This window comes from Aquimarina sp. AWH4_224 (genome assembly GCF_056160245.1).
In genome coordinates this window covers 1-57,671 of record NZ_JBSWWU010000005.1, presented here as the reverse complement: position 1 = coordinate 57,671, position 57,671 = coordinate 1, and the positions used below count along the sequence as shown (strand labels likewise).

Here is a 57,671-nt window from a genome sequence, read left to right as displayed (position 1 = left end):
CCTGAATACGAAATTGTATATCTACCCTCGGGAAGAGGCAAACGTTTTATAGGTACAAGGATCAGTAGATTCGAAGATGGAGATCTGATTTTATTAGGGCCAAATATTCCTCATAATTGCTTTAATGTAGGGTTTGAATCCGAGGAGTATGAAGAGTACGTCATCCAATTCAATGGAGCAGACATCAAAGAAATGAGCAAGTACTTTAAAGAGTTTGGAGATATAGAGCACTTGTTGATTCAGGCAAATACCGGATTGACGGTTAATTCTGATAAAAAGCATGAAATAGGTGGTTTGATCAAAGAAATGATTGATCTTTCTCCCATAGAAAAATTATTACGATTATTTCGTGTATTACATCAATTCGCTCAAGTAACTCATCAAAGTTTGGATGCAAGACAATACTTGGCGCTATCTGTTACTACTACCGAAAGAGTAAAGGATATCTACAAAATTATTCAGGAACAATATCAAACTAATATATCAACGAGGCAAGTTGCCAATGAAATAGGAATGACAGAGAGTTCTTTTTGTAGATTTTTTCTCAAAAATACAGGTAAAACTTTTAAGCAAGCCCTAACCGAAGTCAGAGTTCAGAATGCATGTAACTTGTTGGTTAATACAGATAATACCATATCTAATATTGCTTTTGATTGTGGTTTTAATAGTCTTTCCCTCTTTAATAGATTGTTTAAAAGAGTTGTTGATGATACACCAAATAGTTATCGTCAAAAGTATGTCAATCACCTTCAAGTTTCCATTCCCAAAATAGCATAGCTTCGTTTATAGATTCCTTTACTTTATTATTTTTTGTAATTTTGTACTGTATATGAAGAGTTTTATTCAAAAAATATCAGCTGTTACTTTGGCATTAGTAGTGCTGTGCTCTACAATGTCATTTACGGTGAATATGCATTATTGCGGTAAAACTCTGGTTGATGTATCCTTGTACAAAGAAGCCAAAACTTGTGAGATGGATATGATGGATTCATCAGGTCACGATACAGGTTTTATGAAGAAAATGGGATGCTGTACTGACAAAAAACTGCAAGTAGAAGGTCAGGATGAGCTCAAAACTTCTTTTGATACACTTACATTGGATCAGCAATTATTTATTATTGCTTATTTCGAATCTTACCTGGATCTTTTTGAAGGTTTAGAAGAGCATATCATTCCGTTTAAAGAATATCCGCCACCATTTCTGGTCAGGGATCTTCAGTTATTAAACGAAACTTTCCTTATTTGATGATTAAATAAATGTTCATGATGCTCTACAGTAAAAACTGTTAGAGCTTAAAGTGCTTTGCACCAATGTTCAATTTGTTTAATCTTTAATTCATGCTAAATAAAAGCATCAAATTTTTTATAGAAAACAAGCTCTTTGCAGTATTGCTAGTGCTCATCTGTTTGGGAGCAGGGCTAATATATGCTCCATTTGATTGGAAAATAAATGGGATTCCACATGATCCGGTAGCTGTAGATGCTATTCCTGATCTCGGCGAAAATCAGCAACTTGTTTTTACCCAATGGGATGGTCGTTCTCCTCAAGATATTGAGGATCAGATTACCTATCCCTTAACCACGGCTCTACTAGGTGTGCCTGGGGTGAAAACCATTCGTAGTTCCTCTATGTTTGGGTTCTCTACTATTTATATCATTTTCGAAGAAGATGTAGAATTCTATTGGTCACGAAGTCGTGTTCTGGAAAAACTTAATACGCTTCCTTCTGGACTATTGCCAAGTGGGGTAAATCCATCTCTTGGACCGGATGCCACGGGTCTCGGCCAGATTTTTTGGTATACGTTAGAAGGAAGAGATCCAGAAGGCAAGGTGACCGGTGGTTGGGATCTACATGAACTGCGAAGTATTCAGGATTATTATATCAAAAATGCCTTGTCTTCGGCTGGAGGAGTTGCAGAAGTTGCTTCAATAGGAGGATATGTTCAGGAATATCAAATCGATATCAATCCTGAACTAATGAGGCAATACAACATCAGTTTGCACCATATCGTAAAAGCGGTCAAACAATCCAATCGAGATATTGGAGCACAAACTTTAGAGATTAATCAGGCAGAATATTTAGTTCGGGGCTTGGGGTATGTAAAATCCATTGCGGATATCGAGAATGCTGTGGTTGATGCAGCAAACTATACTTCGATACGAGTGAAAGATGTAGCCAAAGTACACTTGGGACCTGCTACCCGTCGTGGTATTCTTGATAAAGAAGGTGCAGAAGTTGTTGGGGGAGTGGTAGTAGCCAGGTACGGAGCTAATCCGTTGGAGGTCATCAATAATGTAAAAGACCAAATAGCAGAACTCTCTTCGGGTTTGCCAACAAAAGTACTAGCAGACGGAAGAACATCACAACTTACTATAGTTCCATTTTACGATCGAACCGAATTGATTCATGAAACATTGGATACTTTGCATGATGCCTTAACCATGGAGATCCTCATTACCATATTGGTAATAGTGATGATGGTTTTTAATCTACGTGCATCTATTTTGATTTCTGGATTATTACCCATATCGGTTTTGCTGGTATTCGTAGCAATGAAACTATTTGAGGTTGATGCCAATATCGTTGCTCTTTCAGGTATTGCTATAGCGATAGGAACTATGGTTGATGTAGGAGTGATTCTCTCAGAAAATATTATCCGACATCTGGATGAAAACCAGCAAAAAGCCCCCGATAAAAAACAAACGATCAATACTGTAGTCTATACTGCTACAGCAGAGGTGTCGGGAGCTATCCTTACGGCAGTTTTGACTACAATCATTAGCTTTATTCCTGTATTTACGATGATTGGCGCAGAAGGCAAATTGTTCCGTCCACTGGCATTCACAAAAACAATGGCCCTAACGTTTTCGATCATCGTAGCCCTGTTTTTCATTCCTCCTTTTGCGGCGTATATATTCAAAAAACGAAATCTAAAAGTATGGTATAAATACTTGATTAATGCAATTTGCATTGTATTAGGAATGGCAGCAATAATGTATGGGTATTTGTTAGGACTAGTGGTAGTAGGGTTTGGTGTTTTATCCATAGTATTGCTGAAAGGTGTACTTTCCAAAAAGCAATATAACTTTGGTACGATATGTATATCAGCAATCACCATTGTCTTTTTATTAGCAACTTACTGGAGGCCTTTGGGATATACTCACAACCTATTTGTCAACTTAATTTTTGTGGTAGTAATTAGTTCAGGTGTTCTGGGAGCGTTTTGGTTATTTAGAAAATACTATGTGCTGATGCTTAGATGGACTTTAGAGCACAAGTTTTTGTTTCTATTGATTCCTGCGATAATCGTAGGTTACGGATTTTTTATCATGAAAAATTCGGGGAAAGAATTTATGCCTTCTCTGAATGAAGGTTCATTCTTGTTGATGCCTACTTCCTTACCGCACGCTGGTATAGCCGAGAACAAACGGGTATTGCAACAATTAGATATGGCGGTAGCCAGTATCCCTGAAATTGAAACTGTGGTTGGTAAAGCAGGCCGCACCACTTCTGCATTGGATCCTGCTCCCTTGTCGATGTATGAAAATTTAATACGATATCGATCAGAGTTTGAACAGGATAAAAACGGAAATCCACAGCGCTTTAAAATTGATGAAAACGGCCATTTTGAATTGAAAAATGGAAAGGTAGCTGTAAACCCTAATTCGGTAAAGGAGTCCAATCAAATCTCGAATGCGGTTTCCAACCCATTAGAGATTGACAGAAATCAATTGATAATAGATGAAGACGGAGCATACTTTCGTAATTGGCTCCCCCATATAAAATCCTCAGATGATATTTGGAATGAAATTGTAAGAGTGACCCAATTACCAGGAGTGACATCAGCACCAAAATTACAGCCCATAGAGACCCGATTGATCATGTTGCAAACGGGCATGCGAGCACCCATGGGAATCAAAATTAAAGGTCAAAATTTGCAAGAAATAGAAGCTTTTGGATTGCAATTAGAAAACATTCTCAAAACGGTTGAAGGGGTTAAAAAAGAAGCAGTTTTTGCAGAACGGATTGTAGGTAAACCTTATCTGTTATTGGATATTGATCGTGAGAAATTAGCACGATATGGAGTTACTGTCGATGATGTACAAAACGTCATTTCAATCGCCATTGGCGGAAAGGCGCTAACACAAACGGTGGAAGGAAGAGAACGGTACGGGATTCGGGTTCGATATCCCAGAGAGTTGCGAAAAAATCCAGAGGATGTAAAAAACATTTATGTGCCGGTATCTAATGGAAGTCCTGTACCCTTAAGTGAACTGGTCACCATTCGTTATGAACAAGGTCCGCAAGGAATAAAAAGTGAAGATACTTTCTTGGTAGGATATGTGTTATTTGACAAGTTAAATAGTTTTGCGGAAGTGGATGTGATAGAAAGTGCTCAAAAGATGATCCAGACCAAGGTAGGTAGTGGGGAACTTGTGATTCCTAATGGTATAAGTTATGCGTTTACCGGAACCTATGAAAATCAATTACGCGCGGAAAAAACACTATCATTTATAGTACCGCTAACACTTGTCATTATCTTTCTGATTCTGTACTTTCAATTTAAAAGTGTGTCTACCACGTTAATGGTTTTTACAGCTATTGCCGTTGCTTTTGCGGGTGGATTTATCATGATTTGGCTGTATGGTCAGGATTGGTTTTTCAATTTTAGTTTGTTTGGAGAAAATTGGCGTGATCTTTTTCAGATCCATCAGGTGAATCTGAGTGTTGCTGTATGGGTAGGTTTTATTGCACTTTTTGGAATAGCTACAGATGATGGAGTCGTTATGGCTACCTATCTCACTCAAACTTTTGATAGAAATAAACCAGAAACTCTTAGTGAAATCCGTGATGCTGTGGTCGAGGCAGGAGAGAAGCGCATTCGACCATGTCTAATGACTACTGCAACGACGTTATTGGCATTGCTTCCTATTTTAACATCCAAAGGACGTGGAAGCGATATCATGATTCCAATGGCGATACCAGCTTTTGGAGGAATGTTGGTAGCGTTGATATCACTTTTTGTAGTTCCAGTGTTGTTTGGATGGAAAAGAGAAATTAAACTTAAAAAAGAGCTGAAATGAGAAATTGGTTATGGTGTATAGGGTTTATTTTTACTTGTTGTTCTGTACAAGCACAACAGTTACAGGATTTCATACAAGAAGCAGAAGCAAATCACCCAGAAATAGCCGCCTATCAATTGCGATATGAAATCGCACAAGAAAAGGTCGAAGGCTCAAAATGGTTGCCTAATACCCAGTTTAGCGCTGGATATTTTGTGAGCGAACCAGAAACCAGAACGGGGCCACAACGTGCTAGATTTTCGGTACGACAAATGTTACCCTGGTTTGGGACGATATCAGCCAGAGAAACATACCAAAATGCCCTGGCCGATACAGAATTTGTAAATATTGCTATTATTAAAAGGAAACTAGGTTTGTCTGTTGCGCATTCGTATTATGAACTTTATAGTATTGTCTCTAGAAAAGGTGCCTTTGAAGAAAATATAGAACTATTAAAAGTTTATGAGCAATTGGCCTTGTCCTCTTTAGAGGTAGGTAATGCTTCAGCAGTGGATGTATTGCGTTTGCAAATGAGAATTAATGAATTGAATGAGAAGTATGAAGTCTTGAATGAGATGCTGATTTCAGAAAAAAAGGCATTTGTAAAACTACTAAATAGAACATCTGATAATGATGCAATAGAGGTGATACCACTTCAAATTCCAGAACAGGATGTGGTGTTTGAAGACTTAGATTTTGATCTACATCCCGAATTGGTAAAATACGATAAACTGTACACTTCAATTGTACAGTCAGAGGAGCTCAATCAAAAAGAAAGTGCTCCACAATGGGGTATAGGAGTGGATTATATTCCCGTTTCAGAAAGAACAGATCTTAGTTTTAGTGATAACGGAAAGGATGTGTTTATACCTTCTATTTCTTTATCCATCCCTGTTTTTACCAAAAAACACAAATCCAAAACCAGAGAAAACGAATTGAAGCAGCAAGAAATAGAGAAACATAAAGAAGATCGGATTAATGTTTTGGAAACAAGTTATATACGAGCTGTTTCAAAACGCAGGCAAGCCAGAATACGATATAAAACGATGAATAAGAATTTAGAACAAACCCAAAATGCAAAAGATATTTTGATAAAAAGTTATGAGACGGGAACCATTGATTTTGTCGATATTTTGGACGTTCAGGAATTGGAATTGAAATTTAAGATACAACAAATACAAGCGGTCAAGGACTATTTTAAACAGTCTGCGAACATCAATTATTTAAGTAATTCATATAATAAGCCACAACAATAAAATAAAAAGATGAAATCTATATATAACATATCAGGAATGACCTGCAACGGGTGCAGAAGCGGGGTTGAAGAGAAATTAAGTCAGTTAGACGAGGTCACCGAAGTGGTTGTTGATTTAGAAAAAGCAGAAGCAGTTATTACTTCAGACATATCAATCCCTTTGGTGAAGTTACAAGAAGCATTACCTTCCAAATATCAGATCAATACCAAAAAAACCGAAGATTCATTTGTGTTGACTCCTCAGCCTTCAAAACTAAAGCAGTTACAACCTCTTTTGATCATCTTTGGATACATCACTATGGCCAGCGTACTGCTTAACTATAAAGAGTGGCAAACAAGTGAAGCAATGTTAGACTTTATGGGATTGTTTTATATCGTATTTAGCTTCTTCAAAATCTTGGATTTAAAAGGTTTTCCTAAGTCTTTTGCAATGTATGACCCTCTGGCCAAAAGCATACCCGCGTATGGTTGGATATATCCTTTTATAGAAGCAGGTTTGGGGTTGTTGTTTTTGATGCGGTTGTATATTCCTGTAGCATTGGTGATCACTTTGGTTATTCTCCCATTGACCACATTTGGAGTGCTTAAAGTATTGTTGGATAAGAAGTCTATACAATGCGCTTGTCTAGGGACCGCTATCAAATTACCTATGACCGAGGCTACTTTGATTGAAAATGTAATCATGATTGTCATGGCAATCCTAATGTTAATCCAAATAGTGTAATCATGAAGAAAACTAGTATTTATATTATCATATCAGTAGTCATTGGATTGTTACTAGGGTATTTAATTTTTGGTAAAGAATCCTCCTCTCATCAGCATAATCACGTTACAACTTCGGAAGAAGTCTGGACCTGTTCGATGCATCCTCAAATAAGACAATCAGAACCTGGCGAATGCCCAATCTGTGGAATGGATTTAATTCCTGCAGGATCCATATCCGATGGATTGTCTCCCGAACAGTTCAAAATGACAGCAAATGCACTAGCTCTGGCGAATGTACAAACAACGATTGTCAATGGTGAAACTGAAAGTGATGACGATGTGATTTCATTATCTGGTAAGATCACTTCAAATGAAGAAGGAATCGCTGTGCAGATTAGTTATTTTGAAGGAAGAGTTGAACGATTACATATCAGCTATGATGGGCAACAGGTTCAAAAAGGACAATTATTGGCTACAATCTATGCTCCCGAATTGGTAGCTGCGCAACAGGAACTTTTGACTGCAATCAACTTAAAAGAATCACAACCAAAATTATATCAGGCAGTTCGTAACAAGTTAAAATTGTGGAAACTGTCAGACAAACAAATTAATAGTATTGAAAATTCTGGTAAGGTAAGAGAAAACTTCCCGATATATGCTACGGTTTCAGGAACAGTTTTAGAATTGATGAGTGCCGAGGGTGATTATTTGAAAGAGGGACAACCCATTGCAAAAGTGAGCAGTCTAAAAACCGTTTGGGCAGAATTTGACGTGTATGAAAGTCAATTGTCACAATTCAAAAAAGGACAGTCTATTGATATTGCTACGAATGCTTATCCCGATAAAATCTTTAAAAGCCAAATTGTTTTTATTGATCCTATTTTAAATGAGACTACTCGAACGGTCAACATAAGAGCAACACTGGACAATAAAAGCAAGTTGTTTAAACCAGGAATGTTTGTTTCTGGAAAGGTAACATCATTAGATGATTCGAATATAGCATCAAAACTATTGGTGCCGTCTTCTGCAGTGATGTGGACCGGAGAACGCTCTTTAGTTTATGTAAAGGTTAATGCAGAAGAACCCGTATTCGAAATGCGCGAGGTGAATTTGGGCAAAAGAGTAGGAACACAAATTGAAATTCGTTCGGGACTTGATTCTGGAGAAGAAATTGTAACCCATGGAACATTTACCGTAGATGCAGCGGCGCAGTTACAAGGCAAAAAAAGTATGATGAATCGAATAAGTACGATAAAAACAGAGACTGATTCCGACAAAAAATACTTGCCTGTAGCTTTTCAAAAAACATTTTTAGAAGGGTTAGCGACATACTTTGAAATGAAAGATGCTTTGGTGAACTCAAATCATGAACGAGTAATTTACTTTACCAATCAGCTACTAGAATCGTTTGATAAGGCGGATGCTTCCTTGTTAAATGATGAACAAAACCAACTTTTTACAGATAGTAGAACGATGATTGAGCAGATCGGAAGTAGCAGCACTATAGACATGCAAAGAAAGTACTTTATAGCGCTCAACAATTCGATGGTAGATTTGACTCTACAATTACAAAAAGTAGCGCAACCTATTTATGTTCAAAAATGTCCTATGGCTAATGAAAATAACGGAGCAATTTGGTTGAGTCTTCAGCAAGAAGTTAAAAATCCATATTATGGGAGTATGATGCTAAAGTGTGGATCAGTAATCGATGTTATTGAGTAATTTGTTGGGAGTATAAAAGACTATGCAACAGCTTCTTTTGATTTGGTAAGACTCTTGGCCCAGGCAATTGCTTCACCAAGATCTTTAAAATTTTTGAGTTTATTTCGCATAAAGAGCTTTTCGAGCATGGTATTTAATATTCCCTTTTGGTTATAGCTTACAATAGCATATCCTTTAAGCATATATTGAAATTTGTAGAAGTTTAGCCAATCACTGGGTACTACTGAGTATGGATTAATTCTATTGGTGATATATACCAAATCCTTTCCGTTTTGATCATACAAATTGGTAAGTTCTTCAACTACAATTTTACCATGATTCTCCCAAGTATACACAACATCTTTATGGACTTCTCCTACAACAAAAGTTTCAAATAGAAAGTAATCTCCAAATGGAAAATTAATTTCCTGAATGGCATTATGATAAAAAGGAGTGTCTTTTATACTTTTCATACTACAAAAGTGAACAATTAATAATTCATTAAGCTATAGAATCGCCTGAAATTAAGTTCAAAATCGATTAATAGAATTAATGATCGACTAATGGTGGGGGATTTGTCTGAAAAGAAGATTTGAAATATAAATATACAGATATTATTCTTAATATTTGATAAGGAAAGAAGTAGAATCTCGACATATGTAGTGAAGAATATGATCTACAAAGAACAATTTAACCTTTTTTATGATTAAAAAAGTTTATCAAATGCCGAATAGCATTATCTTTATAGCCCCTAAAAAAGTAAGCTGTGATTAAGGAATTTATTATCGCCATGTTATGGAGTATATCTCCATTTGGAGAGGCCAAGGTTGGAATACCTTATGGCCTTATCAATGGTTTAAACATATACTGGGTATTTGTTCTATGTTTCTTAGCCAATGTTTTGGTATTTCCTATCATGATCTTTTTTCTGGAGAAAATAAACAGCTACTTATTACGCTGGAATTTTTACAAAAAAGCAGCCATTTTTGTCGCCAGAAGAGCAAAAACAGGCTCTGGGGATAAAATAGAAAAATACGGTTTTTGGGGATTGTTATTTTTTGTAATGCTACCGATCCCTGGCACAGGAGTATATGCAGGAAGTATCGCTACTTATTTGTTTAAAATTAAAAAACGTAAGGCGTTTGTAGCGAATAGTGTAGGGATATTCTTGTCTTCAGTTATTGTATGGTCTACTACCTTATTGACTATGCAAGGAGTATCATAACTCTTAATTTAGTAATCTATATTTTGCTGGACTTGTACCGGTATATTTCTTAAAGAGTTTGCTGAAATGTTGAGGGTATTCAAAACCTAAGGTATAGGCAATTTCACTTACCGATGTACTTGTAGCTAATAATTCGTTTTTTGCTTTGTTGATGACAAAAGAAAGAATATGATCCTTTGCATTTCTTCCGGTTTCTTTTTTCAAAAGATCACTCAGATAATTGGGAGACATATGAAGTTGCTCTCCACAATACTTTACTGAAGGGATTCCCAATTCAGAGGGCTTGTCTGAAGAAAAATAGTGTTTCAGGAAATGCTCAAATTCTGAAACTCGGTCTTGACTTAAGTTTGTTCTTACATAAAATTGTCGGTCATAGTATCGAGTAGAATAATTCAATAAAAGTTCAATATTAGAAATAATTAATTTTTGACTGTGCTTATCGATGTTCTGTTGATATTCTTTTTCGATTTTCAGAATAAGATCCAAAACAGTTTGTTTTTCGTCATCAGAAAGATGCAAGGCTTCATGCAGTTCATAGTCAAAAAAAGTAAACGTATCAATGGACTTTCCTAACTCGGATTTCCGGATGAGGTCTGGATGAAACAAAAGCATCCATCCTTTGGAGTCCGAAGATATTTCTTTATGTTCTGGTATGATTACCTGGTTAGGTTTGGTAAAAATCATCATACCGTCAGTAAAATCATAAGAGTTTCTTCCATAACCCATAGAACCTTCGATACCATCTTTTAAAGCAATCATGTATAGCCCAGTGACAAACTTTTGATCTATGTATTCGTAGAACTTAGTGAGATCTTTGGCCCAAATAATAGACACCATAGGGTGTTTAGGAGGTGCAATTCCAAGCATTTGATGCACGGTTACTATACTATCTATGGTAATAAGTTCTGACATGGTATTGTACTAGTTGTATTATAAATTTAGAAAATTATCACTAACTCAAAAATCTGCTATCTCTAGGGGGGTGAGATAGCAGATATCACTATTCATCTACGAACAAAAGGAATAGCTATGCTTTTTTTGCCATATTGTTTACCATACGAAGTACGGTTTTGTCAAACAACCGATCACTAAACCACTGTCTGAAAAACAAAGTTTGCGAGGCCAGTTTACCTGCCGCGTATCTTGTTTTTGGTCGTTTTGCGTGTACAGCTTTTGATACTACTTTGGCAATAACAGATGGAGGGGAACTGTTTTCTGGTTTGTAGGTGTCTTGAGTTGCCAGTGTTATAGCGTTCGCCAAAGAGGCGTAGGGTCCATTTTGTGATCGAGAAAAATTATCATTAAGAACATCTCCAAATTCTGTTCTGATCGCACCAGGTTCTACGATCACTACGTTGATGCCAAATTGTTGAAGTTCTAAACGCAAACAATCGCTCCATCCTTCTAATGCATGTTTGGTAGCATGATACCAGGCTCCCAAAGGACTATAGATTTTACCACCTATTGATGAAACATTGATAATGGTTCCGCTTTTTTGAGTCCTCATGTTAGGTAGAACGGCTTTGGTCATTTCTGCAAGTCCAAAAATGTTCACTTCGAACTGTCTTTTCGCATCTTCGTAAGAAGTATCTTCTACGGCACCCCATATAGCAAATCCTGCGTTGTTGACTAATACGTCGATTCGCTGCTGTTCGTCAAGAACTTGTTGTACCACTTCGGTTACTTGTTGGTGATTGGTGATATCCATTTCAAGAGCATGACCTCCTGCTTCCTTCAAATCTTGCATTTTGTCTAGGCGTCGAGCTACACCATAAACGATATGTCCTTCTTGAATCAATTGAAGTGCAATCGATTTTCCTATACCAGAAGAAGCTCCGGTTACTAAGATTACTTTTTTCATATATTTAATTTTTTATCCTTATTGCTTTTGATAGGACAAAGGTATTTTGGATAAAGTGTAAAAAAGTATACTTTTTACAGGATGACGTATACATTTTACTGATTTGGGGCTAAAACATTGATTTTTAGTACTTAGTAGTGTTTTTTGTGGGGTGTTTTAAGTTGGTATGGTTTTTGGAAAACTATGAAAGGAGTATCAAAATGTTAATAAATGAAGATACAACACTTTGAAAACCGATCGTGAAATTATAACTTTGAATTATGAATAGTTACCCCCTTCTACAAATGACAACAAAAATTAAAAAATTAGTATTTATTTTAGCTGCGTTCTGTTTCTTTTCGCAGGCCCATGCTCAAAATGAACATATCGCATTAGAACGTATTAATGCTGAAGAGTTTCGTGTGCGAAGCACTAATGGTATTCCTTTTACCGTAGTTTTGGAAAACAGCAATAATAATGGTCAATATCAGTTGGCTAGTAACACCGAACTAACGTTTAAGTTTGATGATGTTACCAGGCAAAGTATGATCAAAATTGTTTTTGATCGTGCGGCATATCAGACTATGGAGGATAAAATCATTCTTCAGTATAGATCCGATGTGGAGTGGATTAAGTCGCAATTAGATATTACAGATGATCAATCAAAATTATTCCCTACACGTCCTATTTTTGACGATAAGTCTCTAGAAACGTTAAAATCAAAAGTATTTCAGTATACCACCACGTCTACCAAGGAGAATGCATTTAATAAATGGATAGAAAGAGTCAATTATTCCTATGGAGCGGTATTGTTCCTTAGAGAGTTATATGCAGCTTCTAATGGAGAAAATAATCCACAAAGTCGTAACTTCGAATCCATTAATGTGTACGAAGCGCTACGCATGTAGAAAAGAATAATAAAGATTAACAGATCTTATTTGTAAGAGTAATCATGATCCGTTGATTACTCTTTTTTTTTATCCTTTTTTCTAAAAGGCTTATTATTTCTTTTACGAATAGATATACCCTTCTTCTTTTATTCATTCGGGTTTGACGTTTTTAGACAACCAAGGTTTACAATTTAGTAGTATCTTTAAAGGACAATTCACACAATCCTCTGAATATGAATAGAAAAGTCCTTTATTCTTTGACTTTTGTTTTTTTGGTTGCAGGTATTCTTTTTGCTTCACACTTCGATGCAAATCCTGCTTCGTATGTTCTTATTAAACCTGAAGAGCCGATTTCCAATACAAACAAAGAAAATTTTGATAAAATGATGTCAGTTTTAATGCACCAGAGGTGCGTAAATTGTCATCCCAATGATAATATTCCTAAACAAGGTGATGATCGACATCCGCATTATTTTGGAATGTCTCGAGGAGCATCGAATCATGGATATGAGGCTACCAAATGTGCTACCTGCCATCAAGATGAAAACAACAATTACTCGGGAGTCCCTGGTGCCCCTGAATGGAGTTTAGCTCCAGAAAAAATGAAATGGGAAGGACTCACCAGCGTTGAGATAGCAGAATCAATGCTCGACCCAGAAAGAAACGGTGGAAGAAATCACGAAGAAGTAATGCATCATCTTACGGAACATGAATTGGTGTTGTGGGCCTGGGATCCAGGTGTTGATGCCAATGGTGTACCTAGAGAAAAACCTCCAGTGGCATTGGATGAATATATAAAAGTCGTCAAAGAGTGGTTTGAAGATGGAGCGGTCATTCCTTCAGAATAATCCAAAACACTTTCAATGTATCCCTTTTAACTTAAAAAACATTACCTAATGATTATATCTTTCACTGTTAATAATCAACCCCAAAAAGTAGAAATTGAGGATCCTAACACCCCTTTATTATGGGTAGTTAGAGATATTTTGGATTTAAAAGGCACTAAGTTTGGTTGCGGAAAAGCAGCTTGCGGTGCATGTACGTTGCTGGTAGATGGACAGGCCATTAGGTCTTGTTCTTATGCTGTAAAGTTTGCAGAAGGAAAGCAAGTGACCACAATTGAAGGATTAGGAACTCCAGAAAATCCTCATCCAGTACAGCAAGCATGGATAGAAGAAGTTGTACCTCAATGCGGATATTGTCAACCTGGTTTTATGATGGCTACTGCTGCTCTGTTAAACGAAACCCCTAAACCCACAGATGAGGATATAGATCAAAACATCATTAATATATGCCGTTGTGGTACGTATTATCGAATGCGTAAAGCCATTCATCGGGCAGCCGAACTAACAGGAGATACTAACGACTCAACACCTAAACTATAATTATCATGGCAAAAAAGATATCACGTCGTAAGTTTATAGTAAGAGGAGGTTTGGGTACTGTTGGTGTGTTGGCAATTGGAACCTATGTGTTTAGAAATCCGTTACGAAGAGCAATGTTAGGGATGGCAGAATCATTAGTCCCTCCGTATTCAGGAACGGGTACAGAACCTAACTTATGGTTCGAGATTACCAAAGAAAATAGGGTAAGAGTACATTCTCCAAAGGTAGAAATGGGGCAGGGTACCTTTACAAGTATTGCACAAATGGTTGCGGATGAATTTGAAGTACGTATGGATCAAGTTGAAGTAGTAGGAGCAGCTACAGAAACAGGAATTATCGACGGGATGAGTACTGGTGGAAGTTTATCTGTTGCTCAACTTTGGCAACCTTTGCGGGAAATGGCTGCAACAATGAGAGAGATGCTAAAAATTGAAGCTGCCAAAAAATTGAATGCCGACTTGTCAAACCTTACGATGAAAGAAGGGGTAATCAGTGGTAATGGTCAATCACTCAACCTATCAGAAGTCGTAAAAGCTGTGTCCAAATGGGAAGTACCAGATACTCCGGATTTAAAACCACTTAAAGACTATAAGTATATTGGGAAACCGATTTCACGGGTAGACCTCGATGCAAAAGTATACGGAGACCCAATTTTTGGAATGGATGCCACTATGCCGGATATGTTACATGCTGTAATAGTGAGGCCAGAACATGTTGGTGCTGTTTTTAAAAGTGCTAACATCGGAGATACCGAAAAAAAGCCTGGTGTGGTAAAAGTGGTGCAAAAAGACAATTGGATTGGTATTGTTGCCAATTCGTATCCTGAGGCCTTGGCCGCCAAGTTTGAATTAAAGGTAGATTGGGACATACCAAAAAAGTGGACAGAAGAAGAAATAAGAGAGATCATAACTGTGGGTAATGGTAATGAAATGATGGTGCAAAAAGAAGGGAGCGCATTGTCCGATGACGATAATGAGGTAGTTGTTCTTGAGTTTAAAAGCCCCATAGGAGCACATGCGCAAATAGAACCAAACGGAGCAGTGGCATATGTTGCAGATGGAAAAGCTACCGTAATTCTATCCACACAGGTAGTAGGGGTTACTCAAAAACAGGTTGCAGAAGCCTTAGGTTTTGAGTTAGAGAATGTCAATATAATCCCGACCTATTTGGGTGGTGGATTTGGACGTAGATTAAATACCAGTCATGCTGTAGAAGCAGCACTTTTATCACAAGAAGTAGGTAAACCTGTCAAGTACTTTTTTACCCGTAAAGAAGAATTTCAGCATGATATGTTTAGACCTCCTACACATCATATCATGAAAGGGAAACTTGGAGGAAATGGATTGCTAGAAGGAGTAGAGCATCATTTTGCCAGTGGTAATGTGGCCATTGGATCGGTGATTATGCCAGATATGATTCATGGGGTACTCAATGCAGATATAGGTGCTATACGAGGAGGAAGTATTCAGTATCGTAAGGTGCCTAATTTTAGAGCTGTACAATGGCATAACCCTTTACCATTTGCGACCAGTTGGTGGCGAAGTCTTGGTTTGTTGGCAAATACCTTTGCTATCGAAAGTTTTATAGATGAGATGGCCATTAAAGCAAAAAAGAACCCTGTTCAATTTAGATTAGATCAGATAGAAGATGATGAAGCAGGTCAACGATTAAAAGCTGTAATTAAAAAAGCAGCAGATATGTCTTCTTATGCAGATCAGGTAACAAATGGTCGTGCCATGGGGTTTGCAGCGTCTACAGATGCTGGGGCGCCTTGTGCGCATGTGGCAGAAGTGAGTATTGAAAATAATGAAATCAAAATTCACAAAGTGACTTGTGTATTAGACTGCGGAATCCCAGTAAACCCAGATCAGGTCAAGGCCCAGTGCGAAGGATCTATTATTATGGGAATAAGTGCATCCTTACATGAAAAAATGACACTGAAAGACGGACAACTATATCCTACGATTTATGGGCCCTATAATATGGCGCTTATGAAACATACTCCTAGAGAAATTGAAGTACATTTAATACAAGGGGCAGATGTTCCGTTACCAGTAGGAGAACCACCGTTGGGGCCTATAGGAGCTGCAATTGCAAACGCTGTAAAAAGACTTACAAACAAACGATTAACAGAACTGCCATTACGACTTAGCTGAATGTTTTATGAATGGAGAGTAGTAACTCAATCTATTTCAAAGTATATTTAGGACTCTTGAAAGCAGTTCTTATAGAATACTGAAGGTGGTATATCAAATTTTTTCTTAAACGTCCTGCTGAAATGAGATAAGTCTTCAAAACCACATTGAAGAAATACTTCTGAAGGCTTTACATGATCATGCTCCATCAGATATTTTGCATGCTCCAGGCGTTTGTTTAGGATCCATTTATGAGGAGTTTCATTAAAAATCACTTTGAAATCTCGGTTAAAAGTCGATAAGCTTCTTCCAGATTGTTCTGCCAGAACCTTTAAGGGTAGATTATAGAGGTAATTGTTAAGAATAAGTTCTTCTAGGTTTGCTTTCTCATTTTGGGAAAACTCTTTAAAAATAATACCAATATCCTTATTAGCAAGGATAAGCGCTTGTAACGCCTTTTGAGTTTGCTGTTCTACATAAGAAGTGTTTAAATTTTCACCATTATCAATATGCTGGATTAAAGAATCCATTATTTCCTGCAATTGATCAGTGTTGGGAACCTCTAGAAAACATAGGTTAGAATTAGAAATATGCTTGGGGAACTCGATATGATCAATGACTTTTTTGATAAAATCATTGGTAAGAACAAAACCATAGGTTTTTGCAAATTGCTCTTCAGTACTCCATGTTTTCCGTAATTCAACAGTGTGATGTTTTCGGATTAACCCAAAGTTATTTTTAGGGATAAGAAACTCATCGTTACCTATTTTCAGATGAAGTGTTCCCAGTTGTGTAAAAAACAATATGGTACTTGGTAGATATCTACTCATTACATCCCCAACACGATCTTCGCAAGACGCAGCTATTTGTAGTTCATTACAGTAAATAAATTTGATATAATGATTTCCCATAGCTTAAAACTATGACTTTTTTGTAATAAATACTTGTCTAAAAATGTCATTTTATATTGTAGCAAGATGGAGTAACATAGATAAGAGTGCGATCATTCATATTAGCATTGCTCTAAAAATCATCCATTGTTATGATCAATACTGCTTATTTTGAAGAACGCTTTTTTAGTAAGGTAAGAAGTGAAAAAAGTAAGAGTAAGAACGCGATTCCAAATCCAAGTAAACCGATATTAATACCTAAAAGTGTTTTTTCACTTCCGTCTAAGTATTTCATTGATCCGCCATAAGTGTCTTTGATGAAGAATGCAATTAGAAATCCTCCGGTAATAAGCATACTTAAAATGATAGGAAGTAAGACTTCATTCTTCTTCCATACCAACCATAAGCACAAAATCCCAATCCCTGAATTAGTAAGTAGTTGCCAAACTTCATGAATTCTGACATGTGGAGTCCAATCCGGATTAAAAACATGGGTGTCGTTTATTTCAAGATAGGGGACAGCAAAAGCATATAAGATAACACTAAAGGTAATGGCGAGTTTTTGCATGAGCTTCGTTTTGTTTAAGATAACTAAAAATTTAATTATCAGTGTTTTCAGTATTTCCGGAGGTATACTATTGACATACTTTTTACTGTATTCTTAAGATCGGTTTTTAACTTATTAGTATGATATCGATAGAAAAAATCACAAAAAATAATGGCGATTTTATCTTATTGAAAATTTCTAAAATGTAGAAAAACCAATAAATGAAACTATGTGCTTTAATTAAGTTCTAAAACACTATGTATTTAATATTGATGTAACTGTAAAATCAACTTATGATAACAAAGAAAATACTCCCTTAGCGGCTAAATGTTTTACTTTCACATCCAGTAACTAGATCACTAATCAACAACCAAAATACCCAATACGTGCTTACTCTAAAAAGTAAACCCTTGCTTTTTTTGCTGTTTTGTATGTCATTTTTTGTAGCAAAAAGTCATACCAAACTCAATCACACAGATTCCTTATTAGTAAAAAGTAATCGGCAAAAAGAACACCAAAAAGATAACGGTTTTAATAGTTATTTAGATCAAACCTCCAAAGAACTTCTTGAAAATTCTAATACCGAAAGCGCAAAGGTAGAAGCCAGATCAGTATTTGAAAAAATTGAAGATTCTGAAAATTGGATTTCTACATTTTCAGGAGCTAATGAAGAAATTCTTCTTCCTGCTGGAATCAAAGAAGTAGTGGACGAAGTAGAGTATCAAATTGCATTTGCCGAGGCACAATTTGGTGTACAAACTTTTTTTAAGGTGTTTGTAAAAGTTGTTCTTCCACAAACCGATGTAAACGGATTGCCGATCGAATTATTTTTCGGAGCAGATAATGTGCAGTTATCCAAACAAGGTGGTCTTATTGGTAATGGAGGAACTGCAGGGAATGCTAATTTGGTGTTGTTAGGAAATACACAAATTCCTTTTCATTCTTCAAATTGGTTATTATCCATAAATGGGACTACAAATTATAGCAATGCTCCCACTCAAAACACTTCGTATGTATCTATTGATTGTAATGGAGTTACAGGGATGAGTATTGATGGAGAAATCTCTATCTCCAGAAGCTTATTGGTTCCTATACAATCCAACGGAGAACCTACACAGAATAGTACTGATCGTGTCACCGGGACATTTACTACAACCGCTGCTTCCTGGAATGATTTGATGGTAGATGTGCAATTATCTCCGTTTGCACTCACCAATCAGGAAAACAAGTTTACGTTTACCAGCAGCCAGGCGATATTTGATTTTAGTGATAGTAGAAATCCAGATACTATTGTATTCCCTCAACAGTATCATGAGCAGGGGGTTTTATTACCAAACGAGAATACCTGGAGAGGAATTTATATTTCATCGGTTCAAATAGGCTTACCCAAGGTATTTAAAACCAAAGAAAGCATAGCCGCAGATGATCGAGTATATATTGAAGGTGCAGACTTGATTATAGATCAAAATGGTCTTTCGGGAAGGGTGTATAAAGAAGATGTGATTTCGATACAAGATGGGGTCACTTCGGCACCCATAGGTTGGCCTATGTCTGTATCATCCATCAGTCTGGAGTTACTCAATAATAGCATCCTTGAATCAAAATTCTCTGGAGGTATGCGCCTTCCTATTTTTGAGGATATAAAAAATGGTACGGATGGGGTGGTCACTTCTTCGTATAACGATACTAACGGCATTTTACCCGATGATACAGATACGTCTCTTTTGGAGTTCGAAGGAGTAATTTCAGATGAGGAATATAGCACCAAAGTCACAACACTCAATGAGATCGATGTGCCCATGTTTCTGGCTTCCATAAAGCTACGAGCAGGTTCGTATATAAAAATGCCTGTAGAGAATGACAACTTTAGACCAGAGACCAATCTTAATGGAATAATGACGACGATCATTTCGTCAAAAAAACAACGAGAAGCCGCAGAGAACGCTACACAATCCTATACTACTGATCAAGGGATTACTGAAGACGAAACTGATATGGTACGTTTCAAAGGCCTCACTTTTGAAGGTTTAAAAATGAAGACCGAAGGGGCTACTTTGGATATTGATTATTTGGGCTACACCGAGGGCTTATCTATGGGTAATGGTAGTAATACCAAAGAAAGACATGCGACTGCAAAAGATAGTACAGGTAGAGATGAACAAACAGGGCGATTGTCTCCAAAAGAAAAATCCAGGATTAATGTTTCTCTGGATGCCATTACCTACAAAAAATATCCAGAGAAAAATGAAAAAGCTTTGGGGTTTGATGTAAGCATGGATTTTACCGGGGGGGATGAAAAGAAGTTTATAAGAGGGAGTACCAGTATTGATCTGGTTGCTGAGGATGAAGTAGTAGATGGGGTTTCTAGTATGAAGTACAAGGATACCCGTTGGGCAAAAATTGCAGTAAAAGGACGCTGGACCTTTATCAAACTCAAAGCATTTGTCAAAAGAACTTATGGAGATTCTATCTATGGAAATGCCTATGCAGGTGATGGAGAAGTCAAAATTGATTTTACAGATTCCCAAAGAAAGAAATCAGAACAAAATTATGAGGAGGATAACAGTAATACGAACCTCAGAATAAAGTCGAAGGTATTATTTGCAGAAGATGCATCGTTCTGGTATGTCGATTTCTCTGCAGAGTTCCCACAAAAATTGTTTAGCAAGTCTACAGCTACACTTCCTACTGGAGCTTTTAAAATCAATGGATTTGGTGGGGGAGTATATAATAATATGAGACGTAGAATGGACCCCAGTAATGCCAGTGCAAAGGTGTCGCCTTCAGGTTTTTCTTATGAACCCGCTATGGGACACTTCGGGATCAAATTTATTGTATTCTGGCATCATGGAGGTGATAATTTGATGCGATGTGGAGCAGGAGCAGAGCTGAATATCAATAAAAATGGTGGGATCAATAGTTTGTCATTTATTGGACAAGCTCGAGGATTCAATAAGCTTGACAATCCACAAATGTTTATGAAAAATAAGTTGTCCAAACAATTGCAAGCCTATGAAGTGGCCAGGGATAAAAAAGGGAAGCCTATAGAAATGGAGTATGCCAATGGAGATAAGGGAAAGTTATACAAATTGGATAAAGATGGTAACAAAATAATGGGTCCAGCCAAAGATGGTAATGGGAGAGATGAAAGAGGAACATACGATCATGCTACCAACAATGAAATAAGAGATACACGATCGCTCTCAGAAAAAGTTTCAGAAGAGGAAGCAGGTATCGATGTTACCGAAATACAATCTATGCCAGATGTAGATGGAGTAGATGCTTATTTATTTGGGCAATTGGATTTCGAAAACAAGGCGTTTTATACGTATATGGATGTCTATACCGATATTGGAGATGGTTTGATAATAGGTAAAGGAAGAGCCAAAAAAGCTGTAGAAGGGATTATACAGATCAATCAGGAAAGATGGTATGCCCATTTTGGAAACCCCTTGAATAGAATGGGGCTTTCTTCGGGATTTGGGGATTTCAGAATAGATTATTCGGGCTATGTTATGATTGGGCAAAACTTACCCAAAGCCATCCCTCCTCCGTATCGGGTATTAAATATTTTGGGAGATAAACTTCGGGTGTTAGAGGATCAGCAGAGTCGATATACAGATCAGCTAGCCGCAGGAACCGGTGCAGCATTTGGTTTGGCATATGAGTTCGATACGGGTAATATGGTTTTTGGTCCGCTTTACGCTCGATTTACCGCTGGACTTGGGATTGATGTTTTGATGAAAAAATATCACAACCAAATGAGCTGTAATGGAATATCACCTATTGGTAATGATGGGTTTTATGCCACAGGGCAAGCGTATGCTTTTATGCAAGGAGAACTAGGAATAGGTGTTGAGATATTTGGAGATTATAGAAGATTCCCGATTATAGAAGGTGGTGGTGCTTTTTTAGGGAGATTTGGTGGTCCTAATCCAACGTGGTTTCAGGCTAGATTTGCAGCCAATTATAGTGTTTTAGGAGGCTTGATTAAAGGTAGAATCAATGAAGACATTACTGTAGGAACTGTTTGCGACCCCGTTCCGGATAATGCGTTAGGGGTAGAGTTGATCTCAAGTGTGTCACCCGCAGAGAACGAATCGGGCGTAGATGTATTTACCTCTCCGCAACTAGCATTAGCTATGGAGGCCAATACACCAATAGAAATTCTGGATGTTAATGAGCAAACCAAAACTTATAAAATAAAAGTCAAAACGTTTACATTAAAAGATGCTAACGATACCAATATCCCCGGGCGATTAGAATGGAATACAGCGAATACCCGTATTACCTTCGAATCCTTTGATATTTTACCCCCAAATCAGGAATTAACAGCTCAGGTAGAGGTTACATTACAGGAAAAAATAGATGGGGTTTTCAGAACCTACAAAGTTAATGGTGAAGAATACTTGGAAACGAGAACGGTGAAATTTACCACAGGCGATGCGCCTACCTATATTCCGTTAACAAACGTGCAATACTCTTATCCAGTGGTGAATCAAAAACTGTTTTATAGAAATGAGCATCCCACCGGATATGTAAAGCTTAAAAAGGGACAAGACTACTTATTCGAAAACTCCCAGTGGAGCACCAAAGTAAAATACATTGAGGTGACCACCAATGTCACAGAGGAAACTTCAATTCAATATAACAGTACAAGCAATGAGTTGTCGTACGCTATTCCTAGAGTAGAAAAAGAAACAGCCTATACCATCAAAATGGTAAGTACTTCAATAGGAGGGTCAACCAACAGATCAGAGGCTTCTAATGATATCGCCAGCAACGAGGATACGGATGGGAGTACTTATGCCATTAGAAATAATCAAGCGGAAAATGTAGTGAGAACGAATGCTGAAATCGATAGATTAACGTACAATTTTACTTCTAGCCACTACAATACTTTCAGAAATAAAATGCAAGCTATAAAAACCGATAAAAATTTTATTGGGAAGGTGTATATAGATGCCATTTATCTGGCATCAACCATCGAACAACATGACGAAGGTTTTGATTTAGTAGAACTCGAAGGAAGTCAATACTCGGAAGGCAAACCTCTGGTTGTTGCCAATTCGACCTTGGAGGATGACTACTTTAAGCAAGATATTGCACCTGTATTGTACAACAATTATCCTATTGCAGGAAAATACAACTTCACTCGGGATACTCAAATTCTGGGCATAGCACCTTCAAAGTCAATTTCGGTAAGAGCAAATTATGTAGCCAGCATTAATAACAATACTGATACAGAGTGGCGTTCCAAAAACTTTCCATACAAGTACATGTTACCAAGAACGTATAGAGATGATTTTGAAGATATCATGGTTCGGATAAGTGATGATTATCATAACGGAATCTTGAGTGATACCGATAGTGCACTTCAATTCCTTGACAACCGATTTAGTTTTATGAGAGAAGGGAAGTACCGAACACGCTTTAACTATATCCTACCAGGAGGAATTAGAAAGTCTTATGCAGTATATGATTTTGTGTATTAATTGATTTTGAATGAAAAAAACTATCCTATATATCATCTTCGCTTGTTTTTTAGGAATTCCTGAAGTCATACATGCTCAAGAAGAAGAGCGTACACCTCAAATAAAAGTACTAGCGCTTAACAAAAAGACAAAGGTACATCTACGATGGGCTCCTAGCACTCCAGCAAGCTGGTTGAAACTGAACAAGCAAGGTTATTTGATCGAACGTGTTACCGTAAAAAAAGACGGAAAATTAATGCCTCCCTCTTTTGGTAAAACAATTCTGGATACCGTTAAGCCAAAACCATTGGAAGCATGGAGAACTATTGCCAACAAGAATGATTATGCGGCAATGGCAGCACAATTGCTTTATGGTAAAAGAAGTAGTAAGCCTATTGCCAATCCGATAGCCGCTATGTTTACCGTAAAGAAAGATCTAGACAATAGGTTTTCTTTTGTGTTACTGGCTTCTGATATGAATTTTGAAGCGGCTAACCTGGCAGGTTTAGGGTATACAGATACCAATACAGAACCTAATACCGTATATCTATATCGAATTAAAAGTGCAGATCCCAAACTTAAGGTAGAAACAGGGTTGAAATTGGTAGATACAGAAAAGGAAGAAACACTACCACCTCCAATTGATCTTTTTACTTCGTCAGAAGATCATAAAATTACACTCTCTTGGGATAAGGATATATATAAATCTATATACACCGCCTATGATATCGAAAAATCTGAAGATAGGTTGAACTTTGCAAAGGTAAATGAAGGGTTGCCTTTTATCAATTTTAGTCAGGAGGGTCAGGAAAATTCACAAATGTTTTTTACCGATAGCGTAGCCGAAAATTACAAATCGTATTACTATCGGGTGAGTGGTATTTCAGCCTTTGGTGAAAAAAGTCCTCCATCAAAAGTTATTGTGGCAAGAGGTGTTGAAAAACTAACGGCCGTCCCGAAGATCATTTCAAATACCATAGAAACCTCCGGAGACGTAATTTTGAATTGGACATTTGATAAGCAAGCCGAAAAGCAAATCAAGAGCTTCTCTATTGATTGGGCTCCAAAAGCAGAAGGTCCCTATACAACAATAAAAAAGGATATTCAAAAATATGAACGATCAGGTACAGTTCAAAAAGTAGAAGCTTCGAATTATTACAAAATAAATGCAATCGGGATAAGTCATCAAAAAACCGCTTCACTGATGCATTTTGTGCAAACGGTGGATTCTATTCCTCCGGCAGCACCGGTGGGTCTAAAAGGTACTATAGATTCTTTGGGAATAGTACAACTATCCTGGCAGGCCAATACCGAAAATGATATTAGAGGGTATATCGTTCGAAAGGCAAATCTTAAAGAAGAACAAACAATTCCCGTTTCAACAGAGTTAATTACTTCGACCACTTTTATCGATACTACCCAAGTAACATCTTTAAACCCTAGTGTTTTTTACCAGGTGGTTGCTTTAGATAATCGATATAATATATCCGATTTTTCCGAAAAGTTAGAAGTGAAGAAACCGGATGTTATTCCTCCTGTTCCACCAATTTTTGAGGACTACAAGGTAACAAAACAAGGTACCTCTTTGCATTGGATCAATAGTAGTAGTTACGATGTAGTTTCTCATCGTTTGTATCGAAAAGAACTAGCTACAAATCAAAGCGATTGGCAATTGATTTTTGAAACTGATACGATTTCTCGCTATATCGATAATACTATAGAAGCAGGAAGGCAGTACCGATATGCCATTTTTGCTGTGGATCAGAACGAGTTAAAATCAGAACCCTCTACACCGCTCACTATAACTGCTAACCTGATAGGTGGTGATTCAATGATTAAAGGGTTTAATGCAACCGCAGATCGAGAAGAAAAGAATATCATCCTATCCTGGAGAAAAATGCCAGATCAAGTAGCCGAGATATTGGTATATCGCTCCAAGAATGAAGATCCTCCTATGTTGTGGAGACAGATCCCTGCTCATGTAAATGAGTTGGTGGATACCAGAATAAATCCGGACAATACCTATACCTACACCTTAAAAACAGTATTGAATCGCGGCATGTTACCTCAATCCAAATCCATAGAAGTTACCTATTAGCAAATCGTATCGTTATGAAAAAAATCATTTTCTTACTAGTATGTATCACATCGGCAAATTCTATGCTATGGGGTCAAGAAGGAATCACCCTTACTCAAGGTAATAAGGCGTTCTATAGGCTTACTGTTTCTGGAGATCGATCCTATTCTGATGGGCCATGGTTTTTTGGAACCACTATTTGTGACAGAGGGATGCAAGAGATCCGTTTTCTAGATAAAAATAATGGTAGGATTACAACGGTAGATACTGGAGGAAAAACGGGAAGATTTCGATACGACACTGGAAATCATGAATTCACAAAGGATCAGTTTCCGATAAAAGTTCATATCGATAATAAGTTCGAGGATAGACTGTTGTGTAAAGGATTTGCTATTTATGATTTTCCGCAAAGCTGGTATACCGATGTGTTTAGAGATAGGGGAATGAATGTGATCAAAGTAGATTACAATGGGGCTTGTTATTCTAGGGGATATAGTGGGTTTTGGGAACCTGATGATCGTTATTATGGCGATATATTTTATTATCATGCTGCCTATGTGTATATGCGAGATTTGGAGGTAAGATCAGATCCTATTGTAGAGGTCAATGTACCAAGTGGACCTTTGTACCTGGCTAGCGAAGAGCATCTTACTATAGGAATCCCCGATAATTTAATAAATGGTTACAGCTATAATTGGAAATTTAAAATAGGTAGTGATCGTAACTACAGATACATTTCTAATCGGTATGTAACTGTTCAAAATGGGCAAAAAGTATTGCGTATCAAAGGAGAAGATTTTTTACCTCAATCTGCTTATGGTAAGAGAATTCGATTAGAGTTGGATACAGGTTGTAGAAGTTCTAACCCTATATCTTTTACCTATTATCCATCGGCTCCTAGAGTAACGAATATCGCAAAAGTTGACCCTGTCTGTTTTGAAGGCGATGGATCGGTTACAATCTCCTTTGGTAGAAACTTGAATAGTGCACTACAAGAAAAATTGACGATTAATTTAAAGGACGATTTGGGAGTAAGATATACCAGTGGTATCCTTTCTACTTTTGATAGCGAGAGTGATGGTAGCTTTAGTTATACATTTGATGCGGTAAAAGCGGGTCAATATCAAATAGAGTTTGCCGGAGGGAATTTGACGATCAATGGAGTTCGGTTGAGTACCATTGTAAGAGATCCCGTGGATCCGGTAATTTTGGTAGATCCATCACAAATTGTTTTTGACGTAACCATCAAAAATTCCAGTTGTAATGATGGTGATACAGACGTTTTTAATAACAATGATGGGGTGATCACAATCTCTGCTCAAGGTGGAAGGCCAGGTACTTTTGAATATGCCATAAAACCTGTTAGCGAAATAGCACCTATAGAATGGAAGAATTTTGAAGCTACCGATCAACATATCGAAGAAAATCTGCGACCTAATAATTATGAGATACAGGTAAGGAAGAAGATCGGTTCTACATACTGTACAGGGTACTTTATCAATGATTTATCCATAACCAAGAGAATAGAGTCTATCGTTCAGCCTGATATGACACTCAATGTAGCTCAGGTTTTTGAAAAAGAACCTACCGCCAATGGTTTTACCGATGGAAAAATTAGATACATAATAACTGGAGGTACGCCTTTGGATGATGGCTCATACAATTATGAGTTCCAGAACTCTGAAGGAACCATACTCAATACAGTGCACACCGAAGTTTTAGATAACGACGAGGGGTATGTAATCACATTACATTCGATAGGTGCAGGTATCTATACGTTGCGAGTAACCGACAAAAACTATGATGAAGCTACCTACAAGACAGGGTGTTTTGAAGAGAATATCAGTTATAATCTACAAGAACCAGACCCTATAAAAGTGGTTTTCGAAGTTACAAATACAGTCTCCTGTAATATTAATAATGCTCATGACGATGGGCGGGATTTTGAAGCTCCATTTGATCTGGCAGATCAATTCCAGGATGGGCAAATTGTAGCTCATGTAACTGGTGGAGTGATTTATGAATCTAATGCACAAACAGTACCGTTTGATAATGTGCCTAGTAATGAAGAAAGGAAGCCACTTCCATACTATTACAATTGGAAAAAGAAGATCAATAATGTTTGGACAGATATCAATGTGAATGATAGTATTATCAAACACCAAAGTGTGGGGGATTATGCGTTGAATATCGTAGATAAAAATGGAATTGTATTAGGAAATTATACCTCCTTTATCAATAGCAATGGCGAAATAGAGTACACATTATCCAATACAATAGATAGTACATTTTACTTAGTGCAACCCGAGGTGTTATCAATCTCGTTCGAGAAAACCGACATCAGTTGTTTTAGTGGATCTGATGCTACCGCAACAGCAACTGTAAGAGGAGGAATTCCTCCATACGAATATTTTTGGAGTAATGGGGCTACAACCGCAATAGCAACCAATCTTAGAGCGGGCAAGCATTTGATCTATGTTACGGATAGTAAAGGGTGTGTTATCGAAGGTAGTGTTACCATCGAGCAACCCAATGGTTTAGAAATTAATCCAATAGCCGAGGTAGCACCAACTTGTTATCAAGGTAATGATGGATTTATAGAAGTTACCGTACAAGGAGGCCAACCCCCGTATACTTACTTGTGGAATACAGGATCTGCTAACACAAATATTAGTGGATTAACTGAAGGAACATATCTTCTGGAAGTTATGGATCAAATGGGGTGTAAAGCCTTTTATGAAACAACACTTAATGATCCTCCTTTGGTGCAGGTTGATTTACCCGAAAGGAATGCACTATGTCAGGGACAGACTCTGGTGTTGGATGTACTTATCGAAGATCCGGGGGCTATCTATAATTGGTCTGGAGATAATGGTTTTACAAGTACAGACAGTTCGGTACTGATTGATCGGGCAGGAGTATATACTGCAACAGTGACTAATGGAGTGGGATGTACCAATGAAGATACTGTAGAAGTCGTATTTTTTGACGAAGCCATCGATGCACACTATCTGATTGCTACGCAAGCCTATGTAGGGCAAGAGGTGACACTCATTAATATCAGTTCTCCTATTGGCGAAAAAGTAGAGTGGAGTGTCCCTGAGAATGTGGCTGTTATTAATGAGACAAAAGAAGAGCTGACCTTACTCTTTGATGAAGAAGGGGTTTATGACATTAATTTACGTTCGCATGTAGCGGATTGTTATATGGATTTCAATAAAACAATTATCGTACAACCTGCGATTAACACCTATAAACCTTCAGATACAGATAGTTTTGTCAAAGAGTTTATTTTGTTTCCAAACCCAAGTACAGGATCCTTCAAAACAAAAATAGCACTCAAAAAAGCCTCAGATATTTCAGTAAAAATTATCCACCTCACCTCAGGAGCTGTTTTGGATGAAAAGGAGGGGAAAGAGAATATAGAATTCTTGTTTGATAATACTATTACACTTTCCTCAGGGATGTATTTGGTGATCCTGGAAACTCCACAAGGGACAGCAAGAAGAAAACTAGTTATAGAGTAGGTATATGAAGAAAATTGCATACATACCACTAGCGTTGCTATTTTGGTCTTGCCTTAAAGAAGAGGCCATACCAGTGGTTGTCGACTTCGAATACGAGGTCATCGATAATGATTTTTCGATTCCGGTGAGTATTGTGTTTTTCAACAGAACAGAAGGAGCAGATCAATACGAATGGCGCTTTGAAGGAGCAAATCTTAACCGATCTGTAGATAGAAATCCAGGAATAATCAAATTTAATACTCAGGGAACACATGCCATAACGCTTACCGCTACCAATATTGATGGTTCTGAGGATTCAAAAACTTTAGAAATTAAAATCGATGATCCGGTAGTTATTGATTTCAAAGCCACTAATCTGGTCAGTACTTTTCCTCCTGCGACCTATAAGATTGAAAACCTATCCACTGGGGCGAGCACTTACAAATGGATATTTGAAGGAGGAGTACCTGCTACTTCTAACGATGAAAATCCTGGAGAAATTGTTTTTGACGAACCGGGAGAACATCAAATTCATTTAGAAATAAGTAACGGAAGAGAAACCTATACCATGAGTACCACGGTTGAGGTAGCTCCACGCTTAACTTCAGACTTTGATTTTGAAATCAATTTTGATGATGATGATTTTCAAATCCCGGCCAAGGTTACATTTACCAACAAATCCATCAGTGCTACAGAATACACCTGGACGCTACAAGGTGCTAATATTATTTCTTCAAACGAAAAAGATATAGAAGTCATTTTTAATAGACTGGGAGAGCAAGAAATTACATTAACCACAGGTAATGGGAAGGACGTCAAAACAAGCACACAAAGCATCACTTTCTTTAGAAATACCAACCTTAGAGAATTTAAAGATGTTAAACTGGGGATCAATACCGCTCATCAAAATAATAGTACGGGTAGTTTTTTTAGTACCGCTACCAGAGAGGTGTACACACAAGAACAACTTAGTACTGAGGTAGAAGCAAATATCGACCTTGTCTTTTATGGATTGAATAGCACTTTTGTACGCAATCAATTTATAAGCCCGGATCAGCTATCCAATACCCCGTTTAATGCGTTTCAAAACCCAAAGAGCACCGTCTTTATCAATACGCAAGAGTTATGTGCCTGCCCTATAGCAGTAACCGCACAGCAGTTTGATGATATGGTAGATGATACCTTATTGAGGACCCTTTCGATTGATGCTGATGATGATTTGTTTTTTGATAATAAAGTACTACCTAGAATTGTACTTTTTAAGACTGAGGAAGGTAAAAAAGGAACCATAAAAATTAAAAATTTTGTTGAAGCAGGGGATGACTCCTATATCGTAGTTGATATCAAAGTACAGAAAGAAAAAAGATAATCATGAAAGAAAAAATTACACCGCATTTGATCGTATTTTTATTTTCTATATCATTCGTACAGGCACAGATACTACCTGTGCAATCTACCGTACAGTTAATCCCTCCTTATAGTTTGAGATTATCAGATTACAGCACTTCAGCTTTGGACAGGATATTTTTGAATGTATTACTTATTGATGTGGTAGAGCCAACGATTCAGGTTCGGTTAAAGATGCATATTGAAAACAGTGCTGGGCTAGTTATCCAGAATAAGGATCTGGTTGCCGGAGCTAACCCAATAACTCTGGAGGGAGGTATCCCTACAAGATTGGGAAATACGGATCTACGACCTTATTTTGAGTTAAATAATTTGATAGGAATTACTCCGCAACAATATAATGCTTCATTGCCAGAAGGGCTCTACCGTTTTTGTTTTGAAGTGTTTGATATCACATCGGGTAGAAAGTTATCCAGAAAAGATTGTACCACGGTATTTTTAGTGCTTAATGATCCACCATTATTAAACCTACCTTCAAGAGGAGAACAAATTGTGTCTAGGAACCCACAAAACCTATTTTTTACATGGACTCCAAGGCATCTTAATGCGACCAATGTAGAGTACCAATTTGAGCTTAAAGAATTATGGGATCGCAATACAGATCCACAAACCGATTTCTTAAAAAGTCCTCCATTATTCGAAACGACTACAAGAGCTACGGCATTATTATACGGTCCTGGCGAAACACAATTACTCCCCAATAAGAAGTATGGTTGGCGTGTAAGGGCTGTAGTGAACGATGGGATTAGTGAGGCTTCAATATTTAAAAATGATGGATATAGCGAAATCTATTATTTTACGTATACCGATACCTGCGATGAGCCGAAATATATATTAGCAGAGTCCCAGGGGGTCACCAAAGAAAATATTACCTGGCAAATTGCTGGTCATGAGCAGTATCAATTACAGTATCGAAAAAAGGGATCACCAAACGATTGGTTTAAAGGAAATACAAGAAACGGTGCTATTACCATTTATGACCTGGAACCGGGCACAACTTATGAGTATAGGGTAGGAGGGCAATGTATTGTAGATGGCCCCTTTGTATTTTCGGCGGTCTCAGAATTTACAACCACTATTGCCGCCTTGGAGAACACAGTTTCGAATTACAATTGTGGAATACAACCAGATATCGATATTACTAACCAGGAGCTATTATCCTCCCTAGATGTGAATAAAAGCTTTACAGCTGGAGACTTTGATGTAACGCTACAAGAAGTTAGTGGAGGTAACGGCATTTTTAGTGGTAAAGGATATATCACCGTACCGTACATGAGAGATGCAAAGATTAAGGTAGACTTTAGTAATGTAAAAATAAATACCGAGTATCAACTGATTGAAGGTGTTGTAAATACAACGATCCAGTAATCACTATCAAGAAGATCATGTTACCCCATTATTGTTCTTATAAAGAATGCGATTACAACAACAAAAATTAGTGAAGATTTGAAAAAGATACTCCTGTTTTTGTTGGTGCCATTATTTTCATTCTCTCAGAGTATAGACAATCAATCCGTTACCAGGGTGATCAAAAGCAAACCCTTTAAGGTCAATGGTCAGATTTCGGCAAACAGTGTGTATTATAATGCTAACCAAAATGTAAATCGAGAACCATTTACCTATTTTTTGCAAGGAATACTTAATGTAAGCGTTTTTAGTTTTTCAATGCCAATAGAATATAGTTTTTCTAATCAAGGACAGAATCTAGATTATGAGCTTCCGTTTAATTACAATACGTTAAGCTTACATCCATCTTATAAAGGGATTACGGCACATATTGGTACCGTCAATATGAGTTTTTCTCCCTATACCATGAATGGACATCAATTTACTGGAGGAGGACTAGATCTTGCCCTTTCCAAATCGTTAACGGTAAATGCAATGGGAGGTGAACTTCTAAAAGCCATTAATGATGATGGCAATTCAAGAACCACACCTTCATTTAGCCGGATGGGATACGGGCTAAAAACATTGCTCAAGAAAAACAAATACAGCTTGGGGTTTACTGGTTTTTATGCCAGAGATGATCAAAACTCTATAGATTCGATCCCAGAAGCTAGAAACATACTACCCAAAGAGAATCTGGTGTTAAGCGTTCAGGGAGAAGCAAAAATTGGGAAAAATTATAGAATCCAGGCCGAGTATGCCTCTACAGCTATTACCCAGGATACAAGAGCAAATGCATCAAGTCCAACAAAAACATCTCTGGCTGGACTATTTTTTAATACTCGTACTTCTACCGAGTATCATAATGCTATCAAAGCCCGATTTGGATATACGTTAAAATCCATAAATCTGGGATTGGGTTACGAGCGGATTGATCCAGGTTATGAAACATTGGGAGCCTATTTTTTTAATAACGATTTTGAAAATATAACGCTTGATCTTGCGAATACTTTTTTCAGAAACAGAGTATCATTAGCTTTAAACATAGGATATCAAAGAGATAATCTCAATAATGCAAAAACTAATAGCACCAACCGTACTGTAGGATCTATCAATGTGCAAGCTACACTTTCAGACAAACTTACCCTTGTTGGATCATTTTCAAACTTTACGACCTTTACCAATACCAGACCCAATCAATTTGATGATGTAAACGATGCCGATCTATTAGACGAACAACTAGAAGAGTTAAACTACCGTCAATTGTCGAGAAATGCAATGGTGTCTATGAACTATTTGCTATCTAGTAAAAAAACATTGATTCAGAATCTATCGATAAACTATGCGCTCAACGATGTTGCCAACGAACAAGACGGAAATGTACGAATAGGAGATGTTTCAAGTTTTCATAATGCTAGCTGTGCGCATACCATTAATTTTACAGAAAGTAATTTTTCTATTTCTACAGCTATTAATGCTACGTATAATACAGTTGGAAGAGAAGAGTCCACCACCTGGGGCCCTACGGTAAGTGTAGGAAAACGCTTTTTGAACAAAACCCTAAACACTAGATTTGGAGCATCTTACAACCAATCAAACGGGCTATCAGGAAACTCCAAAGTAGCAAATATGAGATTGAATTTGGGGTATGTATTGCTGGAACATCATAACTTTAATCTGAATGCCATTCAGTTGTTTAAAACGGTAGATGAAAGAGACAATCTTGCAGAGTTTACCGCCACTTTTGGGTATAATTATGCATTTGGTTTGAAAAAGCCGAAGTTTAATTTTAACAAGAGAGAAAGAATACAGAGCGATTCGATCAAGGTACGGTATCGAAAATATTATTTTGAAGGATTGCCCAAAGAAATTACACCAAGGCTTGTTGTGATTCCTGAAGAAGAAGGATTTGAGCATTTGGTTACCAACCGAGACGGAAACCTGACTGATTTGGAGCAACAACTGCTTGAAACACAGGAAAAGGACAAAAAAGTATACAAAGAAATCGCTTTGTCATATCTAAAAGAAATGGATAGCTATTTTGACTTTATTGATTTCTATAATGAAAAACTCTATGAGTCTTATATAAAACTGATTACCGAAGCTAGACAAATTGATCGACAAATTAGAGATGAATACATGGTGTTGAGTGCAAAAATCAATAGTGCAGAACAAAAGGATCCCGAGGATTTGAAACGCCAAAAAATATTGGAAAAACGTTATACATCCCATACCCAATTATTGAATGCTTTACTGAAATGGAATTTACAACCAGAAGATATCGAAAATCCGGAAGGAGACATAAAAATACTGAAAAAACAAAATGCTTCAAAAGTGTTTTCGATGTATCAAAATAACCAATCAGAGAAGCGTATCATCAATTTTATTGAGATCCAATTGGCAGATTTATATCATAAAGTGTTGCGTAAAAGTTAATGGAGCACCGTTAATGTTTTGATAAAGATTTTGATTATGTTTAATGTTTTTTAATTTTTGTTAAACAAAATAAATCAATTATGAAACTTCTGACCATCAACTATTTCTGCTGTTTGCTTTTTTTGTTGCCTTTTTCCTCTGTGTTTTCTCAAGATTTTCAGGGAAAGGCCTATTACTATTCTAAGTCCAAAATGAAATTGGGAAATTGGGGTGCACGACTAAGTGAGGCACAAAAGAAGCAGGTGGCAGCCCGTTTAAAAAATAGGTTAGAGAAAACTTATATACTAACCTTTAATAAAGAAGAGTCGCTGTATCAGGAAGATGAGAAATTAGATGTTGATGCGTTGTCTGGAGCAACAGATTCTTGGGGCAAAAATTTTACTCCTGGAAAGCAATATAAAAACATCAAAAATGATGTACAGGTGCAAAAACAGGAGTTCTACGGCAAGAACTTTTTGATAAAAGATAAACTACTACCTATAGAGTGGAATATGCTAGGAGAAACTAAGAAAATAGGAGGATACACATGTTTTAAAGCCATGGCAAAAATACCTTCTTCCGATTTATCCTGGTACTCTTTTTCATGGAGTGAGTTGAGATCTGCAAATTCAGACCAAGAAACTGATGATATCCCTATGACGGAGGTGACGGCATGGTATACATTACAAATCCCCGTAAGTCTGGGGCCTTCGGAATTTTGGGGTTTACCTGGACTCATTCTTGAAGCTACAGTTAATGATACTACCATATTATGTTTTAAGGTAGTAATGAACCCTGAAGATAAAATCAAAATAGAGGCTCCGGAACGAGGGAAAATCGCATCCAAAAAAGAATACAAAACTATTATCACAGAAAAAATGCAAGAAATGCGCAATAATCGTGGTCGTAGAAGCGCCGGGAGTAGATAACATATCGTAAATAACGAATAAGGGATGAGGTGTTTTTGGATTGGGGCATTGTTCTTAATTTTCTCTAATGGAGTTTTTTCTCAAGTAACTCTTAAAGGTAAGGTAAAAGATACGATTGGCAATCCACTAGAATTGGCCAGTGTAGTCGCTATAAATCAAGCAACGGGTATTTTAGAATCTTACATTACTACAGATGAAGAGGGTAGTTATCAACTTAACGTAAAAGCTAACAGTACTTTTAAGTTAAGTGTGAGCTATGTTGGAATGAAAAACTATGAAGAAATCATATCTGTAACAGATAAAGATATCGATAAGAAAGACATCATCCTCACCGTAGAAAATGCTTTAGAAGCTGTAGAACTTACTTTTCAAATGCCGGTAACCATAAAAGGAGATACGCTAATTTATAATGCAGACTCTTTCAATACTGATACAGAAAGAAAACTTGAGGACGTACTAGAAAACTTACCAGGGGTAGAGATTAATGAAGATGGCAAGATAGAAGTAGAAGGTAAGGTTGTCAATAAGTTAATGGTAAACGGAAAAGACTTTTTTGATGGGGATACCAAGATTGCAACCAAAAATATTCCTTCGAGCGCTGTAGATAAAGTACAGGTTCTACGAAATTATTCTGAAGTGAGTCAACTACGAAGTGTTACCAATAATCAAGATAATGTGGCGCTCAATATCAAATTAAAAGAAGGTAAAGAAAACTTTTGGTTTGGTAATGTTACCGTTGGAGGTGGGGCAAGTGAGGAGGAAGGTCTGTACCTACTGCAACCCAAACTATTTTATTACAACCCAAAGTACACCTTTAATTTTATTGGCGATTTCAACAATATTGGCGAGATAGCATTATCCAGACGTGATATCAGAAATTTTGGAGGAGGGTTTCGATCACCAAGCAGAAATAGTGGTACAGAGATCAATTTGGGTGAGAATGATTTGAGTTTTTTGACGAACCAAAATAATGCTACCTCTATCACCAATTCACTTGCTACCGTTAATTTTAGTTATGCAGCAAGTAAGTCATTCGATGTAACAGGCTTTGCTATTTATAATACGAATCGACTTACTTCAAGGCAATTAAATTTTGTGCAATATACGGATGCTAATTTGGGTATTCCTAATGAATCTACAGAACAAGAAACTGATGAGTCCTCTGATCAGGGATTGATAAAATTGAGCGCTTCCTACAAACCAAATGCTAACATTCAACTAGATTACGACGTCCTGGGAAGAATTACGGTAGATGAACAAGATCAGGTCTTTTTTTCCTCAGTTCTTGGAGCTACGGATCAATTTGACAAGACGACACCCTTCAGTATAAATCAAAGTCTGAATTATTACCATACTCTTGATGAGAATAATGTTTTTGCGCTTGAAACACAACATTTGTTCAAAGATGAAGACCCTTTTTATAATGCACTTTTAGCAAACAATCCAGATAATAATAATGAGACTAATCCTGAGGATAGAGATCCTTACGATAGTACAGCTGCGGCTTTAGGTTTAAATGATGATTTAACAAATTACAACATCTTCCAAAATCAACGAATTCTATCGAACCAAGTAGATGCCAAATTGGATTATTATCATATTGTGAATCCAAAAAGCAACCTTAACATTACTTTAGGAGCGATCTTCAGTCAACAAAACTTTGATTCTAGAATATTTCAGTTTTTGGAGAACAATGTAGAATTTGATCCTACTCCTACATTTAATGAAGGCCTGGCACAAAATGATGTTAGTTATACATTTAGTGACATTTATATAGGGTTTAGATATCGTTTTAAGACAGGTAAATTTATAATCACACCAGGGGTGTCCGTTCATTCATACCTTAATGAGAATACACAATTGGGGAATAATTTTGAAGACAATTTTTTTAGAGTACTACCTGATTTTGAAACTCGAATTCAATTCAAGAAAAATGAGAGTTTAACCTTGCGATATAATATGCGAAATCAATTTACCGATGTAACCAGATTGGCGCAAGGTTTAGTGCTAAATAATTTCAATAACATTCAGTTTGGAGAACCAGAATTACAGAATGCGCTTTCTCATAACGTAAGTTTGTTCTATTCTAGTTTTAATTTGTTTAATTACACCAACGTCATTGGTAGTGCAGCCTACGCCAAAAATATTGATCAGATTAGGGGATTGACCACTTTTGAAAACGTAATTAGAACAAATACTTTTTTTAATTCTGATTTGGCGGATGAAAGTTTAACGGTCTTCGGTCGGGTACAACGTACTTTTGGGAAAATAAGAGGAACTTTAAGAGCTAATTTTAATTATTCCAAGATTAATCAATTTATTCAGAATAGAAGATCCTTGAATGAGAGTTTTATTCAAAATTATACTCCAGGCATAAGAACCAATTTTAAAGTAGCGCCTAATATAAGAATTCGTTATACCTATGGTATTGCCAAAAATATACAAGGGGAAAATGAAACTACTTTTTATACGAATGCCCCATCCATCGACTTTGATGCCTATATCTGGAAATCATTAACGTTTATTACAGATTATACATACACAGAACAGCGAACGGATAGCGGAGGAAGTGATTCATTTCAAACTTGGAACGCCTCTTTGTCCTATAAAAAAAATAAAGATGCTAATTGGGAATACGAGATTAAGGCAACCAATATTTTAGATATTGACTCCAGAGTTAATAATAGTGCTACAAATCTTTTCGTATCCTCATCAAGAACTTTTATCCAACCTAGATTTATTTCTTTTAGACTACGCTATAATTTATGATATCCTAAATAGTGTGTTATGCTTTTTCTGATGGAGTTGGAAAGGTGTTGTTTCTAAAGTACAATAAAATATTAGATCAAATTGCTCATTAAGAGAAATCATCTAATGACGATACTTAAGGTGTTTTAATCTATAAAACTGATCATCGTATAACCTGTCCAGAGGAATAGCAATATGTTTGTCTTGGTACTTTTGTAATTCTTGAATAGCGTTAAAACCTGCAGCTGTATAAATAATAGTAGCCTCTTCGTAATAGGGCAAAGCCGGAAATACATTTTTTGAAAAGTAAAATTGAGGGTGTGAGAAATCAACATCTACTTGGGTCAATACTAGTATTTTGAGTGTAGTCCAATTTCGCTCTCTAAGATCATTTGAAACAAATTCACACAGCCGAAGTACATCTTTTTTTCCTCCTGAATGCACCAAGAGGCCATAAGGAGTAGAGTAGGGAAAAGGGGTTTTAGTCCCTTTTGTTTCTTGGAGTAGCGATAGCTTCTTTACGTTTTTTGAATGTCTTTTAATCCAGTTTTGGTGTGTTGTGTAAAGGGGTTCTAATAGCAAAGTTTCTTCAAAGCAAAAGTATTTGGGTGTTGGTACCTGAGCTAAATAATCTTCCCATTTTAGTATTCTGGACACATAGTAAAATTTTATATAACTATGGTTTTCATAAATAGAAAGCAATTCACCTTTTAACCCAAACGGAAAAGCATCAATATAAAACCGTTTTATGGGATGTTTATTTAGTATTTCATCAATGACAGTTGTCCACTGATTTTTTGAATCTGTCCAGTTCAGTTTAACAAATTTGTAGTTTTTGAAATGATGACAAAATTGGGATGGGGTGATAATCAGAATCTCATGATAAGCGAATTGTAAGGTTTGTATCAATTTTTCTGTTCGGGTAAGATGACCCAGTCCTCCACCTTGTACATAAAATAAATACATTAATACCCTTTTCTATTCAACTCTTCTTTAATAATGTTTCTTTGGATTTCAGGAATTTGAGAAATCATATCGACCAAAATAGAAGGTTGATAGGACTCCTTGTTAAGTTTTTTTTCTGTTTCACCTTTTATGTGGAGTAACTTTTGTGCTGCGTCAAATTGAATTCTGGCGATTTCCGTTTCCTCTTTTACAAGTTTGGCTTCGTATTGATTAATTAGTTTTATTTCGTAGGGGTTCAAGTTTTCTTCATTATCGCTGATCTTAATTTTTGTGTCATACAGTTTTATCTTCCATAATAGATCAGAAGAGGGAGTTCTTAGTTTAAACCCTTCGGGTTTGTATTTTACTTCATAAATGACGTCATCATTCTCATTATAATACTTTCTCTTATCAGATTTTGTCATTTTGGAGTGATAAGCAACTGATATAGAAGTTTCATTATCCGGACTTGCCTGAGACGTTTGTACAGTATTGTTACATCCTAAAAGCATCAAGGATAGGATTAAAATTGAAAATATTCTCATGGTTAGTTTTTTATAGATTATATGAATTTAGAAAAAATGCTTAGATAATTTTCGATTTCTTTTTGGGGGGTATATTGTTTTTCTATTAAACGAAATAGTGTTTCTGTTTTTTGTTCTAAGTCACTAGCTGAAGCTTTTACAAAGTTTTCTAACTGATTTAGAAGTTGATCTGTTGATAGCACATCAAAAAGATAGGCATTTTCTGCAGTCAATACATCTTGCAGTCCTCCGGCTCTTGAAGCCAAAATAGGAACTTTTAACGCACCGGCTTCAAATAGTACATTTGGCATACCATCATAAAGAGATGGAATGATAACCGCATCACAAACGAGATAATTGGCAATTAGAGATGTTCTTGAATCAGGTGTCGTTACCGAGTAGGATATTTCATTAGTTTTGATCAACCACTCTAATTCTGGATCTATATCACCTATGATTCTAAAGTGTAATTTTTCTTTTAGATAGGTGTGTCTTATCGTTTCAACTAGAAAAGAAATGCCTTTTTTCGGTTTCAGATAACCAATCAATCCTATGATATGCTTGTCTTTTTGATCAATATCCTGCTTGATCTTGGTAGCTAGCTGTTTGTCAAGATCAGAGGTAGCCCATTCTGAAAGGTCGATCGAGTTATGAGTAAAAAATACATGATCATTTAGTCCTAATTTTTTTACTCTGCTCGCTTTTTCTTGGGTAACGCATGCTATCGCATTAGAATGTTGCACTGCATACAATACATCTTGCCTTTTTTGTGAGAAAACAGCATGGTCAAAATCATTTCCTCTAAAACAAGAGAGTAAAGGTTTTTCTAACCATTGAGAAAATAAAGGTATTCCTTTTAAACATAGGTTACTTCCATAGCTTACTAAGCAGTATGAATTCTTAACCAATTCATCTTTTTCTACAAAACTCCATGCCACGTTTAAGGTAAATGAAAAATCCTCATAAACGGGTAATGCTGTATAACTACCTCCTACTTGTTCTTCTCTCTCGAAGGCTTTAGCTTTATTTGTAAAATGAAATACATGAACGCGGTAATGTTTTCGTAAATTTCTCACAATACGATCACAACTTCTTGCCATACCTCCTTTGTTTGGAGGATAATTTTCTGTGAACCAAATAACTTCCATTAGCTATAGAAGAATGTTTCGTCATTACCCAGATAATCATCTTGGTTGCTGTCTGGCCTAGCAAAACTATCCATATCAGAAGAACTCCATTCTCCGCCGGCACCAGCTCCTCCAAATCCTCCTCCTCCAAAACCTCCCTCAAAACCATCCTCATTACTTTCAGAGTTGATTGGGGTACTTGTGGTAATTATGACATCATCATCATGAAGATCATTATCAGAGCTTTTAGGGTTTGAAAACAGATACACCTCCCAAAAGCAATCTTCACAATACCCTTTTTTTTCTAATATGCGATAATGAGAATTACATACCTGTTTTTGACATCTTGAGCACTCATTTTCCGCTTTTTGATGGCAAGAAATGTTTAGGAACACACCTGATTTTTGTTGACAATTCATAGAAGATCGTATTAATTTAAGGGTGGAGGGCTAGCTATAGGTTGAACTATATTTTTTTGATATAAATGTGTCATGATCTGGGTAAAAACAGATTCGTTTGATTTACTTTCGGTACTTACCTTATCCGTTAGATGTAATAGTTTAACCTTGTCTCGTACTTTAATCACAAAATGATTTTGCTCTTCCTTAACCATAATTGTATAAGTGTCATCCGTAGATGTGTTATTTTGCGAAATCACCTGATACTTGTTTTTATCGAGTTTCAAACTTAACGAGTAAAACATCTTATGTTTGTACTTTGATTTTGTTTTGATTTTTCCACTACTCCTTCTTTTGGTAGTGCTAACTTTTAGCGAAATCTGATATAATGAAACACTACAAATAGATCCATCTTTAAGTCTAAGGTTGGCTTTGTAACGTTCCATTCCATATGGCTTATAAGTAACTCCCTTTCTTTTGGATAAATTCAACTCTGCTGGAGGTATAGAAAATTTAGCATTTTCTATTCTATTTAAATTCAGAGTTACCTTCATTAGATTTCTATAGATATCACCTTTTATCGCAATAATGAATTTGATGAGTTCGTGGATAGCATCTTTGTGAACAAAATCATGTTTATCGAAAATAGCCAGTGCAGCATAGAGAAAGAAAGAAAAAAAAGCAGCGACTGCAATTGGAGCAATGCTCAAGTCATTTATCGATTCTGTGCTCAAGAAAGAAATAAAAAAAACAAGTACCGGAATCAAAAAGACCAAGTGCTTTGGTTGTAGTTTTATTATAAAAGATGATGGACGAAAAATATGATTTTTACTAAAAATTAACCAATATTCACTGGTCCTCGAAGCAGTTATTTGCTTCGTGCTTTTAAACGTTTTTTTATCTTTTTTTAATAATTGGTTAAATACAACTGATTCCATTTACATATATTTCTTTCATTTTTTTTTCCTGAAATTCCCACAAAAAATTATGAATCGCATAGTTCTTTGCATTATCTCCTACACTTTTGAGGGTGGAGGTGTTTTGTACTAAAGTACGTATTTTTCTCCCTAATAATTCAGGACGATCTGGCGGGACCAGAAAACCGGTGTTATTATCATCAATAAATTCATGAACTACGGCAATATCTGAGGCGATTACAGGGGTTCCATATCCCATGGATTCAACAATCTTTAATGGGTTGCACCCTTGCTTTAAATTTCGATTGCATGCCGATAGCGGAGCAATGGTGCATAGCGCATTTTTAATTTTTGAAGCTAAAGAGTTCTTGTCTAGTTCAAAATACCAATCTATTTTATTTTCCACACCAATGTCTTCTGCCAATTTCTTGAGATACAAGGCTTTTTTTTCTGGTACAGCAATACACATCACTAACCTCATATCTAGATCTTTGACCTCTCTCATTGCTTTTAAAAGTGTTTTTAAACCCTGCCATTTTTGAATAGCCCCAAAATACAATATATAAGGGTTGGTACTATTAGTGGCATCACTCTCGTAAATTGTTACCCCATTAGGAATTAAATTTACTTTATTTTCTGAGATAGAAAACCTTTTTTGTATGTAGTCTTTGGTTACTTTAGAAGGTGTAATGATAATATCTGAATCATGTACACATTGGTTTTCTAAAGATTCGATTTTATGAATAATCCCATTATGAATCTTTGCATATCTGTACGGGAGTTCTATGCTAGGGAACGCATTAATTTCAAAAATTTTTCTGGCGTTTTTAAAGCTTTGTACTGCAGGAACCCCTCCCCAAATATCTCTAAAATGCACTAATTGGATGTCTTGACAGAGGTCGCTCTTCATGAGTTTTAAAATGTCTTCGCTAAAAAACTGTGTTCGTTTTAAAAAATTCAGTTCCTTTCGCTTCCATCGATATACATACAAAGATCGTTCTTCGTCAAATTGAAATTGAGGCATTTCATCTGTTCCTAAGCAGATTAATAAACCAACATCAAAAGTGTTTTGTAGCGCTTTTAGGCAATGATTGATATGAGTAGCGGCTCCTTTTGTAGAAGGGAAAACATCAAATGCTATGTATAGATACTTCGGTTTAGACCTCATTAACTTTGTTTAGTATTGCAATTTATGAACTTGTAGTTAATTTAACCTCTGGATCTATAAAAGAAATATGATAACTAATAGGAGCCAAGTTCATCTCCAATAGCAAACTTGGAACCTTATCCATAATGACAAGAATTTTACTCTTGCATCTTTATGAATTCTAATTAATAATACTTTCTTAGTTTTTCAATTATAGTATTATATTGTAGAAAGAAATTAGAAATCATCTTTAATATACACCATAAAATGAGTAAAGCACCCTTTATAAAAGAATTAACCTTGCCGGCTGTGGCGGCACCCATGTTTTTAATCTCAGGACCTCAATTGGTTATTGAGTGTTGTAAAAATGGAATTGTAGGTACTTTTCCTGCATTGAACCAACGAACTTCTGAAGGATTCGAAGAATGGTTGATTGAGATTAAAGAAGCACTTTCGGATTATGAAAAGGAAACGGGTAAAAAAGCAGCGCCATTTGGTGTAAATCTTATTGTTCATCATTCAAATCCGAGATTAAAAGCTGATTTGGCTTTATGTGTTAAGCATCAAGTGCCATTAATTATCACTTCTTTGGGTGCTGTTTCAGAATTGGTAGATACGGTGCATAGTTACGGGGGATTGGTATTTCATGATGTTATCAAAAAGAGACATGCCGAAAAAGCTAGCGAAGCAGGAGTAGATGGATTAATTTTGGTGGCAGCAGGAGCAGGAGGACATGCGGGAACCTTAAATCCAATGCCATTTATTACCGAGATTAAGCAGTTCTTCAAGAAGACAATATTACTTTCTGGTTGTATTAGTACAGGAAGAGATGTTGCCTCTGCTATGCAAATGGGAGCGGATTTGGCATATATGGGTACTCGTTTTATCAATACCGAAGAGAGCAAAGCTCCAAAAGAATATAGAGAGATGATCATCAACTGTGGAGCCAGCGATATTGTGTATACTGCTGCTATTTCTGGGGTTGCTGCCAATTTTTTAGGCCCAAGTTTACAGGCTATGGGAATTACCGAAGAAATGTTGACCCGAAAGACTAAAGTAGATTTTGGCGAAGAACTAACGGTGGATGAAAATGAAGCTAAAGCGTGGGCTACTATCTGGTCTGCTGGACAAGGAGTGGCGGCTATTCATGATGCGCCTAGTGTAAAAGATTTGATTTCAAGTCTGAAACAGGAGTTTAAAACTGCCATTCAACAGCAAAATCAGTTGTTAGAAACCTATGGATAGTGATAGTATCAAAGATTAACTCTACATGGTGAAAGCTTAATACTTCTCAGCCCTGCTATGGGCACAGTTTTAACTTTCTATTGGATCATTTTTACAAAGTATTAAACTTTGTAATTAGTGATTTATTAATGGTTAAACTTTTTAAAGTCATGAGAGATCTAATTTTATACGTTATTCAGAATTTACATTCCATCTGAAGATGTAAGTAAGGTTCTTGAGTAAATCCTATTTCGGCTAGTTGTTTTTTTACCTGGTCTATTTTGTTTTCAAGGTTAGTTATTTTGATGTGAAGCGTATCTAAATAATAGATCGTTCCAAGAGATTAACCAATGTATAAAAAATAGTCTTCTCCTTCTGTGGAACGTCCGACACTAAAGGTTAATCCCACATTCTTAGCCTTGATACATCTTGGGTCAGTACCATTTTGGCAGGCTTCTATTTCTGAATTATTATCAAGAGAAAGGGAATATTTAATTCCGTAGAATGCAAAAAAAGTATCCTTAGAATAAACAACATTAAGTCCTTTGTTGTATTCTTTTTGTTTTTTTAAAAAATCTTCTTTTAGTTTTTGTCTTTTTTTTAAAAATTTAAGTCCAAAGCTATTTTGAAGATAATTGACCAATAGAATAAAGCATATGAATCCTATTAATAACAATACAAATTCAATATTCAATTCAAACCCATTCATATTCTACACTATTTTTGAAGTATAACAAGGATCCAATAAAGGTTATTCTCTTAATATGGCTTATACGTCATTTTTAAAATTTCATCTTTTAGCTGGATACAGTCATTTACAATCGAGTCAGAATTTGAATCCTTTAGTTCTTTCATACTTCCATGACCATAGGAAACCGCAATAGTTCCAATTGAATTATTTTTACCTCCAAGGATATCGAATTTTCTATCTCCAATCATTAAAGTTTGACTTCTATTTAGCTCAAAATTTGAGATTATATATTCAATTATTTCCGTTTTATCCTTTCTGGTATTGTCCAGGTTACTACCGACCACCTCTCTAAAAAGATAACCCAGGTTAAAATTTTCAATTATTTGTTTGGCATATACTGTAGGTTTTGACGTAGCAACAAAAAGTTGAAATCCATTCTTTGTTAATTCTTTCAGAACCTTTTCAATATTTGGATAAAGAGCGTTTTGGTAAATTCCTTTTTGAGAAAAGAATTCTCGGTAATAGTTGACAGCCTGAATAGCTACACTTTCAGATAATCCATAGTAAATTTTAAAAGAGTCAATCAAAGGTGGGCCAATAAAACTTTTTAAATCTTCTTTGTCACTCTCTTGAATGCCGAGCTTGTTCAAAGCATAAAGCACAGAATTTACTATACCCTCTTCGGGTTCTATAATTGTACCGTCTAAATCAAATAATATGTTTTCAATTCTGTTCATTTATTGAGTATAACATCTCGTATAAGAAACGTAGGGCAGAGGATAAGTGATACGTTTCATATTGGTATGAAGCCAAATACTTAGATATTGGGCTTTACCAAAAGCCCTTTGTTTATTTGTACATTTATTGTTAGTTACAGGGTTTTCTTTTCCCTCCCATTCTATATCCAGTTTTTTGCCTTGGTCCATATTCAATTCTCACTATTTTACAACAATTTACTTCTATTACATATTGAAAATTTTCTAACATGGCCCCTCGATTCCCATAACAATTCTCAAATTCAAATTCCCCAGGTAAAGCTTTTTGTAAGTCAGATAGTTCATCTCCAACTTTGAATTTTGGAATGGTGTTTTTTACTATATCATGTCTTACGTATTGAGGGACAGTGTTATATGCAAGTGATGGTAATAATTTTGGAAAAGCATATAAATAGATAAACAGAAATAAAATTGGTATAATCAGAATAGGAATAAGATGTATTTGATTTATTTCATTCCGCTTTTTATTCCAAGTCAGATGAAAAGTTAGACCGAAAATTAGTCCGCAAACAAATGCGTCGATAAATACTCCTAAAAAATTATTTGAGGTTAAGAAAATCCACCCAATCAAAATTGTAAATCCAACTAGTGCATAAATTCCGGATAACAGTGTGAAGTTTAGAATTCCGATGTTTTCAGATAGTTTGGCAATTCGTTTACTTGGTATGAGGATAAATAGTCCGTAATAGATTAAAAGAAAAAACGTAGACCAAAAAACCACAACTCCAGTATCTCCTCCAGATGCATTTTCGAATTTAAAATTCGACCAAACAATATGAGTTATTATTTGTCCAATCCATCCCAGGACGAGTGCAAAAAATGATATTTTCTTGAAGTTTTTCATTCGCAATGTAACAACGATTTAGCCATTAGTAGTTGCATCCCATAGGGTTGCTATTGTTTATAGGTAGTTTTATCTATTCCATTATATACATTTGGGTTATGTTTCTCCATATAAAATTCAGGATTAGGTACTTCCATAAACCCAAACTTTTTATAAAGCCATTCTGCTGTATTAGTTAATAAAATCCAGCGTCTTAATCCTTGAAGATTTGGGTGTTCCATGATTTCACTTATCAGCCATTTACTTAATCCCTTTCCTCTATATTCCTTTAGAACATAGACATCTCCCAAATACGCAATGGTTGAATAGTCTGAAATTATTCTGGCAAAGCCAATTTGCTTGTTTTCGTGGTAAAGCCCAAAATTCAAAGAATTTTCAATTGATGTTTTTAAAGTATCGATTGGAATTCCGTTAGCCCAATCAGTTTCGTTTGCAAGGAATTTGTGAATGCTCAAGATATCTAATTTATCCTTGTCGGTGGAAATGGTATAATCATTTCTATGTGCTTCTCTAATTTTCAATTCAGTTTTTTAAATTAATGCTAACAGTCTGGTTAAACTGAGTTTCAATGCAGTTTAGGCGTTGTTGTGTAACGTTATTTATTTTTTTCAATCGCTTTTTTTATTGATTCAGAAACTAATTCCTTTAATTTGGTGTCTTCAGTTTCCGTTTGGTCTAATTGCTTTAAAATGTTAATTAATTCAATTCCGTCATGAATTGGATTTCTCAACTCTTTCAGCACAAAATTTGTTTTCTCGTCGCTTTTTGTTTTTGTTGAGTATCTACTTAAAAATGCAATAAACATTTTTGGATTCCTATGGAGCATTTTAAAAACCAATTCATTGTTCCATTGACTGTATTCTATGTTATTCGAACAGTCAATTCTCATATTTACAATAAACTTGAGATAAGTTTGCTCATCAAGTTCTGTATTTTTATGTAATAGGGAATCTATTTCTTTTAAGGTTCTAAAATCGCAAGGGCGAGTGATTTTGGATTTTGATTCTTGTACTGGCAGAATAGTTCCGTCTTTAATTGCATCTGTTTTAACTTCTGCTGTTCTATCTTTCCAAGTTTCAATTTGTTTTTGCTTTCCATCACAATTGAAAAGAAAAGGAATAGTCAAAATCAGCAGTATTTTAGTGTAGAATTTCATTTTCCTAATGTTGCACCTTGTTAGGCATTTACTTTTATCTTTTTAATAGTTCTTTTAATTTTTCAAATTCTGTTTTTAGTCGAAATTGTTCTTCTTTTAAATAGTCTTCTGCAAAAGGTGAGCTACAGTCTTGGTTGTTGATTTGTCGAATTAATTCTCCATTTTCAAAGTAGCTACGGTCTTCAATTATTTCAGACTTATCAATGTCAAATGTTTCAGTATCGTTGTTCTCTTTCATTGCTGTAGCGTCCCAAGTTATCGGTCGATTGTATTCATACTGCTTTTCAAATACAAATGAAAGTTGTTCATTTTGTGTATAAAATTCTTGAATTTTTTTGCCTGTTTCTCTAAAATGAATTGCAACAACTTTTAAAAGAGTGTCATTTAGGAAATAATATGTTGCAGCACCTCCTTCTGTTGATGGATAAAGTTTTCTCTTATCCGTAGAAGTCCACTCTGTGATTTTGTTGATTCTTTTGAAATTTAATCTAATCGGTTTCAGTCTTTCGCCTAAATACTCTACATAGTGGGGATCGTTTTTCGATGAATCTTTTTGTTGTTTCTCATATTCCTCTCTCAAGTCCTTGTCTGGTTCTGGAACAAGTTCAAATCGATCGTTCTGAGAAACCGATTTTTGTCCGTTATCGTTGCAACTGATTAAAGTTAAAAAAGTCAATATGATTATTAGTAGTCTCATTTTTCAGCTTGTGTCTAATGTTTAGTGTATGGTATGTTTGCATATACTATATACCTTGTTGGATTTCTTTTTTAATTTAATTTATCCAAAAAAATGTCGAAATTTTCACTTATTATTTCAATAAAAGACGAATAGTTAATCGACTTATAATATTCTTCTTCGGTTAGGTCTTCTACTTCTAAAAGCTCTTCGATTCTCATATGCTCTTCGATAGCTTTTTGCCCATTCCAAACTACTATTTTAGGTCTTTCGTTATTTGAGGAGTAGAAAAAACAAAGTAAGTCAACATAAGCCTTTGAGAGGTCCATTTCGTCTGGATGATGGTTGTTATAACATAATGAAGCAAACGGGATTAATTTTTCTCCATCAATAAAACCTCTATGCGTGGCACTCTCTTCATCAATTAATGTATAAATACTCTGGTCAATTCTTATATCCCGATCTGTAAGATATGATTGATTAATTGGTGGAGTAAGTTCTGAAGCTTCATTTAACAAGGTTAAAAATCGGGCAATTTTGAACGAATTTCCATTTTTGGATTTAAATTCTCCATTTACAGGAATAGTTCCATGATGTTTTTCAATAAAAATCAAAAAAGATTCGTCTAATTTATGCTTATGTTTTTCTATCCATTCCAGCACTGTATTGTCGACTTTCCCGGCATAAGATCCAGAAATTATTTTAATATTTTTAGTACTCATCTTTTGATACCTTCTAATGAAATGTAATGTTTAAAATGTGTGTCGTAGCAGAGCAAAAAGTTACTCAACTATAAGCAAAAACTGCGCATTGATTGCTAAATTTTATTTGCAGCAAGCATTGCGCCTTACCAAAAATACAACAACCATTTGATTGAACACTTAGCTGCTATGATTGCATATATGTTGTTGTAAGCAGTATTACCTTATATTTTTAAGCTCAAATAATACGTTTTCTCCACCAAAAATTTCTATTTCATTCTCAATATTTAGGTCAATAATTTTTGATTCGGAAATCCGCAGATAATTTTTGTTTTCCTTGTATTCAAAGAATCCTATTATAGTGTCTTTAAAAAGGTCTTTATCTCCTAATAAATAAATAGAAGAACTATCTTTTTTAAACCATTTACCTTTAAATGAATACTTGTCAGTTTTGAATTCATAAGTATCTAAATCAAATTTTAAGATACTTTCCGAGGCAAGCATTGGCCAAAATCCATTTACGATTCTTAATGAGGTTGAGTCTAAAGGAAATCCAATTATACCTCTTTTAAATTCCGTTGATTTAAATTGACAATTCCATTTATTTTGAGTTATATTTTCAATTGTCAGTTTTTCAGAACGGTCATTACAGCTCGATATAAAAATCAAAATTATAAATAGTAATGTGAATTTGTTTAGGTGCATTCGTTCGTCTTATTGCTTACGGTTAGTATATGAAGCGTGGCCTGCCGATAGGCGGCTATGATTTCATATACAGTGTTAGAGTCAGTTATTATTCACTTCAACACTATATATTTTCACATCGGTTACTTTTCCCTTCAAGTTAAAACTACCTATAAAATCAATTTTGAAAACACCAGGTCTTGAAAGTCGTTTGTACAGTTTTTCTGATAAGAGAAACTCTTTGTTTAGGCTATTACATTGATTTTGAATTCTTGCAGCAGAATTCATCACATCTCCATGATAAGCAATTTCACGTTTGATTTGCCCAACTTCAGTCATTACAACTTTTCCCATTTCACAACCACATTTAAAAGTTGGAATACAACCATAGGTAGATTTAAAGTATTCATTTTTGTCTATTAAGGATTGACGATATGAGAAGAAGAAATTTATAAAGTTTGCATTTTCTAATCCTTTATCCGGTTCCCAAACTAAAACAACTTCATCTCCTACATATTGATATATTTCGGCATTATATTTTTTCACCATATGTAACTGATCAAAGCAATCTTGTACAAATTGACTATAATTTAAATGGCCAATTTGTTCAGCAATAGTCGTTGATGACTTCAAATCCAGAAACATAACGATTCTTTCAACTTCCTTGGGTGAGTGAAACTCTCCTTTCAACATTCTCAATAGGTTGCCAGGTCCAAACTTCTTATCTACATTTTTAACAAAATTCACCAAGATTGAAACAAAGAACAAATAGAATAAAGTTAGGCTTCCTTCTTTCGAAAATAAATAGTTCAGTATTAATTTTAGGTCTAAAATTTCTTTGCCCGATAACGAATACATGACTACACCTACACTAACAACAAATACTAAAATTATTAGATAAAAAAATGACTGTATTAGTATTGTCAACCCAAATGATTTTATTGATTTAATTCTTTTGTTCAGCAATTCACCAATGGATACAAAAGATATACTTACCACCAAACCCATAATTAAAAATATAAATACGTATTCTAAAATACTTCTCGGTTCGGGTTCATCAACCAATCTCTGTCCAAACTGTCTTAACATCGTAAAGAAGATGAAAAAAAATGCCCAAACTATGGTTTGAATAGCTATGTCTCTAAAGTAATTTTTCATCCTCGGAAATTACTACCTAGTTAATTTTAATTGACTCTAACAACGTCCCTTGTATGGTGCGTTTGCTTCCCGAAGGGAGCAAATGAACTATACAAACTGTTATGGTCTTTTTTTGATTTCGTTTTCTATTTCTTTATAAATATCCATCATATACCATCCTCCGGTGCTAACGTAATATAATCTATTATCTTCAAGAAGTATTGAGTTTGGTTCTTTACTTATTCGATACCAAATCCTGTCAATTTCTCTTAACTCACTTAAAGACGCAAATGTACTATTAGCAATATCTTGATTTTTAAAAATGTATTCCGTAATGGTTGCTCTAGGAAAAGTATTCCCATTTGGAGTTTTACTTTTTGTAGCTTTAATAAAGGCAAATCTACTTTCTATAATAGAATTTTTTATTGTGTCAATATTAATGTTTTCAATCTCTTCTGGTTTATTGAAATCAGACTTTATTAACCTTTCGAGTCCTCTAATTAACCTAGTTTTTTCAACTTCAATAAGTCCAAAATCTTTAATTATATAATTGTGCTCTAATTTAGATAACCTTTCTACTTTATTTTTTAAATAGGACTTAAGATCTTTGGGGCTTTGGCTAATTTTCGGAACTGAATCTACTATTTGATTTTTAGTCGCTTTGATTTTAGACGAATCGATTAATTTTTCTTGAGTGATTTTTTCAGAGTTAACCTTTTCTGAAAGAGCATCTTTTTTCTTACAAGAAACAATTCCAAAAAGTAGCACTAATAGATATGTAATCAGTTTTTTTATCATTTCACTTTAATTGACCATAACGTATGTATATAGTTACTAAAGGTAACTATATATCCAAATAGTAAGAAATATAATTACCTCAATGAAGTTTTCCTTTAGAACATAAAAATAATAATCTCCAATAAAAAAGCCAGACCTAATAAAATAGAGTTAGCTGAATGGAAAAAACAAGGTATTGGAAACCTATAAATGAGCAATTATTCTTGATTTTAGTACCCAACTACCCAATGTTTTTGTATGTTGTTGACGGTAGTTATTTTGGAGGTAAACTCATTACATAATCATAACTTTCATTTAAGTATTCTGATAATTTATCCAAATCTTCCCACATTTTTTCGGGAATCAAAACATAGCCTTCCATAGTAGCATTGTAAGATTTGTAAAGTGTGGTGTCAAATTCTTTAAGATACTTTTTTTGTACTTCTTTAGAAAATCGGATTCCTATTTCCCCCGCTTTGTTAAAAAGCGAAAACATATAACCATTGGCAGACGTATAAGGCATTGTTTTTCCTTTTCTTTCAAATCGTTCGCATTTGTCAATAAGGCAATCGTATATTTTTAGTTTGTCTTCCCACATAGTTTTATTGTTTTTCAACAAATTGTTTAAATTGTTGCATCCATTTTTCTCCTTGTTTTCTATACATATTTGGAAATAGAATTGCCATTAATTTTGGCATAAACCAGTTGATTCTAGTATACTCATATTCATACTCATATCTGGTTTGTGTATCGCTAATTTCTATGAAAGTACATTTCATGGTATTTTCCATGTGTTTATGGTAGTAATTTGCTTCAAAAGAATCGGGAAGATTATTTTTGGTAATGGTTTCAATTAAAATCATATCCTTATTACCATACTTATAATACATTTTAGACTTTGCTCCGTTTTGGTTTTTCGTACCACTAATCAGTTCTTTTTTAATAAAACCATCCTGATACTCTTTGTTGTAATCCGAATTTATAAATAAATCCGTGACTATTGATCTTGGTTGATTAATCACAATTGCTCCTTTATGCTTCATAATGTTAGCTATTTAATTTGAGAAGCATAAGTAGCTAATTCTGTTTTAGCACTGGTTACAGAACGGTTTTGTAACCTATATTTTTTTAAGATTTTAAGTTTTTGATGTATTCAGAAGGAGCAATCCCTTCAAATTCTTTGAAAACTCGGTAAAAAGACACTTTATTATTAAAACCAGAATCGTATGCAATTTCAATTAATTTTAGTTTGTTGTCTTTGTCACGTTTTATAATTTCTTTCGCTTCTTTTAGTCGGTATTGATTTACTAATTTTTTAAAAGAGCAATTAAATTTTTGATTAATTATTTCTGAAACATAATTGGAAGGTAACGAAACCGATTCTGAGAAGATTTTAAGATTTAGATTATCGTTCAGATGTATTTTATCAATTTCAAACAAGTTTACAATTCGTAGTTGGTCATTTTTTCTTTTAGTAAGATTATTCAGATTAGTAGGTTTGCTTGTAAGAATTAATGTTTTGTCTATTAGTTTATAAGCAATAGATTGAATTAAAAAAGTCATTGCTAACATACTTACCTGGTTAAAAAGAGCAAAATTGTAATTGCCCAAAGGCTGAAAGATAAAATAGATGAGATGTAGGAGTAAAAAAATGGAGTAACCGATAAGTATGGTGCAATACCAGTTTACTAAAACATTATTAGTCACCTGTTGTTTAAATTGTTGTAATTTTTTGATGCCAAAAAACACATAGACTCCAATGTAAGCAAAGAAGCTCAAGAAAAAGTAAAACTCAAAACTGGTGTACGATGGAATTTTGGTCATAAACCTGTTTACGGTTTCTAATTTTTCCGTTCCGCTTAAAAAATAAAACGGAATGTTTAACACTAACATCAAACAAAACACTACGAAATGTAAATAGCTCTTTTTTGATAATTTAAACCCTTGTATAGTTATTGACAACGCCATAAAAAAGAGTAGAGGGGGTTTTAGAAAACTAATTGGGGTAGCAATCCCCAAAAGATGTGGCATAGAATTTATAAGTTCTGTTTCTACCAATAAGCGTTCAAAAAGAATAATTCCTTCTACAATTAGCAGTGTTGCCAGTAATTTTTTGAATGCTGTTCTGTCCGAACTTAGTAAAACATAGGCAATAAAAAATGCCTGACAAGTACCAAAAATGATAAGGATGTTAATTATCAATGAAATTCCTGTCATTGTTTTTTATAGGATTGTTTTTTCAAAGATAATGAGTTTAGTTTTTTAAGGAAGTGGTTATTTTTTTTCGTAACTCTGATTACCGTTAACGTTCCGTATAACAAGTGTAGTTTGCCGAAGGTAGCTATTATACATTGTTAGCCACGTTTTTTTATTTCTTATTTATCTCATATACCATTTCAACCATTCCATCTTTAAAGGCAGTTACATCCTTTAAATGCAACTGAATTTCCTTTCCGATGTAGTCGAAGAAAAGTTTTCCATCACCCAAAAGTGTCGGGATTATCGTGATATTTATTTCATCTGCTAATCCAAGTCGCAGAAATTCTTTCGTGAGCATAGTTCCACCAACCATCCAAATGTTTTTGTACTGGTTTTTTAGTTGATCATTTACTATTTTGCTTAAGTTACCTGAAATGAATTGTACATTTTTTTTATCCGATTCAAGTTGTCGTTCGGTTAGAACAAAAACTGGAACTTCTCCATAAGGCCAACCCAATTCAACAGCGTGTTCATAAGTGCGAGACCCCATAACATAACAGTCAATAGACTTAAGGAATTCCGAAATATACTCTTTCGTCAGTTCGACACCTTTTTCGTAATTATCTTTTGCGTGCATCCAAGATACACTTCCGTCCTTTTTGGCTATAAAACCATCAAGACTGGAAACCATATGAATCGTAATTTTCGAATTTTTGTCTTGCATTTCTCAAATTGTGGGTAATGTACGTATATAGTTACTAAAGGTAACTATATATCCAAATAGTAAGAAATATAGTTACCTCAATAAGGTGATATTTCAGAACATAAAAATAATATTCTCCAGTAAAAAAGTGAGGCCTAATAAAAATAGAGGTAGCAAAATAGAAAAACAAAGATGGAGTTTAGTACAAAATCGGAAGATAAAAGTATCCATATCTACCAGAACCGGGACAAACAGATCACCAAAGGGGATTCTCCGAAAAAAATGTCTAATACGAACTGAGCTAATGCATCACAACGTTTAGTATCAGAAACGTTACCATCCTGAAGGGGGGGGGATACATTGTTGTACACGGGTTTATTGAATTAATTTACTTGAATACTCATCTAATTTGTTCATAATTCCAAAATAAGCATCAAATCCTTCTTGATTTTGAATATTCGTATTTACGAATAAAATTCGCCCTATCTTATTTTTTTGATTAAAGAACATTAAAGAAGAAACTCCAGGATCTCCGCCAGTATGACCTATATTATTAAAGGAGGAAAACCCCATAAAAATACCTGAATTATATTCATCATCGTATGGGTTTGTTTTGCCTCTTTCCTCAGTGAAATTTTTACTAGTCAATTGTATTTCAAAAAGTTGATTGTAATTTTCTTTAGTTAAGATTGTTCCGTTTCCCGAATAGCCTTTAATCAATTCGGTCAAATATTTTCCTAAATCATTGATGTTGGTTATAAACCCACCGTCTGGATATGTGATTAATGAATAATATGGTAGTTTGGTTTCTGTATTGGAATACAGGGTTGAAACGTTTTCAAAGTTAACAGCTCCATAGCTCCAGCCTGAACTATCCATTTCTAAAGGTTTCAAAATATGTTCGGTCGTGAAATCTGAATATGATTTATTTGATACAATTTCAACAATATAGGCTGCTAGTGTTGCACCAACATTTGTATATTCAAAAAATTGACTTGGTTTGTTTGCTGTAAAAGCATTTTTATCATACCATTTTCCATTTGTGGATAAGTAGTTTTCTAGAAATTCAGATAGAGCAATGTTAGTGTGTTTTGGATTGAAACTTTGAGGAATATTTTCTGATTTTATTAATGTGCTATCTATTTCATCTTTTAGCACATAGGATTTATCCATATAATTTTCAGTATCAATTATCGATGAAGTATGTGTTGCTAATTGTCTTATGGTTATATCGGTATCTGGGAAATTTGGATTTCGAACTTCAAATGGAAGATACTTGTTTACAGGGTCATCTAAATTCAAAAGACCTTTTTCTTGAGCCTTCATTAAAGCTAATCCAATAAATGTCTTTGAAATAGAAGCAATAGGTTGTAGCGTATTCTCAGTATAAGGTTTTTTGGATTTTACATCTGCAAATCCAAATCCTTTTTTGTACAAAAAGCCTGAAGAATCAACAATAGCGACCCCTAATCCATTAAAATAATTTTTATTCAACTTATTTATTTCAATCGTTAGACTGTCCTTTATTGGTTCGTTGTCTGTAATCTCTTTTGCAGTATTTGATTTTTGTTTACAGGAAATAATTAATAAAATTCCTAAAAGTGATAAAAGTATTTTGTTCATTATTTTAAAATCGGATTTTACAGATTTATCTTCTGCTTGCGTACAACGGTCAATGTAAAAAGTGTTTTAATGCTTTTTTACATCTTGTTGTGTGGCGTTTTTTATTATTTCTTTAATTTGATTATTTCCAAATGCATCCATTATTTTCTTTGATAAAAATTTTAGGTCTGCACCTTTTTCAAGCAAATAATTCAATGTTTTTGGGTCTTTAGTATTGTATACAGTCACGATTGCTGTATTCAATAGTTGGCCCTCGTTAATATTTACATTTACACCTCTTTCGATTGCGAATTTTAATCCTTCTATCTCATTATTATGAACAGCATAATAAGTTCCTTGATAATCATAATTGGAAAAATCTGCTCCCAATTCCAACAAATAGTCAGCTATTTTAATTTGGGAGTAGGCAATTGCATTTTCTAGAGCAACATCTAATTCGATTTGAGAATATCCTGAATCAAATATCCTTTTCAATTCGCTCAGATTTCCATCTCCTGCCAATATTTCTATTTGGGTTTGTCTACTTTCCATATTTTTCATTCCCAATCAAGATTATCCTCATTAATTTGCTCTTGAACTTCTTGTGAAGTTTTAAGTATTCTAGTTTTTGGCCATATATTATCAGTTTGTTTTGATTGTTTCCAAGTCAAATGAACAATCGCGTATGTTGAGTCCTTGTCAAGAATTTTATAAAGAACGTCATCATTGTCATCGCGTCTAGCTATCGTTTTTACTTTTTTATTAGCCAGAATGTGATTAGAAGCAATTTCAAGTTTTAATTGCTTTGTTAAGTCTTGGTCAGTTTCATACCAAGGATTTTTATATTTAATTACGTTTTTCATAATGACACACAACGTTTAGTATATGGCAAGTAGGGCAGTAGAAAGCGATAAACTTTCTGGTTTGTACTGAGCCAAAACGTTGTATTTTGTTTTTAAATTATTCATTCTTAAAAGCCAAATCAAAGATTTGGCGGTGTTTGCAAATAGCACAGAACTTTTGTAAATCACTGAACGCCCTATTTGCTATATACAGTGTTGTATGCCGTTTTATTCATTTTCATAATACCCTTTTATTCCAATTCCAATTGTCCAGAAGTATTTGCCTTCATCAGATTCAGGGATTTCTTCCGTTTGCTCATCCATTTCGGGAATTAATTGTCTCCAAACTGCTAAGTCTATAGAGGGAAAAACATATGAATATGGGATTTCCTCTTCTTCATTATCAAAATCAGAATTTGTCGAAACAGATATCTCCTTGATTAATTGTTGAGCAGGAGTCTTAAAAATTTCAATTTCATTTAGATAGACTTCAGTAAATTCAGAATCCTTACCTGAAAATTCAATAAAATCAGCTTTGTTGTTGTCGTCAAATGTTATCTGTAGTTCATTTTTGAAATAGCCATCTTTTGCAGGAACAGGCATTGAAAAATCTCCATAATCCATTACTGATTTTTCTGATGAATATTCAGGCTCACCAAGAATTGTTCGAGTTTCATCTCTCGTCATTCCAAGTTTTATTTTTCCAGCTCCGATATGTGGTTCTAAATCAAATCTCATTTTCTAATGGTATACAACGTTGAGCTATGCATAGTGCGGAAGCAAAAAATCACAGGTTTTCGAGCCTGCACTTAGCCAAAGTTTATATTTTGTTTTTATCTTTTCTAAAATACTAAATTTAAATCTTTGGCGACTAACCAAATTGGCAATAACCTTTCGAATAAACCCAAAGCCCGCATTATCGCATAGGTATTGTGCCTGTTGCACAAGTTAACAAAAATGTAAGATAGATTTGTTATTGATTTTGGATTGGTATGTTATCTTTAAGTATGCAAGGCAAGAAA

Annotated in this window: 49 protein-coding genes (1 of these 49 running past the window's edge); 20 read left to right on the top strand and 29 right to left on the bottom strand. The window is 35.3% G+C overall.

Annotation, left to right across the window (positions count from 1 at the left end):
* The 6 genes from ACXAGJ_RS11280 to ACXAGJ_RS11255 all read left to right on the top strand — a co-directional run.
* Positions 1 to 777: the 3' portion of an AraC family transcriptional regulator gene (locus ACXAGJ_RS11280; RefSeq protein WP_474839884.1), read on the top strand. Its footprint begins 108 nt before the window's first position; only the last 777 of its 885 coding nucleotides appear in the window; the start codon falls outside the window, past its left edge; the stop codon is at positions 775 to 777.
* A gap of 52 nt (positions 778 to 829) precedes the next feature.
* Positions 830 to 1,246 (top strand): HYC_CC_PP family protein, encoded by a 417-nt coding sequence (locus tag ACXAGJ_RS11275; protein ID WP_474839882.1) that lies wholly within the window; start codon positions 830 to 832, stop codon positions 1,244 to 1,246.
* Between the two features lie 92 nt (positions 1,247 to 1,338).
* Positions 1,339 to 5,085 carry an efflux RND transporter permease subunit gene (locus tag ACXAGJ_RS11270; RefSeq protein ID WP_474839880.1) on the top strand — a complete coding sequence of 1,249 codons (3,747 nt, stop codon included), beginning with the start codon at positions 1,339 to 1,341 and terminating at the stop codon, positions 5,083 to 5,085.
* A complete protein-coding gene (locus tag ACXAGJ_RS11265; protein WP_474839878.1) occupies positions 5,082 to 6,320 on the top strand; it encodes a TolC family protein in 1,239 nt (412 codons plus the stop codon). The genes ACXAGJ_RS11270 and ACXAGJ_RS11265 overlap by 4 nt, the downstream gene beginning before the upstream one ends.
* A gap of 9 nt (positions 6,321 to 6,329) precedes the next feature.
* A complete protein-coding gene (locus ACXAGJ_RS11260; RefSeq protein WP_474839876.1) occupies positions 6,330 to 7,043 on the top strand; it encodes a heavy-metal-associated domain-containing protein in 714 nt (237 codons plus the stop codon).
* 2 nt (positions 7,044 to 7,045) lie between these two features.
* Positions 7,046 to 8,746 carry an efflux RND transporter periplasmic adaptor subunit gene (locus tag ACXAGJ_RS11255; protein WP_474839874.1) on the top strand — a complete coding sequence of 567 codons (1,701 nt, stop codon included), beginning with the start codon at positions 7,046 to 7,048 and terminating at the stop codon, positions 8,744 to 8,746.
* Between the two features lie 20 nt (positions 8,747 to 8,766).
* Here ACXAGJ_RS11255 and ACXAGJ_RS11250 read toward each other — a convergent pair whose 3' ends face one another.
* The gene (locus ACXAGJ_RS11250; protein ID WP_474839872.1) at positions 8,767 to 9,198 is read right to left on the bottom strand and encodes a hypothetical protein; all 432 of its coding nucleotides are present in this window, start codon (positions 9,196 to 9,198) and stop codon (positions 8,767 to 8,769) included.
* A 293-nt stretch (positions 9,199 to 9,491) separates the two neighbouring features.
* Here ACXAGJ_RS11250 and ACXAGJ_RS11245 point away from each other — a divergent pair, with 293 nt between their 5' ends.
* On the top strand, positions 9,492 to 9,950 hold the full coding sequence (locus ACXAGJ_RS11245; RefSeq protein WP_474839870.1) for a COG2426 family protein: 459 nt from the start codon (positions 9,492 to 9,494) through the stop codon (positions 9,948 to 9,950).
* A 3-nt stretch (positions 9,951 to 9,953) separates the two neighbouring features.
* Here the strand turns inward: ACXAGJ_RS11245 and ACXAGJ_RS11240 are convergent, their stop codons facing one another.
* Together ACXAGJ_RS11240 and ACXAGJ_RS11235 are read right to left on the bottom strand one after the other, a co-directional pair.
* Positions 9,954 to 10,862: a helix-turn-helix domain-containing protein gene (locus ACXAGJ_RS11240; protein WP_474839868.1), complete on the bottom strand. Its 909-nt coding sequence runs from the start codon at positions 10,860 to 10,862 to the stop codon at positions 9,954 to 9,956.
* 115 nt (positions 10,863 to 10,977) lie between these two features.
* The gene (locus ACXAGJ_RS11235) at positions 10,978 to 11,811 is read right to left on the bottom strand and encodes an oxidoreductase (protein WP_474839866.1); all 834 of its coding nucleotides are present in this window, start codon (positions 11,809 to 11,811) and stop codon (positions 10,978 to 10,980) included.
* 260 nt (positions 11,812 to 12,071) lie between these two features.
* Between ACXAGJ_RS11235 and ACXAGJ_RS11230 the strand changes: the two genes are divergently transcribed.
* From ACXAGJ_RS11230 to ACXAGJ_RS11215, 4 genes are all read left to right on the top strand, one after another.
* Complete coding sequence (locus ACXAGJ_RS11230) at positions 12,072 to 12,698, top strand: hypothetical protein (protein ID WP_474839864.1); 627 nt, start codon at positions 12,072 to 12,074, stop codon at positions 12,696 to 12,698.
* Between the two features lie 215 nt (positions 12,699 to 12,913).
* A complete protein-coding gene (locus ACXAGJ_RS11225) occupies positions 12,914 to 13,528 on the top strand; it encodes a hypothetical protein (RefSeq protein ID WP_474839862.1) in 615 nt (204 codons plus the stop codon).
* Between the two features lie 48 nt (positions 13,529 to 13,576).
* Positions 13,577 to 14,065 carry a (2Fe-2S)-binding protein gene (locus ACXAGJ_RS11220; protein WP_474839860.1) on the top strand — a complete coding sequence of 163 codons (489 nt, stop codon included), beginning with the start codon at positions 13,577 to 13,579 and terminating at the stop codon, positions 14,063 to 14,065.
* 5 nt (positions 14,066 to 14,070) lie between these two features.
* Positions 14,071 to 16,221 (top strand): xanthine dehydrogenase family protein molybdopterin-binding subunit, encoded by a 2,151-nt coding sequence (locus ACXAGJ_RS11215; RefSeq protein ID WP_474839858.1) that lies wholly within the window; start codon positions 14,071 to 14,073, stop codon positions 16,219 to 16,221.
* Positions 16,222 to 16,268: 47 nt separating this feature from the next.
* Here ACXAGJ_RS11215 and ACXAGJ_RS11210 read toward each other — a convergent pair whose 3' ends face one another.
* A complete protein-coding gene (locus tag ACXAGJ_RS11210) occupies positions 16,269 to 17,111 on the bottom strand; it encodes a helix-turn-helix domain-containing protein (protein ID WP_474839856.1) in 843 nt (280 codons plus the stop codon).
* Between the two features lie 145 nt (positions 17,112 to 17,256).
* Positions 17,257 to 17,658 carry a hypothetical protein gene (locus ACXAGJ_RS11205; protein ID WP_474839854.1) on the bottom strand — a complete coding sequence of 134 codons (402 nt, stop codon included), beginning with the start codon at positions 17,656 to 17,658 and terminating at the stop codon, positions 17,257 to 17,259.
* Positions 17,659 to 18,068: 410 nt separating this feature from the next.
* Here ACXAGJ_RS11205 and ACXAGJ_RS11200 point away from each other — a divergent pair, with 410 nt between their 5' ends.
* The 8 genes from ACXAGJ_RS11200 (at position 18,069) to ACXAGJ_RS11165 (ending at position 37,600) form a co-directional block, all read left to right on the top strand.
* Positions 18,069 to 23,132 (top strand): hypothetical protein, encoded by a 5,064-nt coding sequence (locus ACXAGJ_RS11200; protein ID WP_474839852.1) that lies wholly within the window; start codon positions 18,069 to 18,071, stop codon positions 23,130 to 23,132.
* A 10-nt stretch (positions 23,133 to 23,142) separates the two neighbouring features.
* Complete coding sequence (locus tag ACXAGJ_RS11195) at positions 23,143 to 25,209, top strand: fibronectin type III domain-containing protein (RefSeq protein WP_474839850.1); 2,067 nt, start codon at positions 23,143 to 23,145, stop codon at positions 25,207 to 25,209.
* A 14-nt stretch (positions 25,210 to 25,223) separates the two neighbouring features.
* Complete coding sequence (locus tag ACXAGJ_RS11190) at positions 25,224 to 28,715, top strand: T9SS type A sorting domain-containing protein (RefSeq protein WP_474839848.1); 3,492 nt, start codon at positions 25,224 to 25,226, stop codon at positions 28,713 to 28,715.
* Positions 28,716 to 28,719: 4 nt separating this feature from the next.
* A complete protein-coding gene (locus tag ACXAGJ_RS11185; RefSeq protein ID WP_474839846.1) occupies positions 28,720 to 30,063 on the top strand; it encodes a PKD domain-containing protein in 1,344 nt (447 codons plus the stop codon).
* Between the two features lie 2 nt (positions 30,064 to 30,065).
* On the top strand, positions 30,066 to 31,469 hold the full coding sequence (locus ACXAGJ_RS11180) for a hypothetical protein (RefSeq protein ID WP_474839844.1): 1,404 nt from the start codon (positions 30,066 to 30,068) through the stop codon (positions 31,467 to 31,469).
* A gap of 78 nt (positions 31,470 to 31,547) precedes the next feature.
* Positions 31,548 to 33,923: a hypothetical protein gene (locus ACXAGJ_RS11175; RefSeq protein ID WP_474839842.1), complete on the top strand. Its 2,376-nt coding sequence runs from the start codon at positions 31,548 to 31,550 to the stop codon at positions 33,921 to 33,923.
* A gap of 80 nt (positions 33,924 to 34,003) precedes the next feature.
* Positions 34,004 to 34,831: a GLPGLI family protein gene (locus tag ACXAGJ_RS11170; protein WP_474839840.1), complete on the top strand. Its 828-nt coding sequence runs from the start codon at positions 34,004 to 34,006 to the stop codon at positions 34,829 to 34,831.
* A 24-nt stretch (positions 34,832 to 34,855) separates the two neighbouring features.
* A complete protein-coding gene (locus ACXAGJ_RS11165) occupies positions 34,856 to 37,600 on the top strand; it encodes a TonB-dependent receptor (RefSeq protein WP_474839838.1) in 2,745 nt (914 codons plus the stop codon).
* Positions 37,601 to 37,702: 102 nt separating this feature from the next.
* Here ACXAGJ_RS11165 and ACXAGJ_RS11160 read toward each other — a convergent pair whose 3' ends face one another.
* The 6 genes from ACXAGJ_RS11160 to ACXAGJ_RS11135 are packed head-to-tail and all read right to left on the bottom strand — an operon-like array spanning position 37,703 to position 42,658.
* Entirely contained in the window at positions 37,703 to 38,545 is an 843-nt protein-coding gene (locus ACXAGJ_RS11160) for a hypothetical protein (protein WP_474839836.1), read from the bottom strand.
* Entirely contained in the window at positions 38,545 to 39,069 is a 525-nt protein-coding gene (locus ACXAGJ_RS11155) for a hypothetical protein (protein ID WP_073316470.1), read from the bottom strand. The genes ACXAGJ_RS11160 and ACXAGJ_RS11155 overlap by 1 nt, the downstream gene beginning before the upstream one ends.
* Positions 39,070 to 39,086: 17 nt before the next feature.
* Complete coding sequence (locus tag ACXAGJ_RS11150; RefSeq protein WP_474839833.1) at positions 39,087 to 40,196, bottom strand: glycosyltransferase family 4 protein; 1,110 nt, start codon at positions 40,194 to 40,196, stop codon at positions 39,087 to 39,089.
* Positions 40,196 to 40,594, bottom strand: a complete 399-nt coding sequence (locus ACXAGJ_RS11145) for a hypothetical protein (protein ID WP_474839831.1) — start codon at positions 40,592 to 40,594, stop codon at positions 40,196 to 40,198. Before ACXAGJ_RS11145 ends, ACXAGJ_RS11150 begins: the two co-directional genes overlap by 1 nt.
* Positions 40,595 to 40,605: 11 nt before the next feature.
* Entirely contained in the window at positions 40,606 to 41,511 is a 906-nt protein-coding gene (locus tag ACXAGJ_RS11140) for a hypothetical protein (protein ID WP_474839829.1), read from the bottom strand.
* Positions 41,492 to 42,658 (bottom strand): glycosyltransferase family 4 protein, encoded by a 1,167-nt coding sequence (locus ACXAGJ_RS11135; protein ID WP_474839827.1) that lies wholly within the window; start codon positions 42,656 to 42,658, stop codon positions 41,492 to 41,494. Before ACXAGJ_RS11135 ends, ACXAGJ_RS11140 begins: the two co-directional genes overlap by 20 nt.
* A gap of 246 nt (positions 42,659 to 42,904) precedes the next feature.
* On the opposite strand from ACXAGJ_RS11135, the gene ACXAGJ_RS11130 reads away from it, so the two are divergent.
* The gene (locus ACXAGJ_RS11130; protein ID WP_474839825.1) at positions 42,905 to 43,882 is read left to right on the top strand and encodes an NAD(P)H-dependent flavin oxidoreductase; all 978 of its coding nucleotides are present in this window, start codon (positions 42,905 to 42,907) and stop codon (positions 43,880 to 43,882) included.
* A gap of 322 nt (positions 43,883 to 44,204) precedes the next feature.
* Here the strand turns inward: ACXAGJ_RS11130 and ACXAGJ_RS11125 are convergent, their stop codons facing one another.
* From ACXAGJ_RS11125 to ACXAGJ_RS11040, 18 genes are all read right to left on the bottom strand, one after another.
* Complete coding sequence (locus tag ACXAGJ_RS11125) at positions 44,205 to 44,570, bottom strand: hypothetical protein (RefSeq protein ID WP_474839823.1); 366 nt, start codon at positions 44,568 to 44,570, stop codon at positions 44,205 to 44,207.
* Between the two features lie 50 nt (positions 44,571 to 44,620).
* Positions 44,621 to 45,289, bottom strand: coding sequence for an HAD hydrolase-like protein (locus ACXAGJ_RS11120; RefSeq protein WP_474839821.1), 669 nt, complete (start codon positions 45,287 to 45,289; stop codon positions 44,621 to 44,623).
* Positions 45,290 to 45,419: 130 nt separating this feature from the next.
* Entirely contained in the window at positions 45,420 to 46,172 is a 753-nt protein-coding gene (locus ACXAGJ_RS11115; RefSeq protein ID WP_474839819.1) for a hypothetical protein, read from the bottom strand.
* Positions 46,173 to 46,222: 50 nt separating this feature from the next.
* On the bottom strand, positions 46,223 to 46,693 hold the full coding sequence (locus tag ACXAGJ_RS11110) for a GNAT family N-acetyltransferase (protein WP_474839817.1): 471 nt from the start codon (positions 46,691 to 46,693) through the stop codon (positions 46,223 to 46,225).
* Between the two features lie 74 nt (positions 46,694 to 46,767).
* The gene (locus ACXAGJ_RS11105) at positions 46,768 to 47,298 is read right to left on the bottom strand and encodes a hypothetical protein (RefSeq protein WP_474839815.1); all 531 of its coding nucleotides are present in this window, start codon (positions 47,296 to 47,298) and stop codon (positions 46,768 to 46,770) included.
* A gap of 64 nt (positions 47,299 to 47,362) precedes the next feature.
* A complete protein-coding gene (locus ACXAGJ_RS11100; RefSeq protein WP_474839813.1) occupies positions 47,363 to 48,025 on the bottom strand; it encodes a hypothetical protein in 663 nt (220 codons plus the stop codon).
* 71 nt (positions 48,026 to 48,096) lie between these two features.
* Positions 48,097 to 48,726 carry a hypothetical protein gene (locus tag ACXAGJ_RS11095; RefSeq protein ID WP_474839811.1) on the bottom strand — a complete coding sequence of 210 codons (630 nt, stop codon included), beginning with the start codon at positions 48,724 to 48,726 and terminating at the stop codon, positions 48,097 to 48,099.
* Positions 48,727 to 48,924: 198 nt separating this feature from the next.
* Positions 48,925 to 49,410 (bottom strand): hypothetical protein, encoded by a 486-nt coding sequence (locus ACXAGJ_RS11090; protein WP_474839809.1) that lies wholly within the window; start codon positions 49,408 to 49,410, stop codon positions 48,925 to 48,927.
* 81 nt (positions 49,411 to 49,491) lie between these two features.
* Entirely contained in the window at positions 49,492 to 50,547 is a 1,056-nt protein-coding gene (locus tag ACXAGJ_RS11085; protein WP_474839807.1) for an adenylate/guanylate cyclase domain-containing protein, read from the bottom strand.
* A 99-nt stretch (positions 50,548 to 50,646) separates the two neighbouring features.
* Positions 50,647 to 51,324 carry a hypothetical protein gene (locus ACXAGJ_RS11080; RefSeq protein ID WP_474839805.1) on the bottom strand — a complete coding sequence of 226 codons (678 nt, stop codon included), beginning with the start codon at positions 51,322 to 51,324 and terminating at the stop codon, positions 50,647 to 50,649.
* A gap of 253 nt (positions 51,325 to 51,577) precedes the next feature.
* Positions 51,578 to 51,901, bottom strand: a complete 324-nt coding sequence (locus ACXAGJ_RS11075; RefSeq protein WP_474839803.1) for a hypothetical protein — start codon at positions 51,899 to 51,901, stop codon at positions 51,578 to 51,580.
* A gap of 4 nt (positions 51,902 to 51,905) precedes the next feature.
* Complete coding sequence (locus ACXAGJ_RS11070; RefSeq protein WP_474839801.1) at positions 51,906 to 52,346, bottom strand: SRPBCC family protein; 441 nt, start codon at positions 52,344 to 52,346, stop codon at positions 51,906 to 51,908.
* A gap of 85 nt (positions 52,347 to 52,431) precedes the next feature.
* Entirely contained in the window at positions 52,432 to 53,520 is a 1,089-nt protein-coding gene (locus tag ACXAGJ_RS11065; RefSeq protein WP_474839799.1) for a helix-turn-helix domain-containing protein, read from the bottom strand.
* 151 nt (positions 53,521 to 53,671) lie between these two features.
* A complete protein-coding gene (locus tag ACXAGJ_RS11060; RefSeq protein WP_474839797.1) occupies positions 53,672 to 54,226 on the bottom strand; it encodes a dihydrofolate reductase family protein in 555 nt (184 codons plus the stop codon).
* Positions 54,227 to 54,580: 354 nt separating this feature from the next.
* Positions 54,581 to 55,828, bottom strand: a complete 1,248-nt coding sequence (locus tag ACXAGJ_RS11055) for a serine hydrolase domain-containing protein (RefSeq protein WP_474839795.1) — start codon at positions 55,826 to 55,828, stop codon at positions 54,581 to 54,583.
* A 66-nt stretch (positions 55,829 to 55,894) separates the two neighbouring features.
* Positions 55,895 to 56,368: a hypothetical protein gene (locus tag ACXAGJ_RS11050; protein WP_474839793.1), complete on the bottom strand. Its 474-nt coding sequence runs from the start codon at positions 56,366 to 56,368 to the stop codon at positions 55,895 to 55,897.
* The gene (locus tag ACXAGJ_RS11045) at positions 56,365 to 56,670 is read right to left on the bottom strand and encodes a hypothetical protein (RefSeq protein WP_474839791.1); all 306 of its coding nucleotides are present in this window, start codon (positions 56,668 to 56,670) and stop codon (positions 56,365 to 56,367) included. Before ACXAGJ_RS11045 ends, ACXAGJ_RS11050 begins: the two co-directional genes overlap by 4 nt.
* A gap of 207 nt (positions 56,671 to 56,877) precedes the next feature.
* On the bottom strand, positions 56,878 to 57,387 hold the full coding sequence (locus ACXAGJ_RS11040; protein ID WP_474839789.1) for a hypothetical protein: 510 nt from the start codon (positions 57,385 to 57,387) through the stop codon (positions 56,878 to 56,880).
* Positions 57,388 to 57,671 lie beyond the last annotated feature (284 nt).

What these genes read in the sequence shown, in the direction of transcription:
- ACXAGJ_RS11275 (WP_474839882.1), top strand. Translation starts at nt 830, where the DNA reads ATGAAGAGTTTTATTCAAAAAATATCAGCTGTTACTTTGGCATTAGTA.
- ACXAGJ_RS11270 (WP_474839880.1), top strand. Translation starts at nt 1,339, where the DNA reads ATGCTAAATAAAAGCATCAAATTTTTTATAGAAAACAAGCTCTTTGCA.
- ACXAGJ_RS11265 (WP_474839878.1), top strand. Translation starts at nt 5,082, where the DNA reads ATGAGAAATTGGTTATGGTGTATAGGGTTTATTTTTACTTGTTGTTCT.
- ACXAGJ_RS11260 (WP_474839876.1), top strand. Translation starts at nt 6,330, where the DNA reads ATGAAATCTATATATAACATATCAGGAATGACCTGCAACGGGTGCAGA.
- ACXAGJ_RS11255 (WP_474839874.1), top strand. Translation starts at nt 7,046, where the DNA reads ATGAAGAAAACTAGTATTTATATTATCATATCAGTAGTCATTGGATTG.
- ACXAGJ_RS11250 (WP_474839872.1), bottom strand. Translation starts at nt 9,198, where the DNA reads ATGAAAAGTATAAAAGACACTCCTTTTTATCATAATGCCATTCAGGAA.
- ACXAGJ_RS11240 (WP_474839868.1), bottom strand. Translation starts at nt 10,862, where the DNA reads ATGTCAGAACTTATTACCATAGATAGTATAGTAACCGTGCATCAAATG.
- ACXAGJ_RS11235 (WP_474839866.1), bottom strand. Translation starts at nt 11,811, where the DNA reads ATGAAAAAAGTAATCTTAGTAACCGGAGCTTCTTCTGGTATAGGAAAA.
- ACXAGJ_RS11230 (WP_474839864.1), top strand. Translation starts at nt 12,072, where the DNA reads ATGAATAGTTACCCCCTTCTACAAATGACAACAAAAATTAAAAAATTA.
- ACXAGJ_RS11225 (WP_474839862.1), top strand. Translation starts at nt 12,914, where the DNA reads ATGAATAGAAAAGTCCTTTATTCTTTGACTTTTGTTTTTTTGGTTGCA.
- ACXAGJ_RS11220 (WP_474839860.1), top strand. Translation starts at nt 13,577, where the DNA reads ATGATTATATCTTTCACTGTTAATAATCAACCCCAAAAAGTAGAAATT.
- ACXAGJ_RS11215 (WP_474839858.1), top strand. Translation starts at nt 14,071, where the DNA reads ATGGCAAAAAAGATATCACGTCGTAAGTTTATAGTAAGAGGAGGTTTG.
- ACXAGJ_RS11210 (WP_474839856.1), bottom strand. Translation starts at nt 17,111, where the DNA reads ATGGGAAATCATTATATCAAATTTATTTACTGTAATGAACTACAAATA.
- ACXAGJ_RS11205 (WP_474839854.1), bottom strand. Translation starts at nt 17,658, where the DNA reads ATGCAAAAACTCGCCATTACCTTTAGTGTTATCTTATATGCTTTTGCT.
- ACXAGJ_RS11200 (WP_474839852.1), top strand. Translation starts at nt 18,069, where the DNA reads ATGTCATTTTTTGTAGCAAAAAGTCATACCAAACTCAATCACACAGAT.
- ACXAGJ_RS11195 (WP_474839850.1), top strand. Translation starts at nt 23,143, where the DNA reads ATGAAAAAAACTATCCTATATATCATCTTCGCTTGTTTTTTAGGAATT.
- ACXAGJ_RS11190 (WP_474839848.1), top strand. Translation starts at nt 25,224, where the DNA reads ATGAAAAAAATCATTTTCTTACTAGTATGTATCACATCGGCAAATTCT.
- ACXAGJ_RS11185 (WP_474839846.1), top strand. Translation starts at nt 28,720, where the DNA reads ATGAAGAAAATTGCATACATACCACTAGCGTTGCTATTTTGGTCTTGC.
- ACXAGJ_RS11180 (WP_474839844.1), top strand. Translation starts at nt 30,066, where the DNA reads ATGAAAGAAAAAATTACACCGCATTTGATCGTATTTTTATTTTCTATA.
- ACXAGJ_RS11170 (WP_474839840.1), top strand. Translation starts at nt 34,004, where the DNA reads ATGAAACTTCTGACCATCAACTATTTCTGCTGTTTGCTTTTTTTGTTG.
- ACXAGJ_RS11165 (WP_474839838.1), top strand. Translation starts at nt 34,856, where the DNA reads ATGAGGTGTTTTTGGATTGGGGCATTGTTCTTAATTTTCTCTAATGGA.
- ACXAGJ_RS11160 (WP_474839836.1), bottom strand. Translation starts at nt 38,545, where the DNA reads ATGTATTTATTTTATGTACAAGGTGGAGGACTGGGTCATCTTACCCGA.
- ACXAGJ_RS11155 (WP_073316470.1), bottom strand. Translation starts at nt 39,069, where the DNA reads ATGAGAATATTTTCAATTTTAATCCTATCCTTGATGCTTTTAGGATGT.
- ACXAGJ_RS11150 (WP_474839833.1), bottom strand. Translation starts at nt 40,196, where the DNA reads ATGGAAGTTATTTGGTTCACAGAAAATTATCCTCCAAACAAAGGAGGT.
- ACXAGJ_RS11145 (WP_474839831.1), bottom strand. Translation starts at nt 40,594, where the DNA reads ATGAATTGTCAACAAAAATCAGGTGTGTTCCTAAACATTTCTTGCCAT.
- ACXAGJ_RS11140 (WP_474839829.1), bottom strand. Translation starts at nt 41,511, where the DNA reads ATGGAATCAGTTGTATTTAACCAATTATTAAAAAAAGATAAAAAAACG.
- ACXAGJ_RS11135 (WP_474839827.1), bottom strand. Translation starts at nt 42,658, where the DNA reads ATGAGGTCTAAACCGAAGTATCTATACATAGCATTTGATGTTTTCCCT.
- ACXAGJ_RS11130 (WP_474839825.1), top strand. Translation starts at nt 42,905, where the DNA reads ATGAGTAAAGCACCCTTTATAAAAGAATTAACCTTGCCGGCTGTGGCG.
- ACXAGJ_RS11125 (WP_474839823.1), bottom strand. Translation starts at nt 44,570, where the DNA reads ATGAATGGGTTTGAATTGAATATTGAATTTGTATTGTTATTAATAGGA.
- ACXAGJ_RS11120 (WP_474839821.1), bottom strand. Translation starts at nt 45,289, where the DNA reads ATGAACAGAATTGAAAACATATTATTTGATTTAGACGGTACAATTATA.
- ACXAGJ_RS11115 (WP_474839819.1), bottom strand. Translation starts at nt 46,172, where the DNA reads ATGAAAAACTTCAAGAAAATATCATTTTTTGCACTCGTCCTGGGATGG.
- ACXAGJ_RS11100 (WP_474839813.1), bottom strand. Translation starts at nt 48,025, where the DNA reads ATGAGACTACTAATAATCATATTGACTTTTTTAACTTTAATCAGTTGC.
- ACXAGJ_RS11095 (WP_474839811.1), bottom strand. Translation starts at nt 48,726, where the DNA reads ATGAGTACTAAAAATATTAAAATAATTTCTGGATCTTATGCCGGGAAA.
- ACXAGJ_RS11090 (WP_474839809.1), bottom strand. Translation starts at nt 49,410, where the DNA reads ATGCACCTAAACAAATTCACATTACTATTTATAATTTTGATTTTTATA.
- ACXAGJ_RS11085 (WP_474839807.1), bottom strand. Translation starts at nt 50,547, where the DNA reads ATGAAAAATTACTTTAGAGACATAGCTATTCAAACCATAGTTTGGGCA.
- ACXAGJ_RS11080 (WP_474839805.1), bottom strand. Translation starts at nt 51,324, where the DNA reads ATGATAAAAAAACTGATTACATATCTATTAGTGCTACTTTTTGGAATT.
- ACXAGJ_RS11075 (WP_474839803.1), bottom strand. Translation starts at nt 51,901, where the DNA reads ATGTGGGAAGACAAACTAAAAATATACGATTGCCTTATTGACAAATGC.
- ACXAGJ_RS11070 (WP_474839801.1), bottom strand. Translation starts at nt 52,346, where the DNA reads ATGAAGCATAAAGGAGCAATTGTGATTAATCAACCAAGATCAATAGTC.
- ACXAGJ_RS11065 (WP_474839799.1), bottom strand. Translation starts at nt 53,520, where the DNA reads ATGACAGGAATTTCATTGATAATTAACATCCTTATCATTTTTGGTACT.
- ACXAGJ_RS11060 (WP_474839797.1), bottom strand. Translation starts at nt 54,226, where the DNA reads ATGCAAGACAAAAATTCGAAAATTACGATTCATATGGTTTCCAGTCTT.
- ACXAGJ_RS11055 (WP_474839795.1), bottom strand. Translation starts at nt 55,828, where the DNA reads ATGAACAAAATACTTTTATCACTTTTAGGAATTTTATTAATTATTTCC.
- ACXAGJ_RS11050 (WP_474839793.1), bottom strand. Translation starts at nt 56,368, where the DNA reads ATGAAAAATATGGAAAGTAGACAAACCCAAATAGAAATATTGGCAGGA.
- ACXAGJ_RS11045 (WP_474839791.1), bottom strand. Translation starts at nt 56,670, where the DNA reads ATGAAAAACGTAATTAAATATAAAAATCCTTGGTATGAAACTGACCAA.
- ACXAGJ_RS11040 (WP_474839789.1), bottom strand. Translation starts at nt 57,387, where the DNA reads ATGAGATTTGATTTAGAACCACATATCGGAGCTGGAAAAATAAAACTT.